At 66.6% G+C, this 57,671-nt stretch carries 46 protein-coding genes and 1 pseudogene (1 of these 47 running past the window's edge); 23 read left to right on the top strand and 24 right to left on the bottom strand.

Features of this window, described 5'->3' with window-relative positions; all coding sequences use genetic code 11:
- Positions 1-470 carry the 5' portion of a putative protein N(5)-glutamine methyltransferase gene (locus tag ACZ9BC_RS03440; RefSeq protein WP_476244730.1) on the bottom strand. It extends 367 nt beyond the left edge of the window, so 470 of the gene's 837 nt are visible here — the first part of the coding sequence; it begins with the start codon at positions 468-470; its stop codon lies off the left edge, out of view.
- Positions 471-667: 197 nt separating this feature from the next.
- On the opposite strand from ACZ9BC_RS03440, the gene ACZ9BC_RS03435 reads away from it, so the two are divergent.
- Together ACZ9BC_RS03435 and ACZ9BC_RS03430 are read left to right on the top strand one after the other, a co-directional pair.
- Positions 668-1,714 carry a lactonase family protein gene (locus ACZ9BC_RS03435; protein WP_476244729.1) on the top strand — a complete coding sequence of 349 codons (1,047 nt, stop codon included), beginning with the start codon at positions 668-670 and terminating at the stop codon, positions 1,712-1,714.
- 508 nt (positions 1,715-2,222) lie between these two features.
- Complete coding sequence (locus tag ACZ9BC_RS03430; protein ID WP_476244728.1) at positions 2,223-5,099, top strand: alpha-amylase family glycosyl hydrolase; 2,877 nt, start codon at positions 2,223-2,225, stop codon at positions 5,097-5,099.
- A 123-nt stretch (positions 5,100-5,222) separates the two neighbouring features.
- On the opposite strand, the gene malQ is transcribed toward ACZ9BC_RS03430, so the two are convergent.
- A complete protein-coding gene (gene malQ, locus ACZ9BC_RS03425; RefSeq protein ID WP_476244727.1) occupies positions 5,223-7,487 on the bottom strand; it encodes a 4-alpha-glucanotransferase in 2,265 nt (754 codons plus the stop codon).
- 174 nt (positions 7,488-7,661) lie between these two features.
- A complete protein-coding gene (locus tag ACZ9BC_RS03420) occupies positions 7,662-8,693 on the bottom strand; it encodes a LacI family DNA-binding transcriptional regulator (protein ID WP_476244726.1) in 1,032 nt (343 codons plus the stop codon).
- A 207-nt stretch (positions 8,694-8,900) separates the two neighbouring features.
- On the opposite strand from ACZ9BC_RS03420, the gene ACZ9BC_RS03415 reads away from it, so the two are divergent.
- From ACZ9BC_RS03415 to ACZ9BC_RS03400, 4 genes are all read left to right on the top strand, one after another.
- A complete protein-coding gene (locus ACZ9BC_RS03415) occupies positions 8,901-10,214 on the top strand; it encodes an ABC transporter substrate-binding protein (RefSeq protein ID WP_476244725.1) in 1,314 nt (437 codons plus the stop codon).
- Positions 10,215-10,278: 64 nt separating this feature from the next.
- On the top strand, positions 10,279-11,205 hold the full coding sequence (locus ACZ9BC_RS03410) for a carbohydrate ABC transporter permease (RefSeq protein WP_476244724.1): 927 nt from the start codon (positions 10,279-10,281) through the stop codon (positions 11,203-11,205).
- The gene (locus ACZ9BC_RS03405) at positions 11,202-12,032 is read left to right on the top strand and encodes a carbohydrate ABC transporter permease (RefSeq protein ID WP_476244723.1); all 831 of its coding nucleotides are present in this window, start codon (positions 11,202-11,204) and stop codon (positions 12,030-12,032) included. Before ACZ9BC_RS03410 ends, ACZ9BC_RS03405 begins: the two co-directional genes overlap by 4 nt.
- A gap of 83 nt (positions 12,033-12,115) precedes the next feature.
- Positions 12,116-14,698: a family 78 glycoside hydrolase catalytic domain gene (locus ACZ9BC_RS03400; protein ID WP_476244722.1), complete on the top strand. Its 2,583-nt coding sequence runs from the start codon at positions 12,116-12,118 to the stop codon at positions 14,696-14,698.
- Between the two features lie 115 nt (positions 14,699-14,813).
- Here the strand turns inward: ACZ9BC_RS03400 and ACZ9BC_RS03395 are convergent, their stop codons facing one another.
- On the bottom strand, positions 14,814-15,548 hold the full coding sequence (locus tag ACZ9BC_RS03395; RefSeq protein WP_476244721.1) for a GAF and ANTAR domain-containing protein: 735 nt from the start codon (positions 15,546-15,548) through the stop codon (positions 14,814-14,816).
- A gap of 182 nt (positions 15,549-15,730) precedes the next feature.
- Between ACZ9BC_RS03395 and ACZ9BC_RS03390 the strand changes: the two genes are divergently transcribed.
- On the top strand, positions 15,731-16,777 hold the full coding sequence (locus ACZ9BC_RS03390; protein WP_476244720.1) for an aldo/keto reductase: 1,047 nt from the start codon (positions 15,731-15,733) through the stop codon (positions 16,775-16,777).
- A 10-nt stretch (positions 16,778-16,787) separates the two neighbouring features.
- Here the strand turns inward: ACZ9BC_RS03390 and ACZ9BC_RS03385 are convergent, their stop codons facing one another.
- The gene (locus ACZ9BC_RS03385) at positions 16,788-17,087 is read right to left on the bottom strand and encodes a hypothetical protein (protein WP_476244719.1); all 300 of its coding nucleotides are present in this window, start codon (positions 17,085-17,087) and stop codon (positions 16,788-16,790) included.
- 136 nt (positions 17,088-17,223) lie between these two features.
- Between ACZ9BC_RS03385 and ACZ9BC_RS03380 the strand changes: the two are divergent.
- Positions 17,224-17,418, top strand: a pseudogene (locus ACZ9BC_RS03380) (DUF3040 domain-containing protein); the annotation flags it as partial.
- On the opposite strand, the gene ACZ9BC_RS03375 reads toward ACZ9BC_RS03380, so the two are convergent.
- Positions 17,374-18,486, bottom strand: coding sequence for a DMT family transporter (locus ACZ9BC_RS03375; RefSeq protein WP_476244718.1), 1,113 nt, complete (start codon positions 18,484-18,486; stop codon positions 17,374-17,376). The pseudogene ACZ9BC_RS03380 and the gene ACZ9BC_RS03375 overlap by 45 nt on opposite strands.
- Positions 18,483-19,076 carry a TetR/AcrR family transcriptional regulator gene (locus ACZ9BC_RS03370; protein WP_476244717.1) on the bottom strand — a complete coding sequence of 198 codons (594 nt, stop codon included), beginning with the start codon at positions 19,074-19,076 and terminating at the stop codon, positions 18,483-18,485. Before ACZ9BC_RS03370 ends, ACZ9BC_RS03375 begins: the two co-directional genes overlap by 4 nt.
- Before the next feature lie 138 nt (positions 19,077-19,214).
- Here ACZ9BC_RS03370 and ACZ9BC_RS03365 point away from each other — a divergent pair, with 138 nt between their 5' ends.
- The 3 genes from ACZ9BC_RS03365 to ACZ9BC_RS03355 all read left to right on the top strand — a co-directional run bounded on the left by ACZ9BC_RS03365 (position 19,215) and on the right by ACZ9BC_RS03355 (position 21,879).
- Complete coding sequence (locus ACZ9BC_RS03365; RefSeq protein ID WP_476244838.1) at positions 19,215-20,075, top strand: SDR family NAD(P)-dependent oxidoreductase; 861 nt, start codon at positions 19,215-19,217, stop codon at positions 20,073-20,075.
- Positions 20,076-20,338: 263 nt separating this feature from the next.
- Positions 20,339-20,638, top strand: coding sequence for a DUF4193 domain-containing protein (locus tag ACZ9BC_RS03360; protein WP_079596747.1), 300 nt, complete (start codon positions 20,339-20,341; stop codon positions 20,636-20,638).
- 170 nt (positions 20,639-20,808) lie between these two features.
- Positions 20,809-21,879, top strand: coding sequence for a quercetin 2,3-dioxygenase (locus tag ACZ9BC_RS03355; protein ID WP_476244716.1), 1,071 nt, complete (start codon positions 20,809-20,811; stop codon positions 21,877-21,879).
- Between the two features lie 90 nt (positions 21,880-21,969).
- Here the strand turns inward: ACZ9BC_RS03355 and ACZ9BC_RS03350 are convergent, their stop codons facing one another.
- From ACZ9BC_RS03350 to ACZ9BC_RS03320, 7 genes are all read right to left on the bottom strand, one after another.
- Complete coding sequence (locus ACZ9BC_RS03350; RefSeq protein ID WP_476244715.1) at positions 21,970-23,208, bottom strand: DUF3500 domain-containing protein; 1,239 nt, start codon at positions 23,206-23,208, stop codon at positions 21,970-21,972.
- Complete coding sequence (locus ACZ9BC_RS03345) at positions 23,186-24,970, bottom strand: FAD-dependent monooxygenase (RefSeq protein WP_476244714.1); 1,785 nt, start codon at positions 24,968-24,970, stop codon at positions 23,186-23,188. Before ACZ9BC_RS03345 ends, ACZ9BC_RS03350 begins: the two co-directional genes overlap by 23 nt.
- Positions 24,970-25,836, bottom strand: a complete 867-nt coding sequence (locus ACZ9BC_RS03340; protein WP_476244713.1) for a fumarylacetoacetate hydrolase family protein — start codon at positions 25,834-25,836, stop codon at positions 24,970-24,972. The genes ACZ9BC_RS03345 and ACZ9BC_RS03340 overlap by 1 nt, the downstream gene beginning before the upstream one ends.
- 76 nt (positions 25,837-25,912) lie before the next feature.
- Positions 25,913-26,782, bottom strand: coding sequence for an alpha/beta hydrolase fold domain-containing protein (locus tag ACZ9BC_RS03335; RefSeq protein WP_476244712.1), 870 nt, complete (start codon positions 26,780-26,782; stop codon positions 25,913-25,915).
- 178 nt (positions 26,783-26,960) lie between these two features.
- Complete coding sequence (locus ACZ9BC_RS03330) at positions 26,961-27,683, bottom strand: alpha/beta hydrolase (protein ID WP_476244711.1); 723 nt, start codon at positions 27,681-27,683, stop codon at positions 26,961-26,963.
- Positions 27,684-27,918: 235 nt separating this feature from the next.
- The gene (locus ACZ9BC_RS03325; RefSeq protein ID WP_476244710.1) at positions 27,919-28,956 is read right to left on the bottom strand and encodes an alpha/beta hydrolase fold domain-containing protein; all 1,038 of its coding nucleotides are present in this window, start codon (positions 28,954-28,956) and stop codon (positions 27,919-27,921) included.
- Entirely contained in the window at positions 28,953-31,643 is a 2,691-nt protein-coding gene (locus tag ACZ9BC_RS03320) for an alpha-L-rhamnosidase (protein ID WP_476244709.1), read from the bottom strand. The genes ACZ9BC_RS03325 and ACZ9BC_RS03320 overlap by 4 nt, the downstream gene beginning before the upstream one ends.
- A gap of 163 nt (positions 31,644-31,806) precedes the next feature.
- Here ACZ9BC_RS03320 and ACZ9BC_RS03315 point away from each other — a divergent pair, with 163 nt between their 5' ends.
- The 3 genes from ACZ9BC_RS03315 to ACZ9BC_RS03305 all read left to right on the top strand — a co-directional run bounded on the left by ACZ9BC_RS03315 (position 31,807) and on the right by ACZ9BC_RS03305 (position 34,954).
- Positions 31,807-32,637: an IclR family transcriptional regulator gene (locus ACZ9BC_RS03315; RefSeq protein WP_476244708.1), complete on the top strand. Its 831-nt coding sequence runs from the start codon at positions 31,807-31,809 to the stop codon at positions 32,635-32,637.
- Between the two features lie 213 nt (positions 32,638-32,850).
- Complete coding sequence (locus ACZ9BC_RS03310) at positions 32,851-33,306, top strand: Hpt domain-containing protein (RefSeq protein ID WP_476244707.1); 456 nt, start codon at positions 32,851-32,853, stop codon at positions 33,304-33,306.
- A 307-nt stretch (positions 33,307-33,613) separates the two neighbouring features.
- Positions 33,614-34,954, top strand: a complete 1,341-nt coding sequence (locus ACZ9BC_RS03305) for an MFS transporter (RefSeq protein WP_476244706.1) — start codon at positions 33,614-33,616, stop codon at positions 34,952-34,954.
- 85 nt (positions 34,955-35,039) lie between these two features.
- Here the strand turns inward: ACZ9BC_RS03305 and ACZ9BC_RS03300 are convergent, their stop codons facing one another.
- The 5 genes from ACZ9BC_RS03300 to ACZ9BC_RS03280 all read right to left on the bottom strand — a co-directional run bounded on the left by ACZ9BC_RS03300 (position 35,040) and on the right by ACZ9BC_RS03280 (position 43,016).
- Positions 35,040-37,313 carry an alpha-L-rhamnosidase gene (locus tag ACZ9BC_RS03300; RefSeq protein ID WP_476244705.1) on the bottom strand — a complete coding sequence of 758 codons (2,274 nt, stop codon included), beginning with the start codon at positions 37,311-37,313 and terminating at the stop codon, positions 35,040-35,042.
- Between the two features lie 54 nt (positions 37,314-37,367).
- Positions 37,368-38,372 (bottom strand): ABC transporter ATP-binding protein, encoded by a 1,005-nt coding sequence (locus ACZ9BC_RS03295; protein ID WP_476244704.1) that lies wholly within the window; start codon positions 38,370-38,372, stop codon positions 37,368-37,370.
- Positions 38,369-40,444, bottom strand: coding sequence for a dipeptide/oligopeptide/nickel ABC transporter permease/ATP-binding protein (locus ACZ9BC_RS03290; protein ID WP_476244703.1), 2,076 nt, complete (start codon positions 40,442-40,444; stop codon positions 38,369-38,371). Before ACZ9BC_RS03290 ends, ACZ9BC_RS03295 begins: the two co-directional genes overlap by 4 nt.
- The gene (locus ACZ9BC_RS03285; RefSeq protein ID WP_476244702.1) at positions 40,441-41,394 is read right to left on the bottom strand and encodes an ABC transporter permease; all 954 of its coding nucleotides are present in this window, start codon (positions 41,392-41,394) and stop codon (positions 40,441-40,443) included. The genes ACZ9BC_RS03290 and ACZ9BC_RS03285 overlap by 4 nt, the downstream gene beginning before the upstream one ends.
- Positions 41,395-41,459: 65 nt before the next feature.
- Positions 41,460-43,016: an ABC transporter substrate-binding protein gene (locus tag ACZ9BC_RS03280; protein WP_476244701.1), complete on the bottom strand. Its 1,557-nt coding sequence runs from the start codon at positions 43,014-43,016 to the stop codon at positions 41,460-41,462.
- Positions 43,017-43,233: 217 nt separating this feature from the next.
- Here ACZ9BC_RS03280 and ACZ9BC_RS03275 point away from each other — a divergent pair, with 217 nt between their 5' ends.
- Entirely contained in the window at positions 43,234-44,499 is a 1,266-nt protein-coding gene (locus ACZ9BC_RS03275; protein WP_476244700.1) for a glycoside hydrolase family 1 protein, read from the top strand.
- A gap of 100 nt (positions 44,500-44,599) precedes the next feature.
- Positions 44,600-44,890: a hypothetical protein gene (locus ACZ9BC_RS03270; RefSeq protein WP_476244699.1), complete on the top strand. Its 291-nt coding sequence runs from the start codon at positions 44,600-44,602 to the stop codon at positions 44,888-44,890.
- Here the strand turns inward: ACZ9BC_RS03270 and ACZ9BC_RS03265 are convergent.
- The gene (locus tag ACZ9BC_RS03265; protein WP_476244698.1) at positions 44,875-45,669 is read right to left on the bottom strand and encodes an ANTAR domain-containing protein; all 795 of its coding nucleotides are present in this window, start codon (positions 45,667-45,669) and stop codon (positions 44,875-44,877) included. The genes ACZ9BC_RS03270 and ACZ9BC_RS03265 overlap by 16 nt on opposite strands.
- A 61-nt stretch (positions 45,670-45,730) precedes the next feature.
- Here ACZ9BC_RS03265 and ACZ9BC_RS03260 point away from each other — a divergent pair, with 61 nt between their 5' ends.
- Positions 45,731-47,347, top strand: coding sequence for a carboxylesterase/lipase family protein (locus tag ACZ9BC_RS03260; RefSeq protein ID WP_476244697.1), 1,617 nt, complete (start codon positions 45,731-45,733; stop codon positions 47,345-47,347).
- Here the strand turns inward: ACZ9BC_RS03260 and ACZ9BC_RS03255 are convergent.
- From ACZ9BC_RS03255 to ACZ9BC_RS03245, 3 genes are read right to left on the bottom strand one after another with little or no spacing between them, the layout of a single operon-like run.
- Positions 47,325-47,765, bottom strand: a complete 441-nt coding sequence (locus tag ACZ9BC_RS03255; RefSeq protein WP_476244696.1) for an SRPBCC family protein — start codon at positions 47,763-47,765, stop codon at positions 47,325-47,327. The genes ACZ9BC_RS03260 and ACZ9BC_RS03255 overlap by 23 nt on opposite strands.
- Before the next feature lie 46 nt (positions 47,766-47,811).
- The gene (locus ACZ9BC_RS03250; RefSeq protein WP_476244695.1) at positions 47,812-48,096 is read right to left on the bottom strand and encodes a hypothetical protein; all 285 of its coding nucleotides are present in this window, start codon (positions 48,094-48,096) and stop codon (positions 47,812-47,814) included.
- 7 nt (positions 48,097-48,103) lie between these two features.
- Entirely contained in the window at positions 48,104-48,877 is a 774-nt protein-coding gene (locus ACZ9BC_RS03245) for an SDR family NAD(P)-dependent oxidoreductase (RefSeq protein WP_476244694.1), read from the bottom strand.
- Between the two features lie 230 nt (positions 48,878-49,107).
- On the opposite strand from ACZ9BC_RS03245, the gene ACZ9BC_RS03240 reads away from it, so the two are divergent.
- The 6 genes from ACZ9BC_RS03240 (at position 49,108) to ACZ9BC_RS03215 (ending at position 56,131) form a co-directional block, all read left to right on the top strand.
- Entirely contained in the window at positions 49,108-50,445 is a 1,338-nt protein-coding gene (locus ACZ9BC_RS03240) for an MFS transporter (RefSeq protein WP_476244693.1), read from the top strand.
- A gap of 35 nt (positions 50,446-50,480) precedes the next feature.
- Complete coding sequence (locus ACZ9BC_RS03235; protein WP_476244692.1) at positions 50,481-51,377, top strand: transketolase; 897 nt, start codon at positions 50,481-50,483, stop codon at positions 51,375-51,377.
- Positions 51,374-52,393, top strand: coding sequence for a transketolase family protein (locus ACZ9BC_RS03230; RefSeq protein ID WP_476244691.1), 1,020 nt, complete (start codon positions 51,374-51,376; stop codon positions 52,391-52,393). The genes ACZ9BC_RS03235 and ACZ9BC_RS03230 overlap by 4 nt, the downstream gene beginning before the upstream one ends.
- Before the next feature lie 116 nt (positions 52,394-52,509).
- Positions 52,510-53,169: a GntR family transcriptional regulator gene (locus tag ACZ9BC_RS03225; protein ID WP_079596771.1), complete on the top strand. Its 660-nt coding sequence runs from the start codon at positions 52,510-52,512 to the stop codon at positions 53,167-53,169.
- Positions 53,170-53,294: 125 nt separating this feature from the next.
- Positions 53,295-55,589, top strand: coding sequence for a maltose alpha-D-glucosyltransferase (gene treS, locus ACZ9BC_RS03220; RefSeq protein ID WP_476244690.1), 2,295 nt, complete (start codon positions 53,295-53,297; stop codon positions 55,587-55,589).
- 89 nt (positions 55,590-55,678) lie between these two features.
- Positions 55,679-56,131 (top strand): transferase, encoded by a 453-nt coding sequence (locus ACZ9BC_RS03215; RefSeq protein WP_476244689.1) that lies wholly within the window; start codon positions 55,679-55,681, stop codon positions 56,129-56,131.
- A gap of 5 nt (positions 56,132-56,136) precedes the next feature.
- Here ACZ9BC_RS03215 and ACZ9BC_RS03210 read toward each other — a convergent pair whose 3' ends face one another.
- Complete coding sequence (locus ACZ9BC_RS03210; protein WP_476244688.1) at positions 56,137-57,621, bottom strand: MFS transporter; 1,485 nt, start codon at positions 57,619-57,621, stop codon at positions 56,137-56,139.
- Positions 57,622-57,671: the final 50 nt, after the last annotated feature.

The raw sequence follows: 57,671 nt of genomic DNA, 5'->3' as shown, positions 1-57,671 counted from the left end.
CCCTCGTGTACGTGGCCGCCCATAGGCTCGACGTTTCCTCTGGCACAACGGACAGCGATGGGGTCGATGTCTGCCGCGTGCAGCTCGAGCCTCGGGACACGCATTGCAAGCGCAGCGGCCACTGCCCCGGACCCGCAGCAGAGGTCCAGCACCACACGGGCTTGCGAAGCACCAGCGGCCTTGAGAATTAGGGCAGCCTCGTTCACCAGCAGCTCGGTTCTGCGGCGCGGCACAAAAACACCCGGTTCCACCTTGATGCGCCGGCCGGCGAACTCGGCCCAGCCCAGGATGTACTCCAGCGGGATGCCAGCCGCCCGGCGCCGGACATCGCCCTCCAGTTCCACGGCGTCGGAAGCCTCAGCTATGAGGAGTTCCGCCTCCTCCTCGGCGAAAACGCAGCCGGCCCGTCGCAGTTCGGAAACGACTCGGGCAAAAGTAGGGGAAACGGTTGATGATTCAGGAGCCGGCATGGAACGCCCTTTCGGTGAGCCGATGGGCACCCGCACGTGATCTAGGCCAAGCGGCGGACCGGACAGCGGTGCAAGGGTGAACCCGAAACTGGTACAGCGGTCATCGGACTCGCCTCCTTCTGCCGTGGCTGGAAATTCCATGCTAACGGACGCCGGGTTGCACCCGAAGGAAGCAGAATTGTTGGCAGGATGGACCCATGACCTCCGCCACGGACAACACCATCATCTGGACCGGCACCTACACCCCGGATGGAGGTGGCCGGGCCGAGGGCATCGGCGCCCTCCGCACATACCAGGACGGCAGCCTTGAATGGCTGGGCACCGCCGTGGCTGCGCAGTCGCCGTCGTTCGTTGCCGTGCACCCCACGATTCCCGTTGTGTACGCCGTGGCGGAGCAACGGAAGATGGTGCAGGCGTACCGCAGGGCTGGAGAATTTGGCCTTGAGCCCCAAGGGGCACCGCAGCCGGCTGGCGAGGCCACCTGCCATGTTGCCGTTGACCCGCAAGGCCGCTTCGTCACCGCCGCCTGCTGGGGCGACGGCCAGGTCCTTCTCTATGAGCTGGATTCCGACGGCGGCATAACAGGGCGCTTCCCCGCCCCACCATCGGCGGACCCGCACGCCAGCCTTTCTCCCGGCGAACCACGGCAAAGCCGGGCCCATGCGAGCCTGATGCTCCAGGATGGACGCATCATGACCACCGATCTGGGCCATGACACCCTACGCATCTGGAACTACGTGCCCGGCACAGGCCTCGTCGCGGACCACGAAGTGGCCCTCCCTTTCGGCAGCGGCCCCCGCCACCTGGTGCAGCACTCCAGCGGCAGCGTCTTTGTGGTCTCCGAGTACTCCGTGGAGGTCTTCATCGTCCGGCCCGAAGCGGGCACCTTCGAACTTGTTTTCCGGGGCCCGGCCACATCGGGCGGCAGCCAGCAGGGCGACTCCGCGGCCGAGATCTGCCTCAGCCAGAACGGCAACTACGCCTATGCCGGCGTCCGCGGCACCAACATCATCAGCACCTTGGAAGTCGGCTCCGGCGGCACCGAGTTGCTGCCTGTAAAGGACACACCCAGCGGCGGCGACTGGCCCCGTCATCACCTGGTGCGGGGAACGCGGCTCCATGTAGCCCATGAACGCTCGGACAACATTGCCACGTTCGTCCTGGACCCGATCACCGGACTGCCCGGTCCCGTGATCCACGATGTCGCCGCGCCATCGCCAACCGCGTTGGTGCCCGCGGGGTGATCCCTGACGGGCACGGTCGTAGTGCGGGCGGCTGAAGTCCCGGCGCCTGAAGCCCCGACGCCCGGATAAGTGCCTGACGGGGGGCTTCCGGGAACTGGGATCTTAGGGGGAAGTGCCATTACCTAAACGCTGGAGTTATCCGGTGCAAGCGCTTACAGTTGTGACGTGGTTCACAAGTCTGCATTCTGTCTTGTGCACCCGGCATCCTCGCCGCACAACCTTGCCACCGCAAGCCTGTACAGCAGCGCCGCTCTCCAGGAAGGTCTCAACCTTGATATTCCGCACCCCATCCAGCGCGCCCCCGTGCGCAAAAACGACAGCACACCATACCGGAACTCCAGCGCGCACAGCCGCTTTCCGGTCGGCAGCAGGGCTCCTCGCAGCAGCTGTCGCCGTTTCGGCCGCAGTAATTCCCGCCCAGGCCGCCCCCGGTAAAAAGGACCCGGGTTCGGTAGCCGCGGCCCACTCACTCCGTGCCCCTGTCACTGACGAAAACTTCTACTTTGTCATGGCGGACCGGTTCAGCAACGGCAGCACAGCAAACGATCAGGGCGGCCTCGGCTCCGATCCCATGGTGTCGGGTTTTGATCCAACCAAAAAGGGCTTCTACAACGGAGGAGACCTCGCAGGCCTCCTGGACAAGATCGACTACATCCAGGGCCTGGGCACCACCTCCATCTGGCTTACCCCCAGTTTCAAGAACAAGGCCGTCCAGCCGGAGGACAAGTCCGCCGGCTACCACGGCTACTGGATCACCGACTTCACCCAGATCGATCCGCACCTGGGCACCAATGCAGAACTCAAGACCCTCATCGATGAGGCCCACGCCCGCGGCATGAAGGTGTACTTCGACATCATCACCAACCACACTGCAGACGTCATCGGTTACGAGGACGCCGATGGGAAAGGCGCGCGCAAGGGCTACACGTCCAAGGATGCAGAGCCCTATAGAACCGCGGACGGCGAGGAATTCGATGACCGTGACTTCGCAGGCTCAGGCAGCTTTCCGAAGCTCGACCCCGCGACGTCCTTCCCCTACGTTCCTGTCCTGCAACCGGGCGAAGAGGACCTCAAAGTTCCGGACTGGCTGAACGATCCCACGCTTTACCACAACCGCGGCGACACCACCTTTGCAGGCGAGGACGCTTACTACGGCGACTTCTTCGGCCTGGATGACCTCTTCACCGAGCACCCCACCGTGGTGGACGGCATGAAGGAGATCTACATGTCGTGGATCCGCGACTTCGGCGTGGACGGCTTCCGGATCGACACCATGAAGCACGTCAACAACGAGTTCTGGCAGGAATTCGGCCCGGACGTCCTCAACTATGCCAAGGAACAGGGCAAGGACGAGTTCTTTATGTTCGGCGAGGTCTTCGACACCAGCAAGAGCTTCACCTCGCAGTTCACCACACGGAACCAAATGCAGGCAGTGCTCGACTTCCCGTTCCAGGACGCCGCCCGCAACTTCGCCTCGAAGAGCCAGGACACGAAGAGCCTGGAGACCTTCTTTGCCGGCGACGACTGGTACACCGACGCCGATTCCAACGTCTACCAGCTGCCCACCTTCCTGGGAAACCACGACATGGGCCGCATTGGCAGCTTCATCGCCACGGACAACCCAGGGTCAACCGACGCCGAGCAGGTGGCCCGCGACCGGCTGGCCCATGAGCTGATGTTCTTCTCGCGCGGCAACCCCGTGATCTACTACGGTGACGAGCAGGGCTTCACCGGCCCCGGCGGGGACCAGGACGCCCGGCAGACGCTGTTCGCCAGCCAGGTTCCGGAGTACCTCGACGACGACCTGCTGGGAACCAACGCCACCCACGCGACGGACAACTTCGACACTAGCCACCCTCTGTACGCCAAGATCAGTGAGCTGGCTGCCCTGACAAAGGAGCATCCCGCGCTGCGGGACGGCGCCCACCAGCACCGCTACGCATCCGAGGGTGCCGGAATTTATGCCTTCTCCCGGACGGACGCCGAAGACCTGCGCGAGTATGTGGTGGCACTGAACAACAGTGAGCAGGCCCAGACAGCGGAGGTCCCCACCTACATCGCCAAGCGCAACTACACCCGCGTGTACGGTAATGGGGCAGAGGAAGCCAAGACCTCCGCAGACGGAAAGCTGACGGTCACCGTCCCGCCGCTTTCCGCCGTGGTGTACCAGTCCTCAGGCAGGATCCCGCACTCAAAGGACGCTCCCGCCGTCGTCCTCCAGGAGCCGGCGGCGGCGCCCGGTGACAACGGGCGCGTCAAGGTGACGGCCGACGTCGGCGGTTCCTCGTTCTACGAGGTCACCTTCGAAGCGAAGAAGGCAGGCGGGGACTGGCAGGCGATCGGCACCGACGACACGGCGCCCTACCAGGTGTTCCACGATGTCGCGGACCTGAACGCCGGCACTGCTGTGGAGTACCGCGCCACCGTGCTGGACAACGGCGGACACACGGCCACGAGCCAGCCGCGCACGGCAAGCGTTCCAGCCCCGTTGCTGACCCTGCAGAAGCCCGTGGAAGGCAGCAGCGCCAAGGGCACGGTGGAACTCAGCGCCACCGCCGACCCGGAGAAGGCCAGCCATGTGGTGTCCTTCGAGCGCAGCGTGGGCGGCGGCGAGTGGACTGCCGTCGGCACCGACGATTCGTCGCCCGTCTACTCGGTAACAGATGACGTGTCCGGGCTGGCGGACGGCATCACTGTGCGGTACCGCGCCTCCATGACAGGAGCCGGTTTCAACGTGGTCAGCGACGTGCGGACCGTGACAGTGGGTGACGCGCCGCAGCCGGACTCTGTGACGGTGGCCGGATCCATGAACCAGCTGATGGGCTGTACCGAACCGTGGCAGCCATCCTGTACACAGGCCATGCTGAAGCTGGACCCCGCGGACAAGATCTGGCGCCTGACGGTGGAGGACCTGCCGAAGGGACAGTACGAGTACAAGGCCGCGCTCAACGGCACCTGGGATGTGAGTTACGGAGCCGGCGGCTCCGCCGGCGGAGGGGACATCCTGCTTGACCACCCGGGGGGCACAGTGACGTTCCGCTATGACAACAGCACGCATGTCATCAGTGCTGTGTATGCATCCCAGCAGCCCTCAGCGGTGGCCGTGGCGGGCAGCCTCAACACGGCATTGGGCTGCGCAACGGACTGGGAGCCCAGCTGCGACCAGGCCCAGCTCACCCTGGACCCGGCTGATCTCGTGTGGAAACTGACCGTCGGGAACCTTCCTGCGGGCAGTTACGAGTTCAAGGCAGCCCTGAACCGTAACTGGGACGTCAGCTACGGCGCAGGCGGGGTGTCCCCCGGCGCCAACATTCCGTATGAGCACGACGGCGGACCAGTCACCTTCCGCTACGACCACTTCAACCACATCATCACGGCGGGTTAGCTAACCGGAACAGCAGTAACGTAGGCCCGCTTCTACAAGCAACGCGGGGTCAGTTGAGGCCGCTCCGAGGCATCGGATCGGGCGAAAAGTGACTCCGCGTTGCTGTGTGTCCTCGCTGCCGGCCTATGGGTGCAGGGCCTCCTCCACCGCCGCGAGGAGCGTGTTGAACCGCGCGTTGGCGGGAAGGTCGTCAAGGAACACTGGCCTGCCGTCCGGTCCACCCAGGGGAACCTGCCAGTTCGGGTAAAGGGCTTCCGTGGTTCCGGGCTGGTTCTGCACGCGACGCTCCCCCACCGCATCCACGAGGGCCACACCAAGCAATACCGACGGCGTCTGGGTCAACAGCAGGTGCAAAGCTTCGATGGTCTGCTCTTCCGACGCGGAAGGTCCGCCGCCGGGCCCCCCGGCGCCGCCGTCGGGCAGGTAGCCCCGTTCCCGCAGCAGGGCGAGCATTTTCTCGAGGGACGCGTTGTGCTCGGCACGCTCCTCCGCTTCGGAACGTTCCAGCAGGCCAAGCCGGCTTCGCAGGGCCACATGGTCCCCGGCGAGGTATCCGGCGGTGGGCGGCAGGTCGTGCGTATTGACGCTGGCGAGCGCCTGCGTGCGGTACTTTTCGGGCGCGAGGGGCGAATCGCCGTCGTACTCAAACCAGAGGATAGACGTGCCCATGATGCCGCGCGCGGCAAGGTAGTCCCGCACCCACGGCTCGAACGTGCCCAGGTCCTCGCCGATTACCACGGCGCCGGCGCGGTGGGCTTCGAGTGCGAGGATGCCAATCAGTGCCTCGTGGTCGTAGCGGACGTAGGCACCGTCGCCGGGGGCATTGCCCACCGGGATCCACCAGAGCCGGAACAGGCCCAGGATGTGGTCCACGCGGATGCCGCCCGCATGCCGCAGCACCGTGGCCAGCATGTTCCTGAACGGCGCATAGCCGGCCTCGGCCAGGCGGGCAGGATGCCATGGCGGCTGGCCCCAGTCCTGGCCCTGCTGGTTGTACATATCCGGCGGTGCCCCAACGCTGGTGGCGGGAGCCAGCACCTCTTGCAGAGTCCAGGCGTCGGCGCTGCTGTGGTCCACACCAACGGCCAGGTCATGGACCACACCGAGGCGCATTCCCGCGCGCAGTGCGGTCCGTTGGGCGTCTTCAAGCTGCTCGTCGCAGATCCACTGCAGCCAGCGGTGAAAGCCAATCCTGTCAGCGAGTTTTTCACGGAGGGCTTCGGCCTCCGGAGTGCCCAGGGCGCAGGCGGGATCCTTCCACAGCGGATCATCCGGGGCGAGGTCCTCGCGGATGGCGGACCAGAGCGCAAAGTCGTCCAGGCCACTGCCCGAAATCCGGCAGAAGTCATCAAAGGCGGCTTGCCGGGCCGGCGACCGGCGGGTGTGGTACAGCAGTTCGAGGGCCTGCAGCTTGGCGGCATAGACCGCGTCCCGGTCCAGCCGGTTGGCGTCCCTGTTCAAGCCGGCCACCTCCTCATGGAGCCGCTCCACCAGGGCGCGCTTGCGGGGTTTGAGGTAGGCCAATTCCGGAATGGCTTCGATGCGGATGTACAGCGGGTTGAAGAACCGCCGGGTGGACGGCGAGTACGGCGAGGGCTGGACGGGCGGCACCGGTTCGGCAGCATGCAGCGGGTTGACCAGCACATAGTCGGCACCCCGGGCACCGCTCAGCGCGGCCAGGTCAGCCAGGTCCGCGAAGTCGCCGATCCCCCACGACCGCTTGGACCGCACCGAATACAGCTGCGTTGCGAGGCCCCAGCCGCGCCGTTTTTCCAATGCTTTGGCAGTTTCCAGCTTCGCGGGAACCACCACCAGGGTGGTCGACGCGCTGGTGCTTTCGGATTCGGCGTGAAGCGTGTGCCAGCCCAGCGGCAAGTCCTGGGGCAGGGCAAATGTGGCGCGCCCGACGGACACGCCGTCCACGTCGCGGGGCTGCATCCAGACATCCTGCTGCACAGCTTTCCGGGTGCCCGCCCCTCCTTCGAGCGTGATGGTGAGGTACGCCGTGGCACCCTCCCGCACATGGACCGGAACCTGCGCGGGTTCACCCTGCTGGATCACGACGGCGGGAGGCAGCATCCGCCGCCAGGGCGCCAGCTCCGCTTCCGCAAGGGCTGCCTGGATCTGCTGGTTCGTGTGGGCCTGGACGCCAAGGGCAGCCAGGACCTTGATGAGCGTTTCTTCGGCAACGGCATGGGGCAGCCCGTCCCAGCCCTGGAACGAGGTGCCCACTCCGTGCGCGTCGGCCAGCTGTTGGAGAAGGTGGGGGTCCACGGATCCAGGTGCTTCAGCATCATGGGCAGCACTTCCGCGGGCACCGGCAGGACCATTCGGTGGCTCCGCCGGCATCCCTGGCCGTGGTGCTTGCTGCTGGTCTGAAGCCGTCATGCGTGTCCGCCTCGTCTGGTGTGATGGGCCCGAACTTACAGTGCTGCTTGTTGTACCGGCGTTTGCACCCCGCGCACAACCGTTGGTTCAGATTATTGCAGGGCGGCACGGAGACGAAACCGGGGCGCTTCACACCCGGGCTTTCAGCCCTCGTGCCGTAACCTTCCGCTGCGCCTAGCCGGCGTCCGGCGCGGGCCCGGTAGTTCTGCGGATCATCAGCGTCGGCTGGACCAGTGCGGCTTGGGGCTCCTGGCGTCCTTCGATCCGCTCCACCAGGAATTTCGTGGCCAGAGTGCCCATTTCGAACCCGGACTGGTCCACGGTGGTGAGGGCAACCTGTGGAAGAGATGCAGCACGGGCGTTGTCGTAGCCCACCACCGAAAAATTCTCCGGAATGGGCAGACCCAGCTCGAAGAACCGGGCAAGCACACCGAACGCTGCCATGTCGGTTCCGGTATGCACGGCAGTAGGCGGAGTGTCGCGCTTGAGCATCAGGTCAACGGCTGCGGCGCCGCCTTCGTGGTTCCACCGCGATTCGATCACATCCACCTCCTTCTCCAGGCCGTTGCGCACCATTGCCTGAACGTAGCCTTCGGCACGAACCGACTGCGGCATGGTGCTCTCGTTCTTCTCCCGGCCGACGTGCTTCAGGTGCGCAATCCGGCGGTGGCCAAGGGAGACCAGATGGTCAACAATCAGGGCACTGCCGGCGATGTCGTCACTGGCAACCGTGTCATAACCCTGGCCCGGGCCGTGGCGCCCGAGCACCACGGTGGGGGTGCTTCCGGCGATTCTCTCCAGCTCTTGCTCGGGGCCGAACGGGGCAATCAGTACCAGCCCATCCATTTTCCTGTCCAGCATGGCATCGATCATCTGCTGTTGCTGGGCCAGCCCCATATCCGCCTCGCCGATGAACACCTGGTAGCCGCGGCTCTCCGCTTCAGCACGGATGCCTTCAATCAGGACGGTGACGAACGTATTGGAGAGATCCACGACGAAGACGCCCAGGGTGAAGCTCCTGCCGCGCATGCCGCGCGCCAGGGCCGAGGGGCGGTACCCCAAGGCTTCCATCGACTCCTCGACGCGCTTTTTCATAACGTCGCTCACGCCGTACGCGCCGCGGAGGACCTTGGAGACAGCAGCACGCGAGACACCCGCGTGCTCGGCAACATCACTGATAGTTGCCCGCTTCTGCTGCCCGTCCACAACGTCCCCATCCGATTGGCTTCTAAAGAAATTGTAGACTGATCTACGAAAATCCCTTGCGCCTCGGACGTGGCGTGGCTTACATTAAAAACGTAGACCGATCTACAAGAATTCCCGGCAGTCATTCCGCAGTACCTCGACCACATTGACTGCTTTGAAACGTTCCACAGGACCTGTAGGGGCCTGCGGCTTTACGAGGAGGTAAAGATGAACACCACCCCTAAACGGCGCTGGCCCGTCATTGCCGGAAGCGTCACGGCAGCAGCACTGATCCTCACCGGATGCTCCGCCGGCGGAGGCGAAAGCAGCGATGCCAAGACCATCACCTGGCTTGTCGACAACACCGAGAACACCATCACCTACGCGGAGAAGCTCGCCGAGGACTTCAACGCAGCCAACCCGGACATCAAGGTCGAAATTGAAACCCGGCCCCAGGGCGGCGACGGGGACAACATCGTCAAGACGAAGCTGGCCACCGGCGATATGGCCGATGTGTTCTCTTACAACACCGGATCGCTGTTCCAGCAAATCAACCCGGAGCAGAACCTGGTGCCCCTTACCAGCGAGCCGTACATGGATAACGTGTCGGATTCCTTCAAACCGGTAGTCACGTCCGGCAGCGAGGTCTATGGCGTTCCCGTGGGAACCGGCTCGGCCGGCGGCGTCATGTACAACAAGAAGGTCTACGAACAGCTGGGCCTCTCCGTTCCCAAGACCTGGGACGAATTCATGGAGAACAGCCGGAAGATCAAGGACGCCGGTATCGATCCGATCATCCAGACGTACCAGACCACGTGGACGTCCCAGCTGTTCGTCCTGGGCGACTTTGCCAACGTTGCCGCGGCCAATCCCACCTTTGCGGAGGACTACACGGCGAACAAGGTCAAGTACGCTACCGATCCCGCCGCAATCAAGGGCTTTGAACACCAGGAGGAAGCCTTCAAGGCCGGCCTTTTCAATGAAGACTTCGCCTCTGCGACCTATGCCCAGGGCCTCGAGAAGCTGGTCAACGGGGAAGGCGCCCATTACCCGATCCTCAGCTTCGCGCTGCCCGAGATCCAGGTCAGTTACCCGGACAAAATCAATGACCTGGGTATCTTCCCGCTTCCCAGTGACGACGCATCCAAGAACCCGTTGACCGTCTGGCTGCCCGGCGGCGTTTACCTGCCCAAGTCCACCCAGAACGTGGAGGAAGCCAAGAAGTTCCTGGCCTTCATTGCCAGCAAGGATGGCTGCGATTCCCAAACCGAAGCCGTGGGCGCAAACGGCCCCTACCTGGTGGAGGGGTGCGACCTGCCCGATGATGTCCCCGCTGCGGTGAAGGACATGCTGCCGTTCTTCGAGGACGAGAGCAGGAACAGCCCCGCCCTCGAGTTCCTTTCCCCCGTCAAGGGCCCGGCCCTGGAACAGATCACCGTCGAGGTGGGTTCGGGCATCCGCTCGGCCAAGGACGGTGCCGCCCTCTACGACGAGGACGTCAAGAAGCAGGCCCAGCAGCTGAACCTGCCCGGCTGGAACTGACCTCCGCCACCAACCCTGCCGTCCGGGCCGCACCCCGGCCCGGACGGCAACTGGAGATACTGACATGACAACCAACACCACTGTCGCCGCTCCTGCCGGGCGGACCCTGGCAGCCGCGGCACCCAAGAGGCGCCAGCGCAAGTCGTCCTACCCCTACTGGTTCTACCTGCCGGCCGCGCTCGTCTACACAACCCTGTTCCTGGTTCCGACCTTTGCCTCGTTCTTCTTCAGCTTCACGCGCTGGAACCTGACCGAATTCACGTGGATCGGCATGGACAACTTCGTCCAGTTCTTCTCGGAACCGGCGCTCCTCAAAGGCCTGACCAACACCTTCATCTACGGCGTGGTGACCTCCACCCTGAAGGTGGTCCTCGGAATGCTGCTGGCGGTGCTCCTCACCTCGCAGATTATTGCCCGCGGCTACCTCCGTTCCGTGATCTTCTTCCCCGTCCTGCTCAGCAGCATCGGCGTCGGCATTGTCTTCACCGTGCTGATGGACCCCTCCCGGGGCATGATCAACGAAGCGCTCGCCGTCGTCGGCATCGAGGGCCCGAAGTGGCTCACGGACCCTGCCTGGGCGCTGATGTCGGTGGCCTTCGTGGACGTCTGGAAGGGCGTTGGCCTCGCGACCGTCATCTTCATCGCAGGCATCGTGTCCATTCCGCAGGAGTATTTCGAGGCCGCCAAAGTTGACGGCGCCAGCTCGTCCAAGAGCTTCTGGAATATCACCGTACCGCTGGCCCGTCCCGCAACCGCAACCGTCATCATCCTGTCCCTGATCGGCGGGCTGCGTTCCTTCGACCTGATCTGGGCCATGACCAAGGGCGGCCCCGGCTTCACCTCGGACGTCATCGCCTCGGTGATCTACAAGCAATACCAGGCGGGCTTCTACGGGCTCTCCACCGCCGGCAACGTTGTTCTGTTTTTGATTGTCACGGCCGTCATCGTGCCCCTGTCCATGATCCTGAACCGCAAGGAGGTAGAGGCATGACCGCCGCCCTTAAGCGCTATGGCGTGGGAATCCTGGCCATCGCCGTCACCGTGGTGCTGTTTGTCATTCCGCTGCTCTTTATGGCTTTGACCGCCATGAAGGACCGCCGGGAAGCCAACAAGCTCGAATTTTCCTGGCCCACCAACTTCGCCCTGATCGAAAACTTCCAGGAAGTCCTCTCCGCCCGCAGGTTCATGCTGGTCACGGCCTTCATCAACAGCACCATCCTCACCGTCGCCAGCGTAGCCATCATGGTGATCCTGGCCGCCATGGTTGCCTGGGTCCTGCAGCGGCGACGCAGCCGCTGGAATCCGCTGATCAACTTCCTGATCCTGTCCGGCCTGATCATCCCGCCTGCCGTGGTGCCCACCATCTGGGTCCTCCAGGGACTGGGACTGTTCAAGACCCTGCCCGGCCTGATCCTAATCGAAGTGGCGTTTGGTTTGTCGTTCTGCATCATGCTGTTCCGGGCGTTCATCTCCATCATTCCCCGTGAACTCGACGAGGCCGCGGTCATCGACGGGTGCGGGCCCGTGCGGCTCTTCTTCCGGGTGATCTTCCCGCTGCTGCGCTCGGTGATCGTCACGGTGATCGTGGTGCAGTCCGTGGCCGTCTTCAACGACTTCCAGCACCCGCTCTATTTCCTGCCCGGCGATGCCAACGCCACGGTCCAGCTGACCCTGTTCAACTTCCAGAGCCAGTTCACCACCGCCTACAACCTGCTCTTCATGAACATCCTGCTGATCACCATCCCGCCGCTGGTCATGTACCTGTTCTTCAACCGCCAGATCGTGGCCGGCATGACCGCCGGCGCCGTCAAGGGCTAGGACCCCCGGCACCCTTACACCAACTCCCGCGCGGGGTCCTGCCCCGCGCCCCACGTTCATCACCCCTGCATGGAAGAGGCCTTATGTCTGCCACCGTCCAACCGGTGACCTTCGAGCATCTTCCCGGTGCCTTCGGCATCGGGACCGCAACACCCCGCATCTCCTGGAAGACCCGCGCCGAGCCCGGCTGGGCCCAGTCCGCCTACCAAGTGTCCGTGACCTCAGCGGCAGGCACCTGGCTCAGTGAGCGCATCGAGTCACAGGACTCGGTGCTTCAGCCGTGGCCGGCCCGGCCGCTCGGCTCCGGCGAGCGCGCGGACGTCAGCGTGCGGCTCTGGGGTGAGGCAGATAAGGCGCCCGGCCCCTGGAGTCCCGCCGCCGCCGTCGAAACCGGCCTGCTGTCACCCGCTGACTGGACGGCAACCCCCATCACCCCTGCCTGGGATGAGGACCCGGATTCGGACCGGCGTCCGCCGCTGCTGCGGCGCGGTTTCACGCTGTCCAGGCCGGTGGCGTCGGCCCGCCTGTACGTCACCGCGCACGGGCTGTACGAAATGGAGGTCAACGGGACCCGGATCGGAAGCGACGCCTTCTCCCCCGGCTGGACCGTATACGGCAAACGGCTGCGCTACTACACCTACGACGTCACCGCGCATCTTGCCGAGGGCGACAACGCCATGGGTGCCTGGCTGGCGGACGGCTGGTACAGGGGCCGCTTCGGCTTTCAGGGCGGACACCGGAACCTCTATGGCGACAAGCTCGCGCTGCTGGCGCAGCTCCACGTCACGCATGACGACGGCTCTGTCACCGTGCTGGGAACGGACAGCGAGTGGAAGGCAGCCTTCGGGCCTATCCTGTTCACCGGCCTGTATGAGGGCGAGGATTACGATGCCCGTCAGCTCCCCGCAGGCTGGAGCAGCACCGGGTTCGACGACGGCGGCTGGCACCCCGTTGCCGCCGTGACCAGGGACCCGGCCACCCTCGTGGCTCCCGAAGGTCCTCCGGTCCGGTGCACCGATGAGGTGAAGCCGGTTAGCGTCTCCACGTCGCCGTCGGGGAAGCTCATCCTGGACTTCGGGCAAAACCTCGTGGGCAGGCTTCGGATCACTGTCCACGGCGAAGCAGGCGCCAAAGTCACCTTGCGCCATGCCGAAGTCCTGCAGGACGGCGAGCTCTACACGCGGCCGCTGCGGGGAGCAGCCGCGACGGACGTCTACACGCTGGCAGGCGGAGCGCCGGAAACGTGGGAGCCACGCTTCACCATCCACGGCTTCCGGTACGCCGAGATCGAGGGCTGGACCGGCGGGGACGTCGCCCAAAACGTCGTGGCCCGCGTCTACCACACCGACATGGAACGCACCGGCTGGTTCGAGTGCTCCGATGCCGGCCTGAACCGGCTGCACGAAAACGTCCGCTGGAGCATGAAGGGCAACTTCGTGGACATCCCCACCGACTGCCCGCAGCGCGACGAGCGCCTGGGCTGGACCGGGGATCTCCAGGTTTTCGCACCCACCGCCACCTTCCTCTACGACTGCTCCGGGATGCTCTCCTCGTGGCTCAAGGACGTAGCCGCCGAACAATCGCCCGATGGGACCGTTCCCTGGTACGTTCCCGTCATTCCGGGCGGGGACTACTGGACGCCCGTGCGGCCCGGCGCGGTGTGGGGCGACGTCGCGGTCCTCACCCCGTGGGTCCTCCACGAGCGGTTCAACGATCCCGGAATCCTGGCTGACCAGTACCCCAGCGCAAAAGCGTGGGTGGACCTGCTGGACAGGCTGGCCGGAGACAGCCATTTGTGGAATACAGGCTTCCAGCTGGGCGACTGGCTGGACCCCAGCGCGCCGCCCGAAAAGCCGAGCGAGGCAAGGACCGACCGCCATCTGGTGGCGAGCGCATACTTTGCCTGGTCGGCCCGGCACCTCGCCAAAATGGCCGGCGTCCTGGGCAAGTCGGAGGATGAGCTGCACTACCTGGAGCTGGCCCGGGCTGCTGCTGAGGCCTTCGCCGCCGAGTACATCCTGCCTGATGGCCGGATGACCAGCGACGCGCAGACCGCTTACGCGCTGGCCATTGTGTTTGACCTCTTTCCCACTGTGGAGCTCCGGAAGCTCGCCGGAAAGCGGCTCGCCATCCTGGTCCGGGAAGCCGGCAACCGGATCGCCACCGGCTTCGCCGGAACCCCGGTGATCACCGATGCGCTGACCGAAGTGGATGAGCTGGAAACTGCGTACAACCTGCTGCTGGAGAAGGAGTGCCCCTCCTGGCTCTACTCCGTGGAACAGGGAGGGACCACCATTTGGGAACGCTGGGATTCCCTGCTTCCCGACGGCACGGTGAATCCGGGCGAAATGACGTCCTTCAACCACTACGCGCTGGGCGCCGTGGCGGACTGGATGCACCGCTGCGTCGCCGGCCTGGCGCCCATGGAGCCTGGGTACAAGCGGATCCTCTTCCGGCCGCAGCCCGGCGGCGGTCTCACCTGGGCCTCGGCGGCACATAAAACCCCGTACGGACGGGCCGCCATTTCATGGCGCACCACTGGTACTGGCCTGAGCGTGGAGGTTGAGGTGCCCACCGGAACCACTGCACGGGTGGAGCTGCCCGGGCAGGAACCCGTGGAGATCGGCTCCGGAAGGTTCGACTACACGGTGGCCGCAGTCTCCTAGAGGGTGCTGTCCCCACAGGTAACGCCGCCCGGCTGGAACCGGAACTGCCGTCCGCAGCGCCGGTTCCAGCCGGACTTCCTCTATACCCTCCCGTTCAGGGATCCACGTGTGTTGCTCAGGGCTCGAAGTGCGTGGTGACCGTTCCGCCGTTCACCCTGCCCAAAATCTCCGCCGCAAGATCACGCAGCTTCTGGTTTCGGTGGCTGGATGCCTTGGTGAGGAGCGCCATCGCCTCTTCCTGGGAGCAGCGGTTCTGGGCCATGATCACACCGCAGGCGAGGTCGATCGTGGTGCGGTGTTCCATGGCTGCCGTCAGGTCATCGGCCAGGTTCTGCGCATCAGCAATTTTCAGTGCCAGCCGCAGTGCACGGCCGGCGAGGTCGGCAAAGCCTTGTGCCGTGGAGACGACGTCATCGGAGAAGACCCCGGGTTCGGAGGCAAAGAAGTTCAGCGCAGCCGACTGGTGCTGGTCCAGTTCCAGGGGAACTCCCAGGACGCTGCGGCAGCCGTGGTCGGCGAGGACTTTCCGGTACTGCGGCCAACGCGGATCCGTGTCCACGTCTGCCAGGACAACGGGCTTCATTCTCTCCAGCGCGGTAAGGCACGGCCCTTGGCCCAGCGCCTGTTCCAGCTCATCCAGCTCACGTGCCCGGTCGCTGTTGCCCGCAACCGTGGTGCTGCGCTTGCGCCGCCGGAGCGTCACGCCGCATTCGATCACCGAACCGGCGGATTCAGAAACCGCTGACGCCGCCACCATGGACAGCTCGCCGAGGAAGCCATTCACGGTGTTACTGCTGATAATCAGGTCGTGCAGCTTGACGAACTGCTCATCAGAACTTGGGGTGGCCATTCCTCAATATAAGCCTGCGGGCGGGCTCAGCGCTCGCCATAAAACGTCATCCCAACACTTCAGCGTTACTCCGTGCGTCGAAAAGAGAAGGACTAAGGCAGGAATCTTCAGGCCTCCGGCGGATCTGTGTAGCCTCGTGACGATCAAGGGCATGCAACGCAAGGCATCGGGAGGAGACCGGGATGAGCCTCAGTGAACTGCGGGTGTTCGGGCGGTCGGGGACCCCCATCAGTCCGCTCACTTTGGGCACCATGAATTTCGGCGAAGGAACGGGCGGACCGTCCGGCGCGCCCACCGGCGCCGAGGAGAGCATCCGCATCGTCCACGCGGCGCTCGACGCCGGGATCACCGCCATCGACACCGCGGACGTCTACTCACAGGGCCAGTCCGAGCAGGTGGTGGGCAGGGCACTGCGCGGCCGCCGCGACGACGTCTTCCTCGCCACCAAGTTCCACGGACAAATGAGCGCCAACCCCGCCCATTCCGGAAACTCCCGCCGCTGGATCACCCAGGCCGTGGAGGGAAGCCTCCGCCGGCTGCAGACCGACCGAATCGACCTGTACCAGGCCCACCGGCCGGACTACAACACCGATGTCCTGGAAACCATCACCACCCTCAACGACCTGATCCGGCAGGGGAAGATCCTCTACTACGGCACGTCCGTGTTCACCCCGGCGCAGCTCGTGGAGGCGCAGTGGCTGGCCACCACCAACCATCTCATTCCGCCGCTGGGCAACCAGGTGCCGTACTCCATGCTGGTGCGCGGCAACGAACGCGACGTGCTCCCCATCGCCCAGCAGTACGGCCTGGGCGTCCTGGCCTACGGCCCGCTGGCAGGCGGCTGGCTGTCCGGGAACTTTGCGCTCGAGTCCGGCCAGGCGCCCGCCCGGGTACATTCGCTCCCCGGACGGTATGACATCTCCGGACCGTCCAGCGAGCGCAAACTCCTGGCCGCGGACTCGCTGGCCCGGCTGGCGGACAAGCTGGAGATCTCGCTCGTGGACCTGGCGGTCGGCTTCGCCCTGGCCCACCCGGCCATCAGCAGCGTGATCATCGGCCCGCGCAACGAGGAGCACCTGCAGGCATACTTGCGCGCGGCGGATGTCCGGCTCGGCGAATCCGTCCTGGACGCGATCGATGACCTGGTGCCGCCGGGCACCAACTTCGTGGAGCGCGACGCCGGCGCAATCGTCCCGTCCATCGAGTTCGCGGAACTGCGACGGCGGTAGCTGCGGTGGGCTAGTCCTGCCGCCGGACACGGCGCAGTGCCACCTGGTAACCCGCCCAGAACGCCAGGGCGAGGAGTCCCGCCAGGATCAGCCCGTAACCCACCTTGGCCGTGCCGTCCATAAAGACCAGCTGGTCCGAAGAGAAGGGCTGCGTGGAGAGGGGCGCATAGGCAAACCAGCCCACGGCCGGCCGCGGGGTTGCCACCACAATGATTCCGACGACGGCACTGGCCACCGCAACCAGCGGCACCAGGATTTTCCGCCACATTTTCAGGCCGGACCGGCCTCTGCTGCTTTCCCCCGATGTCATTTCCCTACCCTAGCCGCAGCCCCCTTCCGTGCCTTCGGTACAAGGTCATCTACGGACGGATCCAGCCCGGCGCGGCAGGCCTTGACTCGGCGGGACAAGGCTCCTACGGTCAATACCGATATCCGCATCTCATGAAATGCAGGGGCATGCAATGCCAATGTCCGAAGAGGAGCGGAGGCTGCTCAAGGAGCTGGAGCTGGGCCTGATTGCCGACGATCCCCATCTGGCCATGGAGCTGCTCTCCGGTTACCCGGCCCGCCGATTCCCGGCAGGCCTTTTCACTGGCTCAGCCGTTTGCCTGATAGGGCTCGTACTCCTGATGGCGGGAATCGGCAGCGGGGCGCCTGCCGCCGTCGTCCTGGGTATTTTGCTGCTGGGGCTGGGCGCCTGCCTCATCCTGGCCCGGTTCTTCCCGCACAGGCAGCGGCGCCGGGAACAGCCCACCGGTTGATGCGCGCCCGCTGCCGGCCGGCGTGCGGCCCTTGGCACGGCGGGTGACCGGCGTCAGGATGAACAGGCTTCCCAGTACGACGGCGGCGCCAAGCCAGCCAAGTGCCGGGAGCCGTTCCCCCACCACCAGCACGGCGAGGACCGCGGCCACTACCGTTTCCAGCAGGGAGATGCCGGTGGCAGTGCTTGCCCGGATACGGGCCAGCCCCCAGCCGAACAGGACGTACCCTGCGAACATCGGAATGAGCGCCATGTACGCGCCCACCGAGAAAGCGGTCCACGACTCCAGCAGCGGCCTGCCCGTCACACCGAGCACCGGCATCAGCAGCAGCCCGCCAATGCCGAAAACCGCTCCCATGGCGGCCCTCGACGTGATCCCGCCGCCGATCAGCCGGTGTGCAGCCCAGGAATAGAGGGCATACGTGCCGCCGGCCACCAGCCCCAGCAGGATGCCCGCGGTCGAATGCCACGAATCAGCGGTTCCGGAGCCGGACGGACCATGGCCGGCAAAGGACAGCAGCCCCGCGCCGGCAACTCCCAGGAACGCTCCGAGGAGCCACCGCCGGGTGAGCGGCTTATGGTCTGCAAACCGCTCGATCAGCGCCGCGGCAACGGGGGCCGATCCAATGGAGACCACGGTTCCGATGGCCACCCCGGCAAGATACATGGAGCTGTAGAAGGCCAGGGGGTAGACGGCAACTGCTGCTGCCGCCACGGATACCAGCCGCCATCGCTCCAGCAGGCCGCGCCGCTGGTTCATGATGTGCCTGGCCGCGTACACCGCCTGCAGCAGACCGCCGATGCCCATCGCTACGGCTCCGATGGCAAGCGGGCTCACGGACGGAGCAAACGTGGCCGCTGTTCCCGTGGTTCCCCAGAGTATTGACGCCGCCACCACAAAGAGGGCGCCCCACAGCGGGGCGTTCGGGTGGCTGCGATCTGCTGTCACAGGTTCTCCAGCATCCGCACGGCGATGGCCCGGGCATCCTGGAGCCGGTCATCCCGGCCCTCCAGGCCTGCCCTGGCCATGGCGCCCTCCAGCAGGAAGGACAGGTGCCGGGCCAGGTCCGCGGCGCGTTGTTCCTCCTTCGGCAGCAGCCCGGCCACATGCTCCGCCAGGAGGGTTTCCACTTCTTCCTTGTGCTGCCGGACGGCAAGCCTGCCGGGGTCCCCCGCCGGCAGTTCCGCTGCCGCGTTGAGGAGGCCGCAGCCCCGGAAACCGTGGCTGTAGGCGGCGTTGGCGTGGTCCACATAGGCGTCGAAGACGGCAAGTACGCCCTCGCGGGGACCCTTCGCCGCCTCCAGCCTCCCCCGGTACAGGCTGAGCCATTCCTCATGCCGGGCCTCCAAGTAGGCCGCCACCAGGTCGGCTTTGGACGAGAAGTTGTTGTACAGGCTCTTCTTTGCCACTCCCGCTTCCGCAGTAATCGTGTCGATACCGGTGGCGGCGACGCCCCGGGCGTAGAACAGCCGGGCAGCGGCGCCGAGGAGCAACTCCCGGGCCGGACGCCTGGGCGGGATGGAAATGTCGGGGGACATACAGCTCCTCTTTCGAGTAGGTAGATCAGTCTACCTACTCGGTGCGGCTGCGCCAACCCCTGCTCCGGCACCCTCGGGCTATGGCCAGGACCGGTGATTCGTGCTGGGATATTGACGAGATGGAAGCGTCGGGAGGCGATGGCCGTGGGTTCCATGGATGGACGCGTTGCGCTGGTGACCGGGGCGACGGGCGGCCTGGCAAAGGCAGTGGCCGCCGGCCTGGCCCGGGAAGGTGCCACCGTCGTGGTGGTGGGCCGCACCGTGGCGCGGGCGGACGAAGCGGCGGGGGAAATCCGCAGCCGGGCTCCGGCAGCGACGCTTGAGCCGCTGGCCTGCGATCTTTCCCTGCAGTCCTCGATCCGTTCCGCGGCGGACACGTTCCTTTCCCGACATGGCCGGTTCGATGTCCTGGTCAACGCGGCAGGGGTGTTCCGCAAGGAACGCCATGAGACCCCTGACGGGCTTGAACTTACCTTCGCCACCAACGTGATGTCCTACTTCCTGCTGACCAGCCTTCTGCTGGACGCCCTCAAGAGAGGCGCCGCCACCAACGGGTCCGCACGGATTGTGAACATCGCTTCGAGGTACGGAAATACGCGGCTCAACTTTGACGACCTGCAGACCGCCAAGGGCAAGTACAGCTACCTCCGCTCCACTCCCCCAACCATGCTCGCCCGCGTCCTCCTGACGCAGGAGTTCGCGGAGCGGCTGCGCGGATCCGGCGTCGTGGCAAACGCTGCACATCCGGGCCTGGTCAAGAACACCGCACTGCTGCAGGACGTGGGCGGGCCGTTCCGGTGGGTCACCAACACGTTCGGCAGCCCGGCCGAAAAGGCTGCCGACACCCCTCTATGGCTGGCCACCTCAAGCGAAACTACTGGAATTACCGGCAAGCTGTGGGCCGGGCGCAAGGAGCTGCCGACGCCGGGAATGGGCTCCGACCCGCAGGCCCGCCGGCGGCTCTGGGAAGAGTGCTCCCGGCTGGCCAATCGTCCGTAAGGCGACCTTCTCCCGCACGCGCGGGGTCTCGCGTCGCGGGTCTCGCGTCCCACACAATCCTTCACCGCCACGGCGACGTCCGTTCAGCCGCACCTCCAGGGATTCCTTACCTGACAGGCGGACGGCCCCGGATTGCCCACACTATGGCGTCTGCACCCGTAATTCAGTATCTTGGCAGCGCCGGGAATATCTGGGGACCACCCCGGGTTTTCGCTCTGTCCAGAATAATCTGGGCACCAGAAGCCGGACAGGAGAACGCATCAATGGCAGTTGACTACGACGCTCCGCGGGTGACACCGGAGGAAGAACCCAATGTCGCCCTGGAGGAGCTCAAGACCGAGAAGCCGGGGCGCCGGGAGGCAACCCCCGACGTTGACGAGACGGACCTCGCGGACAGCTTTGAGCTGCCCGGAGCCGACCTTTCGAACGAGGAACTCCAGATCCAGGTGGTCCCGGTCCAGGCCGACGAATTCACCTGTATGTCCTGTTTCCTGGTTCACCACCGCAGCCAGTTGGCGAGGGAAAAGGACGGCAACAAGTACTGCCGGGAGTGCGAGTCCTGACGGGGAGCAGCTGCAGGGCGGAAGCGGGCCACTCCGCTTCCGCCGGGAATCACAGCTGCCTGGGGTTTTGGTTTTCATCCATTGGAATTTCCGGTCGTGGCCGGAGCTGCTGCCAGCCATGATGTAGGTCACGCTCCGGCAAGGGCCGGCCGACTGGAAAGAAGGAAACCATGTCCCTCAGCGTTGAGGAAATGAACACCCAGCTCCCGGCAGCCAACGTGCTGCCCGGCGAAGCGGTCCCCTACTACATGGCGTCCGGCGAGGGCGCACGCTACGAAATCAATGGCCAGCTGGTGACGGTAATCGCCCGCGCGGCGGACACCGGCGGCATCTTCAGCGCCGCCTACATCTCGGGCGGCATGGGCGCGGAATCCCCCTTCGTGAGCCACAAGGTGGAGCACAAGACCCTCTACGTTTTTGACGGCATCCTGCACGTCTGGCTGCAGGGCGAAAGCCGGGTCCTCACCCCGGGCGACTCGGTCGTCATCCCGCCGAACACCCCGCACGCCTACCGGATGGCCAGCCACTACACCCGCTTCCTCAACTGGATGACCCCCGGCGGCGCGGAGGCGTACTACGAGCGGGTGGGCACCCCCATCGACTCCCACGTCCCGCCGGTGCGCGCCGGCCACTCGGCAAGCCTGCAGGAGCAGGCCGAGGTGGGTGCCGAGTTCGGCATCACCTTCCCCGACGTGGAGCGCGTGGCCCTTTCGTTCAAGCACGACGCCGGCCTGCCGCCCACGCAGAGCCCCTACTTCCTCAGTGCCGGGGAAGGCGAGCGCCTGGTCAGCTACCAGACCATGTTCACCTACCTGTCCCGGCCCGCCAACACCGGCTCCAACTACTTCGCCGTGCACACCAAGGGCGCCAAGACTCCCTACATCCCCTTGCACTTCCACTCGGAACACACGGAGAACTTCATCTGCACGGAGGGCCGGATGTGGCTGTACGCCAACGGCCGCGAGATGCTGCTGACCAAGGGCGATTTCGTGCACGCCCCGGCCGGCACCATCCACTCGTTCGCGTTCGATTCGCACAACACTCAGATGGTTGGCTTCCTCACGCCGTCGGTCTTCAACGGCTTCTTCGAGTACTTCAACAAGCCCACGGAGGACTACATGTACACCGAGGGCGGCGAGCCCTACATGGACATGGAGGGCTTCGGCCGGGCCCAGGCCGAGATGGACCTGACCGTGGTGGGTCCCCCGCCGCAGCGCCGGGCGGCACTCGACATCCCCTAGCATCCCGCCCCACAGCAAGAAGCAGCACGCAAAGAAGGCCCGGACTTTTCAAAGTCCGGGCCTTCTTGTTTCTTCACCGGCTCCTGGCGATCAATCGGCGAGGAACTGCTTCACCAGTTCGCGGCCGTAGTCGTTGCCGTTGGGGGTGCGGACCACGGTGTGCATGTGGAACGGGGCGGGCTCGTCGTTGCTGAGGAAGACGCCGGTGTGGTGGTCGAGTTCCAGGACCACCACCGGGCTTTGGATCCGGAAGTAGAACGCCTCCTCACCTTTCCAGCCGCCGATCCAGCTGAAGAAGGTCTCGCCGTAGTGCTCCTGGATCTCCCGCCGTCGGGCAGCGCGCGGGCCGTCCGGGAGGTAGGCGATGAAGTCGTCCACCACGGCATCCATCAGCGCACGGGCGTCCGCCGGCATGCCGGTCACCCGGATGCCCTCGTACGGGATCACCCGGTTGTCCTGGAAGCAGCCGCCCAGGTGGCGTTCGTCGCCGGGATGGATGCGCCCCTCGGGCATGGCGGGGTCCACCATCTCCCGGTACACCGTTGCCTCCGCCCGGAGGCCGTCCGGCAGCGCACCCATCAGTGCGCGGGCCAAGGTGATCCGCTCCTTGAACACCTTGACCCCTTTGTAGGGGCCGTCGTCGATCATGTCCGGTTCGGCGCCCATGAACACGGGTGAGATCACCAGCTGCGTCCCGGCCACCAGGCAGTTCAGCGCGGCGTGGTGGCCGAAAATCTGCCATCCCCAGGGCTCGGTCTCGGACGGCTCGCCGTACAGGGCCACGTTGTAGCTGAACTCGTTCATCAGCAGCGGCAACTCCACCAGGTCACCCAGGAATCCGTTGATCCGCATCAGGTTCCGCACCAGCCCGTAGCCCTCGGTGCTCAGGCTTGCCTCCAGCAGCGCCAGGGCTGCGTCGCGGACCGGCGGGTCCAACTCATCCAGCCGCAGCCCGGTATCGTGCTGCATGAACTCGGGGTTGGCCCAGCTCTGCCATTCCGGCGCATCGACGGCGTAGCACAGCTTACGCTTCTGCTCCGGGGTGACCGCGCCGAGCAGCTTGCCGGCTGCCGCCACCATGTCCGCCGTCGGCGCTTCTTCTCCGGGGCGGGCCGGGGTGAGCGGAAACAGGCCGTCACGGCGGGTCCCGTCGCTGGTGATGCCGGTGAAGGGCCGCGGATAAAGCTTTTTCCAGCCCTCAATCATGGGCCCGGCGAAGGAATCGGTGGTGGCCGCTTCCGCATACTCGCGGGCGTTCAGGCCCCGGATCTCCGCCACGCGCGGGTGGTCCGGGGCAAAAAGGAAGTCACGGAATGACAGCGTCGACACGGGTACTCCTGGAATCGTCGTGGGATGCCTCAGGTTCGAAGACCGGCTGTTGGGATTTCGGTTCCTCGGATTCCGGCTGCAGGGTTGCTGCCCAGCCGGCGGCGGTGGACAGTGCTGCAGCCGCAGCACCGGCGGAGCTGCCGCGCCATGCCACGTGCTGGTCCGGACGGACCAGCACGGCGTCCGCTCCCCACAGCTCGCAGGGCGGTGTTCCGTCGTCGAAAGGGCCGACGGCGGCAACGGCCACCGGGATGCCGAGCCGGGCCGCGGCGTCCAGCACCGGCGCAAATGCCTCGGCTGCCGGCACTCCCCCCGGCGCACCGGCGTCGGCCAGCAGGGTAAAGCCCTGGCCCAGCCGGCTGTAGACAGACGTGGCGTCCTTCAGCCAGGCGTGCGGCAGCAGGGCGCCGGGGCTCGCGGACGGAACGTAGCGGATGGGGTCCTCGGCGGGGACTGGCGAACCGTCGGGCACCACCACGGATGAATCACCGTAGGCATACCCAAGAACCAGGCCCAGGGAATCGAACTCGCTTTGCTTCACGGCGAGTGCCTGCTCCGCCGCCTGCCTGGCGGCTTCGCCTGCCGGGCCTGCGGCGCTCAGGTCAGGGTCGGCGAAATGGTAGGCCAGCGCCTTTCCGTTGGCCGCGGCGTCGCTGATGGTGCGGGCGGCCACCGGCCGGCGCTCCTCCCCGTAGCTGGCCAGGAGTGCGGGGCCGGCCCATCCCGTGATGGTGGCGGCGAGCTTCCAGGCCAGATTGGCGGCGTCACCGATGCACGTGTTGAAGCCATGTCCGCCCCAGGGCGGGTTGAGGTGGGCGGCGTCGCCAACCAGGAAGATCCTGCCTCTGCTGTATTCGGGGGCCAGCAGCATGCGGGCCGTCCAGGGGTCGGTGGCAAGCACATCGATGTCCACGTCCGAACCCACCAGGGAGCGCACCAGGGCGCCGGCCTCCTCCTGGTCCACGTCCCGGTCCGGGTCAACCCCTTGCACAATGGCCCACCAGGTGTCCTGCAGGTCCATGGGGCCCACCATGCCTGCTGCCTCCGAGCCCACCACCCAGTACTGGACGGCGGGGTCCAGTGCCACGGCAGGTGCGAGCCCGGTGGAACGGAAGAGGATGCTGATGTTGGACAGCGACGCGGACCCGCCTTCCAGCCTGATGCCCAAACTGCGCCGCACGGTGGAGGATCCGCCGTCGGCCCCGATCACGAAGTCCGCGGTGATGGTCCGGCTGACGCCGGAAGGGCTGGCGACCGCGACGGCGTACGGTGCGTCTTTCCCGGAAACCTCCGTCACAGACCAGCCCGTCACAAAGGTCACCAGCGGATTGCCGGCCGCCGCACCGCGCAGCACCTCCTCCAGGACCGGCTGCGGAACCTGCTGTCCGCATTCGGGCTGGGGGCCGTACCGGCCCGGGACCAGCTGGAACGCGTTGCGGAATCGGCGCAGCTCATGCGCGGCGGGACCGGTGAGGCCGGTGCAGAAAATGACGTCCTGCGCGTAGTCCACCGGGAGCGGCGAGGCTGCCCGCAGCGCGTCCGCGAGTCCCAGCCTGCGCAGGTGGGTCATGGTGCGGGCGTTGGTGGTTTTCGCCCTCGGCCGGGTGTGGTCAACGGTGGTTCGGGGCTCAATGACCGTGCTGGGGATGCCGCGGGCAGCCAGGTCCAGGGCAAGGAACAGTCCGCTGGGGCCGCCGCCGGCAATAAGGACCTGTGCTTCCTCCGGGATCCCGCTTGCCGGGGCGTCCTGGAAGGTGGCCATCAGGCACGGCTCCGGAGTGAAACATCACCGACGGGCGTGGTGAGGGTGCCGAGCTTGTCGATTTCCACCTCGACGGTGTCGCCCGGCTGGAGCAGCCACTGCGGCGTGCGGGCGTAGCCAACACCTTCGGGGGTGCCGGTGGCGATGACGTCGCCCGGGTGCAGCGTGAAGGTCCTGCTGATCAGCGAGATGATGGCCGGTACGGAGAAGATCATGTCGCGGGTGTTGCCGTTCTGGGCCTCCACACCGTTGACCCGGGTGCGCACCTGCAGTCCGTCCCGGAGGTCGCCCACCTCATCGCGGCTTACCAGCGGGCCGAGCGGGCCGCTGAAGTCGCCGTTTTTGCCCAGCGTCCATTGCGAGGTGAGCTTTTGGGCGGTGCGGGAGGTGATGTCGTTGAACGTTGAATAGCCGAAGACCGCCTCTGCGGCCGTGGCCTCGTCCGCAGATTCCACCCGGCGGCCGATGTAGGCGGCAACTTCGCCTTCCCAGTCCAGGCCCGCTTCGCCCGCCGGGACGGGAACGGGAACGTTGCCAACCGTCAGGGATGCCGTCCAGCGCCCGAACAGGGTGGGGTACGGCGGAAGTTCCTGGTCCTTGTAGCTGCCCTCGGCGGCGTGGGCCTTGTAGTTCAGTCCCACGCAGATGACCCGCGCGGAGGCGGGGACGAGCGGCACTTCGGTGACGCTGCCGCGCTCCAGCGAGGTGCCGGCGTCGGACGCGGCGGATACCAGCGAGACAGACTTGTCTTGCCAGCCCTCCGCGTCCGCCCAGAAGTCCGAAACCGGGGTGAGCGGGACAACGCGCGTGCCTGCGAGGGCCGCTGCCCAGGGTTCGCCAAGGTGGTTGATGCCGATGAACTGCATGTGAAGCCTTTCAGGTCTGTCCGGCACGGCATGGGTGCCGATTTTCGGGGTCTGTGGTTTTGCTTGGTGGTCTTGTTCAGGGGTCCTGCGCCTGGCGGCGGAAAAAATCGATGGTGGCGGTGGTGGCCTGCTGCGCGGCGGCGTGGCTGGCATCCGGGAGCGCCCACATGTGGTCAGCCTCCTCGATCAGGAGAAGTTCGACGGCGGCCCCCGCGGCTTCCAGCGCAGCGGCAAAGGTGGCGGACTGGGCCACGGGGACGTACCGGTCCGTGGTGCCGTGGGCCAGGAGGAAGGGCGGCGCAGCCGGGTGTACGTAGGTGATGGGGCTGGCGGCGGCGGCCTTGTCCGGAGCGTCCGCAGGCTGCGCACCGATCAGCAGGGCTTCCCGCGAACCGTGATCATCGGCGCGCGCGACGGCGTCCGGCCGGGCCTGTGAGCCCATCCGGTTCAGGTCGGTGGGCGGGTACCAGGCGGCTACTGCGGCCACTGCCTCGTCAGTGCCGTTGCCGGGTGCGCCGAATTCCTTGGCACCGGCGGTCAGGCCCACCAGGCTGGCGAGGTGCCCTCCAGCCGAATCACCCCAGGCGTAGATGCGATGCGGGTCCACGTTGTATTCGGCGGCGTGCTCCCTCAGCCACCGGACCGCCGCCTTGGCATCCAGCAGCTGCGCCGGGAAGGTGGCAACCGTGGTCAACCGGTAGTCGGCGGACGCGACCACAAAGCCCGCGTCCACCAGCTGCTCGATGGGGCTGAGGCTGAAGCTGTCCACGGTGGGGCCCAGCGAGGAGCGCCCACCGGTCCGCCAGCCGCCGCCGTGGAAATGGACGACGGCGGGAAAGGTGCCCCCGGTGGATGCGCCGGCTGGCAGGTAGAGGTCCAGCAGCAGCGGGCTCGAACCCTCGGGGCGTGCGAACTCAATCCCTTGAAGGATCCGCCCTGCCGTCATCGTTGACTCCATGTGCACTACGCCGTTCTGTCCGTGTTTTTGTTGTCCGCGGGCCTGCTGTTCGGGCTGCGTCCTGACTCAACTTTCGGGCATACGGCGGCTGGCCGGCGCGGGCGGTTTCACTGAATGAAAAGAGTTCGATGGCATCCGAACGTGGCCCGGCAGAGGCTGGAAGCAGTCACCGGGCACGCGCCGAGGACAGTTCCCTGGCCAGGAAATCCAACGCCGGCTGACCCTCGGGAAGTCCGGCCGTGTGGTTCAGGTGGCCATGGAACGCACCTTCCGCCAGGAAGTACGTCACTGGAACCCTGGCCCGTTCCAGGGCCGAGGCGAACAGCTCGGATGAGCCGCGGGCGTCGTCGTACTCGCATGCCAGCAGGGCGGTGGGCGGAAGCCCGGCAGGGTCGGCGTAGCCGGGCATCGCATAGGACGATGCCATGCTCACCGGGCCGCCCACATAGTTTTCCGCCTGCCGGATGCAGTCCTCGGGCGTAAACCGCAAGTGCCGCGGCAGCCGCGCCATCACTTCCTCGTCCAGGCCCTTCGCCGGCGGCGACAGTTCCGCGTGCAGGAACGGGTACGCCAGCAGGAGCTTGGCCGGCAGTGGTTTTCCGGCGTCGATCAAGTACAGGGCGGCACCCACCGCAAGGTTTCCGCCGGCACCCGCCCCGCCCAGGCACAGAAGCTCCGGATCCAGGCCAAGGGACACTGCGTTCTGCCGCGCCCAGAACCACCCTGTCAGGGCGTCGTCGTGCGGAACCGGGAAGGAGACGCCGTCCCGGGCCAGCCGGTAGTCAATGGAGAGCACCGGCGTCCCGCCGTCGGCCAGCACCCGGGCGAGGTAGTCGGATTCCGGAATGTCCAGCCCGCCGCTGACGAACCCTCCCCCGTGCAGCCACACCAGCGCCGGGCTGTCCGGGGAAGTCGCCTCACCGTAGATCCGGATACTGACCGGACCATGCCGGCCGTCAGCGGAGACGGTACGGATGGGATGGGAACGTCCGGCCCCGGGGAGCGGACAGCATCCGGGTTGAGGAATTGGGGGCCTTCCGGGGTGGCCAGGTATTCGGCAAAACCGGCGTCGGGTGCCAGGCCTTCCCCGGCAACCGGAGCGGTATGTTCTGTTTGCGGAGACATCACGGTTGGCCCAGCTTCCGGGAGAGGTACGAAACGGCCGCGGCCAGGATGGTGTGCATCTGGTCCTCCGCTCCGAAGAAGCAGTGGTCACCGCCCTTGATGGTGACCACCTCATGCTCCACTCCGGAAGCGGCGAGCGCCGCCGCCAGGAGGTCGGTCTGGGCGTGCGGCACCAGTCCGTCGCGGTCGCCATGGACCAAAAGGAACGGCGGTGCCCCGGCATGGGCATACGTGACCGGGCTGGCGGCGGCAAGCAGCGCAGGATCATCCGAGCCGCCCACCAGCATGTACTCGGGCTGCAGTGGCATCCCGGCCGGCACTGCGGCCGTCAATGCCGGCGGGAACAGCGCGTCCGGCGTCTTCATGGGCGGGATATCCACGAGGGAGGAGACGCCGTAGAAATCGACGACGGCGCTGATGGCACTCGGGTGCCCCTGCGCGCCGAGCCCGCCGTCAAGGTCCCCGCGGTTCCCGGTCAGCCCCAGCATGGCCACGAGGTGGCCGCCGGCGGATTCACCCCAGGCCCCGAACCGGGCGGGGTCCACGCCCAGGACCTCCGCGAATTCCCGGAGGTAGCGGACAGCGGCTTTGAGGTCATGCAGCTGCGCAGGGAAAGGTGCTTCAAGCGAGTGCCGGTAGTCCACGGTGGCACAGGCGATGCCGGCCTCGTTGAGGAGGCGGAACACCGAGTCCGGCGCGAACGTGGGCGGCAGCTCGCGCCGGTCCCCCAGCTGGAACGCGCCGCCGTGGACCCAGAGCACCAGCGGGACCGGGCCGGACGCCTGGCGTGGCAGCCAGACGTCCATCTTCAGCGGCCGGAACCCGATGGCGCGCGCATAGGTGAGTTCCCGGTGCACCGCCGAGATGTCCGAGGCAGGCTCCGGGATTCCGGGGGCGTCGAAGACGGGGAACGGCGGAACATCCATCCCGCCAGGGCGGGAAGTGTCCGGCGGGGAAGTCTCCAGTCGGGCAGTGTCCGGCGAGGCAACGTTCTGGCGGGCAGGATCGAATACGTCGGTTGCTTCTTCCACTGTCATAGTGTGCTCCTCACAAGCTCGGGTTTCCGGACGCCGCCGGCGGCGGCAAGAAAGGTGTGTGTCCCGGGGCCCACGACGGCGGCCGGCCAGCCGGGCAGCCGTACCTCGGCGCTGGTGCCGGACGGGACCACGGCGGTGAGCGTCAGCCCGCCGTCGTCCGTTGCCCACTGCACTTCAATCAGGCCCTCCGGGCCCTGGTGGGAGGTGCCGGCTGACGTCAGTCCTGCCCCGGGGCGCGGCTCGATGATGACCTGTTTGTAGCCCGCGCTGCCCGGCGCCTGCCGGAGCCCGGCGGTGTAGCGGTGCAGGAAGGACACCACGGCGCCCTTGCTGTAATGGTTGAGCGACTGGTGCGGGATGCCGTCCGCATCCACTCCGTTCCAGAGTTCCCACATGGTGGTGGCGCCCCGGTCCACCATGGCCAGCCAGGACGGTTCCGTGTCCTGCATCAAAAGCTCGTACGCCAGGTCAAGATCGCCGTTGTCCGCGAGGACGGGCAGCAGGTAGGGCGTGGCCAGGAAGCCGGTGCCCACGTGGGTGCCGGCGTCCCGGATCAGTGACACCAGTTGCGCGGTGACGGCGGCCCGGTATTCGGGGCTGATTAGGTCGAAGGCCAGGGCGCGGACGCAGTTCGCCTGGCTGGCCTGGGTAACCCGTCCGGCAGCATCGAGGTATTCGGTTTCCCATGCCTGCCGGATGCCGGCCGAGAGCGCGGCCAGGTCCCGGGCTTCGGCGGGGAGGTCCAGGACGCGGGCGATCCGTGCCATCAGCGCGGTGGTGTTCCGGTAGAAGGCGGTGGCCACGATGCCGTGGTCGGCATCGCGGGCGGCGAACAGGTTGGGCGGCGGCCCGCCCGGTTCCATCCATTCGCCCCAGTGGAAGCCGGTGTCCCACAAGTACTTCTCGTGCGGCGCGGCTACGGGACCGGCGGCTGCGCGGGAGGCGTGCCGCTGCGATTCGGCGGTGGAACGGACAAAGCCGAGCCAGCGGTTCATGGCGTCCCAGTTTTCCGCAAGGATGTCAGCGTCCCCCGTGGCCAGGTACAGCTCCCACGGGACCATCACGATAGCGTCGCCCCAACCGGCGGACCCGTTCACGAAGGCCATGAAGTCGGCGGAGGTGGCGGCGGGCCCGGGCGAAGGCGAAATGTTGGCAATAATCCCGTTGTCCCATTGGTCCGCCCGCACGTCCCGGAGCCACTTGCGGGAAAAGCCTGTGACGTCGAACAGATAGGCGGCGGTGGGGACGAAGAGCTGCCAGTCCCCGGTCCAGCCGGCTTTTTCGCGTTGCGGGCAGTCGGTGGGGACCTCGCAGGAGTTGTCCCGGAAGCTCCATTCCACGATGTCGTGGAGCCGGTTCAGCCGGTCATCGCTGCACCTGAAGGACCCGATGCGGTCCAGGTCGGTCTGGACCAGGCAGCCGGTGATGTGCTCCGGCAGCAGATCGGCCCGGAGCCCTTGAACGGAGACGTACCGGAAGCCGTGCGTGGTGTGCCGCGGCTCGAACACTTCCCCGGGCGTGCCCGAGGCGATAACGGAGTCCACCTGCCCGGCGTCAAGGAAGGCGCCGGGGGAACGGAAGTCGTGCGGGCGGAGGTGGTCCCGGGTGACGTCGCCGCTTTTGTCCAGTGCCTCGCCGTAGGCCAGGGTGACTGTCTCGCCCGGGTCCCCCAGCTTGCCCAGCCGCACCCAGCCGTGGATGTTCTGGCCGAAATCCACCACCTGGTTCCCGCCGGCCAGGCGCGTGATGGACACCGGTGCGAACTCCTGGACCACGCGGGTGGGCGGCGCGGTTTGTCCTGCCAGGTTGCGGTACGAGCAGTTCCGGACGACGGCGGCACCTGCCTTGGGCGCGCCGCCGTCCGTCCCCGTGCTGCCGGGCACCCGGAAGTCCACGCGCTGGCCCGCCATCAGGTCGGCGGCCACGATTTCGGTGGGTTCGACGTGCCAGGACGCGTCGGTGCCGATGACCCTCCGCCCCGGCCCGGACTCCAGTTCCAGCTGGGCAAGGAAGGCCGTCTGTGTTCCGTGCATGTCGGCGTCGCGCGTGTAGCCGAACGTGCCGCGGTACCAGCCGTCGGTGAGCACCGCTGTGACGGTGTTGGTGCCCGCGCGCAGCAGCGGGGTGACATCGTACGTCTGGACCTGGAGGGTGCTGTGGTAACTGGTGGATCCGGGGGTGAGCTCCTGGTTGCCAACGCGCTGCCCGTTGATGAACAGTTCGTAGATGCCATGTGCGGTGGCGTAGGCGCGGGCCACGTCCGGGGCGGCCGCCAGGGAGAAGCTGGTGGAGAGGGCGTAGCCGGGGCGGTGTCCCGGCGGAGGGGTTTCCCGCTCCTCCGGGCCGATCCACCGGGCTTGCCAGTCGGAGGGGTGCAGGAGTCCCAGTTCCACGGCCATCGGCGCGGACCAGCCGCTGTCCGTTTCGGTGCCGTCGTCACGGATGTTCCATGTCCGGACACGCCATACGAAGCGGCTCCGTGACTGCAGGGCAGGGCCGGTGTACGGCACCAGCAGGTGCCGGCTGGAGTGGACCCGGCCGGTGTCCCACCCGTTGGTGGCCTTGATCTGGTAGCCCGTTTGGGCCGTTGTCCCGGCCGGGGGCGTCCAGCTCAGGCGTGGCCGCGTGGTGGTGAGGCCGATGGCTTCGGCCAGGTGCTCGGCCCGGAGCCGGGTGGGGGCGGTCATGGGGCGGACTCCTGAACGTGGGGTGGCTGACGCTTCCAGCTTCGTTTCCGGGCAGCCTTGCCCCACAGCGCACTTTCATTGACTGGAATAGTATTGTGGGGCAGCTCACTGCGAAACCCAACCACCTTGGGTGCATCGATCAACGGCGCTAGGAACTTCTGCCATGACCAACCCCTCCGGAACGGACACCCCTCCCGCCCGCGGAAAGCGGCCCAAGCAGGGTGAGCCGGTCATCGACCGCGCGTTGAGCCTGCTGGCAGTTTTCTCCGACCGGCGCAGGGCGCTGACCCTTTCGGAGATGGCGCGGTACGCGGACATGCCGGCCCCCACGGCGCTGCGGCTGATTGCCCGGCTCGTGGCCTGGGGCGCGCTGGAAAGGCTCGACGACGGGCGGTATGTCGTAGGCGTCCGGCTGTGGGAAGTCGCCTCGCTGTCCCCGCGCGGCCACGGCGTCCGGGAGATCGCCCTGCCGTACCTGGAGGACCTGTTCGAAGTCACCCGGCACCACGTCCTGCTGGCCGTGCGGGACAACGAGGAAGCCGTGCTGATCGAGCGGCTCTCCGCCAAGGACGCCACCGAAGTGGCATACCGGGTGGGAGGCCGGGCACCCCTGCGGTCCACCGCCGTCGGACTCGTGCTGCTGGCCGGCGCCGACCAGCAGTTCCAGGAAACCATTCTGGCGAAAGCTCCGGAGAACGAGCCCGGCGTGGCAGCCATGCCCGAAGGCCAGGTCCGGAGGACGCTCTCCGATGTGCGGCGTACCGGCATCGCCATGATCCGCCGCACCGTCCCGTCCCGGACCGTCTCGGTCGCCTCGCCGATTTTCGATGCACAGGGCACGGTGGTGGCCGCCTTGTCCATCGTGGTTCCGGACGGCTCCACTCCCCCGAATGTGCTTGCCCCCGCGGTCCGTGCCGCGGCCAGGGCGGTGTCGCGCAGTTTGGGGCACCAGGCGGCTCTCAGCCCGGACGTGCGGACCCACTCCCAGGGCTGAACGGTTCCAATCCCTGTTGTGGGGCAGGCAATCCGGAACGATCGGCAGCGGGGTTTAAACGTTGGAAAAACCCTAGGCGGCCAGGCCCGGAACCGGACCTGATCCGCCAAACAAATTCCAAGCCCTCCGGCCTACCGTGGCACAAAACCAGCACAGCACCGGCGCCGCCGGGCAGCTGTCCTGGTGCAGGCTGCCGGCAGGGGATGGACAACGATGAAGCTGCGAACCGAATACACCGCCCCTTCAGCGGAATCCGGCCGCAGGGGCGCAGCGGGCGCCCTGGGCGATGCCGCGCTGCCGGTGGTGGGACCGTCATTCCTTGACGGGCTTCGCGAGGAGCTTGACGAATACGAAGGGTGCCGCAGGGTGTTTGCGGACGATTTTATCGAGGGCCTGCCGCGGCGCTTCAACCAGCTGCGGCTGGCCCTGACCACGGGCGACCTCGAAGGGTCCCTGGACGCCGTCCAGGGCCTCAAGCTGTCCAGCCATGCCGTGGGTGCCGAGCGGCTGTCCGCCCTGTTGACGGACCTGGAGGGTGAGATCCGGCTCCAGACACGCGAGGCGGATGCCGTGGTCCTTCCGAGGCTGGCAGCGCTGTTCCTTCGACCCATCCATCAGTGCGGCCTGCAGACCAAACAACGGCTGAAGGCACGTCCCTTCGGGCACTGACCCATCCCCGCCCCTTCACCGGGTGCGGCCTGGCATCCACTTCTGCTGCGGCAGCGGGTGGATGCCTCTTTTGTACCCAGCCCTTGACGAAGTGGCCCACTTCACATTAGATTGTTCAACAACTTCAGATTGTTCAACAACCTCAGTCGAAAAGTGACCATCCGGCAAGCCGCTGTCCGCAGCGCCGGATACCCGCCCAACCCAGCGTCTTCGCCAGGCCATGCCGCCATGACCCGGACGCGTCGTCGGCCACCGCCGGCATCTTCAGCCGTACGCACCACCGCACCGCATCCCTTGGAGGACACCAATGGCCACCACGCCAGTACCTGCCGCCGAGCCGACAACGGTTCTCGGACGCAAGGACATGTACAAAGCCTTTGCCGCCAGCCTCACCGGCACCGCGCTTGAGTTCTACGACTTTGCCGTCTACTCGGCAGCAGCCGCGATCGTCTTTCCCATCATCTTCTTCCCGGCCCAGGATCCGCTGACCGGCACCCTGCTCGCCTTCTCCACCTACGCCGTGGGGTACATCTCCCGACCCGTGGGCGGCATCATCTTTGGCCGCCTTGGGGATGAGATCGGCCGAAAGAAGGTGCTGGTCATCACGCTGATGCTGATCGGCGTCGCAACATTCCTGATCGGCCTGCTGCCGACGTACGGCAACATCGGCATCATCGCCCCGGCCGCGCTGGTCCTGCTGCGGTTCGCCCAGGGTGTGGGAGTGGGCGGCGAGTGGGGCAGCGCCGTCCTGCTCTCCAGCGAGTTCGGCGACCCCAACCGCCGCGGGTTCTGGGCCTCTGCCGCGCAGATCGGCCCGCCCGCCGGCAACCTGATGGCCAACGGCGCCCTGGCTGTCCTCACCCTGGCCCTTTCCGAGCAGGCGTTCCTGGACTACGGCTGGCGGATCGCGTTCCTCATCTCGGCCGTCCTGGTGGCGTTCGGCCTGTGGATCCGGCTGAAGCTGGAGGACACCCCGGTGTTCCGCGCACTTGAGGCACGCGGCGAAAAGCCCAACGCACCCATCCGGGAAGTCCTGCTCACCCAGCGCCGCCCGCTGGCAGCAGCCATCCTGAGCCGCATCGGGCCGGACGTGCTGTACGCGCTGTGCACCGTCTTCACGCTCACGTACGGCATCCAGAAACTCGGGTTCGACCGCGGCCAGGTCCTGGTGGCAGTAATGATCGGCTCGGCACTCCAGCTCTTCACGATGCCCCTGGCTGGAGCCATTTCGGACCGCATCAACCGCCGGCTCGTTTACGGTGCCGCTGCCGTTGGCGCCTCGGTGTGGGCCTTCGTGTTCTTCTTCGTCCTGGAAGGCAAGTCGCCCACGGTCCTGATCATCGGCACGGTGATGGGACTGGTGTTCCACTCCTTTATGTACGGTCCCCAGGCCGCCTTCGTGGTGGAGCAGTTCAGCCCGCGGCTCCGGTCCACCGGCAGCTCCTTGGCCTACACGTTCGCCGGAATCATCGGCGGCGCCCTGGCACCGTTCATGTTCACCCTCCTGATGGGCGCCTTCAACAGCTGGCTCCCGGTGGCCATCTACCTGACCGCCGCCTGCCTGCTCACCATGGTGGGCCTGGCCCTCGGCCGGGATTCGAACGTGGCGGAGGACGAGGAGTACCTGCTGGAAAGCGCCGCCAACTGACGCTGCAGCGCCAGCCAGCGGTGCATGAAAGGCCGGGGGCCGGAACGTCTGTTCCGGCCCCCGGCCTTTGCAGTTTATGCCTCGGCTATGTCGCCAGCAGGCCCGCATCCGCCGTGAAGCGGTGCGTGCCGCCCTGGACCGAGAAGGGCTCGCGGCCCGGCAGCTCGACGTCGGCGTCCACGCCGTCAGGGACCGTCGCCTCCACGTGGAGGGCACCGCCGTCGAGCCGCCATTCCACGCTGACGGTACCGTGCGGGGTCTTCAGTGAGGTCCTGGCCCAGTCGATCCCGGCCCCCGGCAGCGGCGCAATCCGGACTTTGCCGTAGCCCGGGGAGAGTGGCCGGATGCCGCCGATGGCCTTGTGCATCCAGTCGGCCACGGCACCCAGGGCATAGTGGTTGAAGCTGGTCATCTCACCGGGGTTGATGCTCCCGTCCGGCAGCATGGAGTCCCAGCGCTCCCAGACGGTGGTGGCGCCCATGGTCACGGGGTAGAGCCAGGAGGGGCAGCCCTCTTCCAGGAGCAGGCGGTAGGCCTCGTCCGCGTGGCCGGTGTCCGTGAGGGCGTGCGTGATGAACGGTGTGCCGGCGAACCCGGTGGAAACGCGGTAGTTGTTATCCCGGACCAGCTCCGCCAGGCGGTTCCCGGCGAACTCCCGCAAGGCCCCGGTTTCCAGCACGTCGAAGGCGATGGCCAGGGCATAGACGGTGGTGCAGTCGCTGCGGATGGTTCCGTCCGCGGCCACATAGTGCTTGGCAAAGGACGCCCGGACCCGGCCGGCAAGCTGCTCGAAGTACGCGGCGTCGTCCGTTTTGCCCAGGAGCCGGGCGGCCTGGGCCGTGATGCACGCGGTGCGGTAGAGGCAGGCGGTGGCCACCACGCCGGTGTCGGCCTTCGCAGCCCACGGTTGGTCCGGTGCGGCATCCGGGTCCAGCCAGTCGCCGAACTGGAAGCCCTGGTCCCACAGGCCCGTGGGTGAGAGCAGGCCCTCCACCCGCCGGGTGTGCGAGGCCATCGACGCGTACTGGTTTTCCAGTACGCCAATGTCTCCGTAGGCCTCCCAGAGCGCCCACGGCACCCAGACGGAGGCTTCGCTCCACAGCGCGGATGACTCCGGCTTGGGGAATTCGGGCGGCTGGGGGCAGTACTTGAGGATATCCGGCACGGTGATGGGGACCAGCCCGTCGGCGGCTTCCTGCTCGGCGGCGAGGTCCAGCAGCCAGTCCTGCAGGAAGTCCTTGACGTCGTAGAGGAACGCGGCGGTGGGTGCGAACACGGCGATGTCGCCGGTCCAGCCCAGACGTTCGTCGCGCTGCGGGCAGTCGGTGGGGAGGTCCAGGAAGTTGCCGCGGAGCCCCCAGACGATGTTGCGGTGCAGCTGGTTGACCAGCTCGTTGGAGCATTCGAAAGTGCCGGTGCGCTCCAGCCCGGAATGGACCACCACGGCTTCGAGGGAATCCTCGGTGAGGGTTCCGGGCCAGCCGGTCACCTCGGCGTAGCGGAAGCCGTGGAAGGTCTTGGTGGGCTCAAAGAAATCCTGCCCTCCGGACAGGGTGAACGTGTCCGTGGCTTTGGCCGAGCGCAGCGGGCGGACGCCCAGCTCGCCGTCTTCGAGCACCTCCGCGTGCCGCAGCGTGATCACCGCACCCGGCGCGCCCTGGACCGTGAACCGCAGCCAGCCCACCAGGTTCTGGCCGAAGTCCACGAGGGTCTTTCCGGCGGGTGAGGTGAAGACCTTGACAGGCTTGACGACGCCGGCACGCACCACGGGCGGGCCCACCGGCTCTGCGAGCCGGCCGGCGTCGAACTCCACCTCACGCACGCCCGTCCAGCCGCCGCCGTCGAAGTTGGGCGCGGCCCAGCCGGGCTGGGTGCGGCGGGCATCGATGGCCTGGCCGTCGTAGATCTCGTTGAAGGTGGTGGCGGAGGGGCCGGCCTGCCACGTGCTGTCCGAGGCGACGGACTGGACATGCCCGTCCGCGTACTCGATGTCCAGCTGCCCGTAGAACCCCAGCTCGCTGCCGTACAGGTTGGATTCACCGTGCCAGGCCAGCCGGCCACGGTACCAGCCGTTGCCCAGTTCCACGCCGATCACGGTGGACGGTGCAACGAGGGCCGTCACATCGTAGGTGCGGTAGCGGAGCCGCCATTCGTAGGAGCTCCAGCCCGGGCTAAGGACGTCGTCGCCCACAGGCGCGCCGTTGATGAAAGCCTCGTAGACACCGAAGGCGGTGGCGCGCAGCGTCGCCGCCACCACGGCCCCGTGGCCCTCCTCAAGCCGGAACTCCTTGCGGAGCCGCGGGGCGCCGTCGAAGTCCTGCTGCGGTGAAATCATGGCGGCGTGCCACGTGGGTGTCATGAAGGGTTCCGTTCTATAGGTACGCAGGGAGGCGTGCTTGGGGCAGTGGTGAGGTCAGGCGTAGTGGCAGGCGACGTCAGATCCGCCCACCACACGGAGGGCGGGACGTTCCGTGGCGCACAGTTCGGTGGCGAGCGGGCAGCGCTGCCGGAACGGGCAGCCGCCCGGGGTGGCGGAAACCGACGATGCCGTCCGCACCCCCATGGATTCACGCAGCGTGCGCCGCTCGGCCTGCTCGGCCGGCCGGGGCACGGGGGACGCTGCCACGAGCGCCTGGGTGAAGGGGTGCTTCGGGTCCTCGGTGACGGCGGCGGCAGGCCCGCTCTCCATCACCTGGCCCCGGTACAGCACCACCACGCGCTGGGCCAGGAACTGCACCACGGAGATGTCGTGGGCGATGAACAGGTAGCTCAGTCCCCGCTCATCGCGAAGGTCCGCCAGGAGGTTCAGCACCTGCGCCTGGGTGGAAAGGTCAAGGGCGCTCACGGCCTCGTCGCACACCACCAGGCTGGGTTCGCAGATCAGTGCCCTGGCCACGGCGATGCGCTGGCGCTGGCCCCCGGAGAACTGGCTGGGGTACCGGTCCACGGCTTCGCGGGGAAGGCCCACGCGTTCCAGCATGGCTTCTGCCCTGTCCCGGGCTTCCGGTGCGGCAACGCCGCGGATCCGGAGCGGCTCGGCCAGGGAGGCGCCCACTGTCTGGCGGGGGTTGAGCGAGGAGTTGGGATCCTGGAACACGGCCCGCAGTTCGCTGCCCAGGGCCCTCCGCTGGCCGGAACCGGCGTGCGTGATGTCCTTGCCCTGGTAGCTGATGGATCCGCCGGAGACCTTCTGCAGGCCCAGGATGGCCTTGCCGATGGTGGACTTTCCGGAGCCGGACTCCCCCACCAGGCCAACTGTCTCACCGGGCTGGATGGTGAAGCTGACGCGGTCCACCGCGGCAGGGGCTGCGGAAGCCTTGCGGCCGCGGCCGTACCGCACCACCATGTCCTTGACCTCGAGGATGGGGGTGGCCAGGACGGCCGCTGATGCCTGCCGGGCCGGGGTTTCGATGCTCATGCCAGGTCCTTTTCAACAGTCATAACCTTGGGGGTGACGTCCAGCGCACGGTGGGTGGGCACCTCGGTGGGCACCCATGCCAGGCCCTCAACCGCGAGTTCGTCCGCCTTGACGCAGCGGACCAGCCCGGATTCCGAACCGGACGGCAGTAGCGGCACCGGGGCGGCGCAGGCGGAGCCGGCGAACTGGCAGCGGGCGGCAAACCGGCAGCCTGCCGGCCAGTCCTTGGGCTGCGGCACCTGCCCGCTGATGGTGGCCAGCCGCTCCGGCATGTCCGCAGCGGAGTTGGCGTGCGGATCAGCCGCCAGGAGCGCCAGTGTGTACGGGTGCCGGGGGTTGTCCAGGATGGCGGCGGTCTGGCCGCTTTCCACCACCTGGCCCGCGTACATCACTGCCACGGTGTCGCAGATATCGGCCACCACGCCGAGGTCATGCGTCACGATGACCACCGACATGCCGGTGTCCTTCACCAGCGAGCGCAGCAGGGAGAGGATTTCCGCCTGCACTGTCACGTCCAGGGCCGTGGTGGGTTCGTCGGCAACAAGGAGGCGGGGCCTGCCGGACAGTGCCAGGGCGATGGCGACGCGCTGTGCCATGCCGCCGCTGATCTGGTGCGGATAGGTCTTCAGGATGCGTTCGGCGTCCACGATGCCCACCTTCTGCAGCAGGCCCAGGGCTTCGGTGCGGGCTTCGGCCTTGCCCATGCCGCGGAGGCGGCGGATCGCCGCGGTGAGCTGGTATCCCACCGTGAACATCGGGTCCAGGGCACGCATGGGTTCCTGCGAAATGAGGGCGATCTCCCGTCCGCGGATGCCTTCCATGTCCTTGTCCGTTGCCGCGGCCAGGTTCCTGCCGTTCCAGAGGATCTCCCCGCCGGTCACGGACACTCCGGAGGGCAGCAGTCCCAGCAGCGAGAGTGCGGTCATGGTCTTGCCGCAGCCGGATTCCCCCACCAGGCCAAGCACGGTGCCGCGTTCGACGTCGAACGAGACGCCGGTGACCAGGCGGACGCTGCCGCCCACGCCTACGGAGAGGTTCCGGACGCTGAGCTGGTCCTGCGCCGGGGCCTCCTCCGGGTTTGCCGGGGTTGCTGCGGCGATGGCGGAGACGGCCTTTGCCCGCTGGCGGCGGGCTGCTGCGGACGGCAAGTGCGAAGCGGTGGCGTTGGGCGACTTGCCCAGGGCATTGCCGATGGCATTGGCGGCGAGCACGGTCAGGGCCAGCACGGCGCCGGTGGGAACCATCAGCCAGGGGGCATCGTAGACGTGCTGGGACGCGCTCTGGATCATCCCGCCCCAGCTGGGCTGCGGGATGGGCGGGCCGAACCCGATGAAGGCGAGGCCGGCCTGGATCAGCATGCCGACGGCGAAGATGAGGGCGGACTGCACCACGATGGTGTTGGTCAATCCGGGAAGGACGTGCCGAAGGCTGATCCCGAGCATGCTGACGCCGTCCACCTTGGCTGCGTCCACATACAGCTGGGACTGCAGCGACTTGGCCTGGCCCAGCATGACGCGGTAGATGCCGGCGGAAATGAGGATGCCCAGGATGGCCATGACCACCGGGATGTTGGTGCCTACCGCGCCAATCACAGCGAGGATGATCACGGTGCCCGGAATGGACATCATGATCTCGGTGGTGCGGCTGATGACCGGCTCCGTGCGGTCCCCGCCGGCGGCCGCCAGCATCGCCAGGATGGTCCCGAGCCCGACGGCGACGAGCACCGTGATCATGGACGTTCCCAGGGTGCCGGCCGCCGCAGCGAAAATGCGGCTGAGGAGGTCCCGGCCCAGTTCGTCGGTGCCGAGCCAGTGCGCGGCCGTGGGGCCCGAGAGGACGGCGGTGAAGTCCTGGTCCTCGGTCTTGAAGGGCAGCCAGAGCGGCGCGGTCACGGACGCGGCCACCATGGCGGCCAGCCAGGCCACCCCGGCGATGCTTCCGGGTGAGGCGAACAGCTTGCTCCCGGAGAAGCGGGTAAGTGCTGGCCGGCGGGACGTTGTGGGAGCTGCGGTACCGGCGGCGGGAGCCTCTGCGGGGGAATCTGCGGGGGCTGGGGCAACTGAGGGGATCATGAGGCACGCAACTTCGGGTCGAGGAACTTGGTGGCGAGTTCCAGCACCAGGTTCACGGCAACCACCACAACGGTGGCGATCACCACCACGCCCTGGACGGATGGAGCGTCATGGGTGCTGACGGAGGTTTGGACAGCCTGGCCCAGGCCGGGCATGGCGAACAGCTGCTCCGCGATGACGGAGCCGCCGAACAGTTGGATGAACTGCAGTGCGATGCCGGCAACGATGGGGAGGCTGGCATACCGCAGGGCGTGGACGTAGAGGATTTTCCAGGTGGGGGTAGCGGTGGCGCGGAGGGTCCGGATGTGTTCCTGCTGCAGCGCTTCAAGCATGGAGGCCCTGGTCTGGCGGGCGATGAACGCCGCACCGCCCACGGCCAGGGTGATGACGGGCAGGGCAAGGGACAGTGCCCAGTCCTGCGGGGATGCCTCGAACGGGACGTAACCGGTGGCGGGGAAGATGGAGGACTGGACCGCGAACAGGTACACGAAGATGACGCCCACCCAGAAGCTGGGCAGGGCCACACCCATGCCGCAGGCGGCGCCGATGATGCGGTCTGCCGTTCCCCCGCGGACAGCGGCGGTGACGCCCAGGGTGATGCCCAGTAGAGCGCTGAGCAGCGTGGCCCCGGCGGCCAGGGAGGCGGTGACGGGAAGCCTGCTGGCCAGGTCGGCGCTGACGGAGCGGCCGTCAATCAGCGACGTGCCGAGATTGCCCTGGACGGCGTCGCCCAGCCAGCGGACGAACTGGGTCAGCAGCGGATCATTCCAGCCGAGCCGCTGGTTGACTTCGTCGATGGCTTCCTGGGTGGCGCCGGCTCCGAGCGAGACGGCTCCGGGGCTTCCGGGCATCGCGTGCACCAGCAGGAATGCCAGCACCGCAACCACCAGGACGGTGGCAAGCGCCATCAGCAGGCGCTTGGTGATGAATAGTGCCATGGTGACCTCCATCGGTCAGGCCCTGCCGGGCCGGGCGCTCCCGTGTGACAGGAGGGCCCGCCCGGCAGGTGCGGGTGTTAGCTGGCCGGCTTGTAGGACGAGAGGAGCGGGTAGGCGTTGGTTCCGGCGAACTCCACCGGGGCCACCTTCCTGGTGTTGTAGCCCTGGTTGGTGAGCGCCTCGTAGAGCGGGATCATCCAGCCGGATTCCACCAGCCGAGTGTTCAGCTTGGTGGCCGCGGCCTTGACGGCGGCGTCGTCCTTCGCGGCAGCCAGCTCACCCGTGGCGGCGCTGAGCTGCTCGTCGGTGGCCTTCTGGACGTTGGTGAAGCCGCTCAGGACTGCTCCGTACATCACGCCCACGGGGTTGTCCCAGTTCAGCGGCGCGTAGCCGAGCGGGGTGGTGGCGACGGCGGCGAACGCCTCGTCCGTTGAGGCAGCCATCTTGACGTTCATGGTGATTCCGACGGCGGCGAGGTCCTTCTGGACTGCCTGCAGGTCCGTCTGGGTCTGGGCGCCGGCAATGATGGTGAACTCGAAGCCGTCCGGGTAGCCGGCTTCCGCGAGCAGGCTCTTGGCCTTCTCCGGGTTGTAGGCGAACGCCGTTTCCAGGTCCTTGGTGAAGCCGGCGGAGTCCTTGGGCAGGGCGTTCCAGGCGGGGATGTCACCCTTGTGGAGGGCGTCCACCAGGGCCTGGCGGTTGATCGCGTGCTGGATGGCCTGGCGGACCTTTTCCTCGGCGAACGCCGGTGCGGTCTTGCCGATCTTGTCGAAGGAAATCATGGTGTTGACCGTGCCGCCGATCTGGGACACACCCACACCCTTGGTTTTCACGAAGTCCACCGTGGAGGACGTCAGCATGGCAACGTCAGCCTGGCCCGAAACCAGGGCGTTTGCCCGGGCCTGGGGGTCGAGGACAACGCTGAAGATCACCTTGTCGAAGGCGTACTTGGAGGCTTCCGGGCTCTTGCTGTTCTTGACCAGGACGTACTTGTTGCCCTTCACGGTGGAGGGATCAAGAGTGTAGGGGCCCGAGCCGTCCGGGGTTGCGGCGAGGCTTGCGGTGTCCGTAACTGCCGTCTTGCCGACGATCATGCCGGTGGTGGAGGCCAGGTTCTTTTCGAACCCGGGCTGCGGCTTGGCGAAGGTGAGGGCAACCTGGGTGGGGCTGACGACGTCCACCGAGGCGATTTCCTGTGCGCCGCCTTTGGCGACGGCAGAGTAGGCGGTCAAGGCCGGGTCGGAGCGGCGGTCGAGGTTTGCCTTGACCAGTTCGGCGTCGAGCTTTGACCCGTCGGTGAACGTTACGTCGTCCTTGAGGGTCAGGGTCAGGACCGTGTTGTCAGTGTTGTAGCTGAACTCCTTGGCCAGGCCCGGGCCTGCCGAGCCATCCGGCTGCAGGGTCATCAGGCTTTCGTAGAGCCCTTCGAAGAACTGCCGCTGGGCGGCTGACACACGCAACGGATCGAAGCCGAATGATGCGGAGTCGCTGTCGATGGCGAGGGTCAGGGTGCTGGTATCGACCTTGGCGGCTGCCTGGCCGGAGCCGCCGCCGCAGGCGGTGAGCGATCCCAGCAGGAGGGCGCCGGCCAGAACGGCGGAGCTCCCGCGGGCGGTGGAGTTCAGGAGTTTCATGTAGTGCGCCTTTGCATTCTGGTGTGACAACGGAGAGGACTGTGTGGGCCAGGCGAGTGGCCGGCTTCCTCAAGAATGCTGTGGGCACGTTTTCGCCAGACACGACTATTTCATTGGTTGAAATACTTCTGTGGCGCCGGTCACTGCGCGGGACAGGATGAATGTCAAGGCATCGAAGCCTGGCGCCGGGCCCCGGCGTTGCACCGAAAGGATCATCATGACCGTTTCCCCTTCCTTCCCGCCCCACTTCCTGTGGGGCGTGGCCAGCGCCGCACACCAGGTGGAAGGAAACAACGTCAACAGCGACACGTGGCTCCTGGAGCATCTTCCCGGCACCATTTTTGCTGAGCCCTCAGGTGACGCCGTGGACCATTACCACCGGTACCGGGAGGACATCGCCATGATCGCCGGCCTCGGGTTCACCAGCTACCGGTTCTCACTGGAATGGGCGCGGATAGAGCCCGAGGAAGGCCATTTCTCGGTGGCGGAACTGGACCATTACCGCCGCATGCTGGAGGTGTGCCATGACCATGGCCTTACCCCGGTAGTGACGTTCCACCACTTCACGTCCCCGCGGTGGCTGTTGGCCATGGGCGGGTGGGAGGGCCCGCGGACGGCGGAGCTTTTTGCCCGCTATTGCGGCCGGGTGATGGCGCACCTGGGTAACCTGGTCGGCGTCGCCTGCACCTTGAATGAACCGAACCTGCCGTGGCTGCTGGAATCCTTCGGCATCGGCGGCGAAGCACCGGAAAACCGGGCTTCGGTGCCCATGTGGGCTGCCGCCGCGGAACGCCTGGGCGTGGATGCCAGCACCGTGGCGCCCTTCCAGTTCTGCTCCACCGAGGCGGGGTTCGCCGTCAAGCTGGCGGCTCACCGGGCCGCCACCGCAGCGATCAAGGCGCACCGGCCCGGGCTGAAGGTGGGCTGGACGCTTGCCAACTCGGACATCCAGTCGATCGAGGGCGGCCGGGAACTGGCCGACCGGGTCCGCCGGGACGTCAATGAGCGCTTCCTTGAGGCATCCCGGGGCGATGACTTCGTGGGTATCCAGACGTACGGCCGCACGGTATACGGTCCGGACGGCCACGCGCCGGCGCCCGAAGGCGCGGAGATCAACCAGATGGGCGAGGAAATCTACCCGCAGGCACTGGAAACCACCATCCGCGAAGCGCACCGGATCGCAGGCATTCCTGTCATGGTGACGGAGAACGGCCTGGCTACCGAGGACGACGCCCAGCGCGTGGCTTACCTGCAGGCAGCCGTCGACGGCGTCGCGGCCTGCCTGGCGGACGGCATCGACGTCCGCGGCTACATCGCCTGGACCGCCTTCGACAACTTCGAGTGGATCTTCGGCTACCGGCCCAAGTTCGGGCTCATCGCCGTCGACCGCGCCACTCAGGAGCGCACTCCCAAGGAAAGCGCCCACTGGCTGGGGGGCCTCGCCCGTGAGCATGCGCAGTCACACGTGACGCAGCCTGCCTAGACACGGACGGAGCCTGCCTAGGGAATCCGGCACCCATCCATCCATTTGGCCGCCGGCTCCGAATCCCTTGGGACAAAATTCCCAAGGCTAGGACGGGACGATGGACGAAGCGGACCAGCGGGCCCTGACCGGCGCGGTGATCAAGAGGCACAGCCTCGACCTCGCCGAGCTGTGGCTCGACTTTGTTGCCCTGGGCGGGGACGCCTCCGAACAGGACATCAGGGATTACAGCTCCGGCACGGCTGCACTGTCAAAAGATGACCGGGACGCCCTGACCCAAGCGGTCAATGAGCACTGTGCCGCGGCGAACGCACTGGTCCGGGCACCCTTCAGCGGTTCCCTCCTCGCGCTTCAGCAGAAGGAACGGCAGGATCCCTACTCGTCGAAGTAGGTGAAGGTGTCAGTGTCGCCCGCCACGGAAGAGATCACGGCGGCCGCGACGTCCCGGAGCTTCACGTTCCTGGAATTGGAGGCCTCCCGCAGGACCTGGAAGGCGGCGGCCTGGCTGCAGCGGTTCTGCGCCATGATGGCGCCGGTGGCCAGGTCGATGACCGTCCGTGACTCCATCGCGGCGCTCATGCCGGCTTTGGAGTCCTGCAGCCTGGCCATCCGCAGGGCAAGCGTGAGCCCCTTGGATACCTGTTCGGCATAGGCCTCGGCGGTGGCGGCGGCGTCACCGCTGTACGCCCCCGGCTGCTCGAAGTGAAGGGTAAGAGCGCCGAGGTCCTTGCCCTCCAGGAGCAGCGGGATACCCAGCACAGACCTGATGCCCTGCTCCCGGGCGGCCAGCACGTACTCCGGCCAGCGGTCTTCGTGTTCCAGGTCCGGGACGAGGACTGTTCCCATGGTCCGCATGGGGGCCAGGCCCGGGCCGTCCCCATGCGTGTCTTCCAGCTCGGTGAGCAGGCAGGAGCCGGGGTTGCTGCCGGCTATGGCGGTGGGCTTCTTGGGGCGGGCCAGCCTGATGCCGCAGGACACTTTCCGGCCGGCACTGCCAAACCGTGCGGCAGAGTATTCTGCGAGGTCCTGAAGGAGCTGCTCCACGCCGGGGTTCCCGAGGACCAGGTCCTGCAGGTGCGCTGCAACATCGGCAAAAATTCTGCCATCCGAAACATCGGTGACCACCAAGGATCTTTCCTCCCGGACGAAAATGAAAAGCCACAACAACATGGCCACTCACTGCCAAACGGTAGTTCCAGCCTACCCGTGCAAAGGACGTAACCTGTCAACCATGAAGCCCGCCTCCAGCCACATCGGAGCCGTCCACGGCGCAACGCTGACAGTCGACGGCACCCCGGTCCGCAGTTTCCTGGGGGTCCCGTACGCGGAGCCGCCGACGGGGGAACGCCGTTTTCGTCCGCCCGTTCCCGTGTCCCCGTGGCTGGATGTGCTCGACGGCAGCGCGCCGGGTCCGGCCGCCCCGCAGAACCCCGAGTCGCCGGCACCGCCCGGGGCCAAACCGCGGATCTGGAGCGAGGAGGGCTGCCTCAACCTCAACATCTGGGCTCCCGCCACGGACGGCCCTGCCAGGCCCGTGATGGTGTGGATCCATGGCGGCGCCTACCTCACTGGTTCCAACAGTGACGGCATGTACGACAGCGCCAACCTCGCCGCCGCGGGCGATGCCGTAGTAGTGGCCATCAACTACCGGCTGGGAGCGCTCGGTTTCCTGCACCTGGCGGACCTCCTGGGACCGGGCTACGAAGACTCCTCCAACCTTGCCCTCCTGGACCAGCTCGAAGCCCTGCGCTGGGTACGGCGCAACATCGCCGGGTTCGGCGGGGACCCGCAGAACGTGACCCTGTTTGGGGAATCGGCCGGAGCCGCAGCCATCGGCACCCTGCTGGGCATGCCGGCGTCGGAAGGCCTGTTCCGCCGGGCCATCATGCAAAGCGGCACCGCCGAACGCTGGCGCACGCCCGTTGACTCTGCCGGCATCAGCCGGAGGTTCCTCGCCCTGTGCGGCCTGGACAGCCTTTCGGCGGCCGAGCTGCTGGCCCTGCCCGTGGAGCGGCTGCTGGAGGCCCAGGAAAAGCTGGTGCAGGAGGTGGGCCGGGAAACATTCGCCGTGCCCCTGCCCTTCCAGCCGACGGTGGGGACGCCATCACTGCCGCAGCCGCCCCTGGATGCGGTTCGGCAAGGGCTCAACGCCGGGGTGGATCTTATTGTCGGGACCAACCTCAACGAGGGGTCCTTCGCGGTGGAAATGCGGCCGACTGCCCCAGAGGATCCCGGCTATCCGGAACGCGCCGCCGCCGTGCTCACGGCCGCCGGGATTGCCGGGGACCGCGCGGCGGAATACGCGTCCGCCCTCGCCCAGGTTTTGTCCCGGGAAACCGGTTTGTCGCCCGAAACCGGCCCGCCGCAGGAGGCAGGCTTGTCACGCGATGTGTCCGGCAAGGAACTCCTCGAAGCCGCGATAGCCGATTCCGTCTACCGCCAGCCGAGCAACAACCTGCTGGACGCGCGCGGACAGGGCGCCCGGCACGGGGCGCCGGGCCGGACCTTTTCCTACCTCTTCACCTGGCGCAGCCCGGCCATGGGCGGAAAGCTCGGAGCATGCCACGCCCTGGACATCCCGTTCGTCTTCCGGCACCTGGATGCGCCGGAGGCTGCCTTCCTCACCCGCGGCCGGGCACCGCAGTCCCTCAGTGACACCATGAGCGGCGCGTGGGCGTCATTCGCACGGAGAGGAAGACCCGGCCTGCCCGGACTGGAGTGGCCGGAATACGGGCGGCAGCGCAACACCATGATCCTTGACACGGCACCCCGGGTGGACGCGGATCCGCGCCGGGACATCAGGGAGTTCTTCGAGGCGAACCGGGTCAGCCTGCAGCCTGGGCGTTGAGGGTATCCCGGATCCCGTTCAGCGCGGGGTCCCGGAGCTGCATGAAGGCAGGTTTCAGCAGCGGCTGAATGATCTTGGCCGGTCCCTTGATGCTGAACTCGGCCGTGTACTTCACCAGCGACCCGGTGCCGGACGGGCTCACGTCCACGGAGTCGAACGCTGTGACGGTCTTGTTTTCGCCGCGGAGCTTGATGTGGTTCTCCGTCAGCTCGATGACCTCGTACTCCAGGGTCTGGCGCTTCCCCCGGAATTCGGACTCTGCATGGTACCGGTGGCCTACCGCCACCGGGCCCGGCGTCAGCTTGTCCATCACGGGAGTGTTGGGGTCCCACGTGCTGGTGTTCTCGAACTCCCTCATGAAAGCGAAAGCTTTCTCGGCGGACAGGTTGGTTTCGACGCTTCCGGTGACTGTGATCATCACCCCAGTGTAGGAACGGGCTGGCGGGCTGCACAGCCCCGCCGCCCTACGCCCGCCCGGCCGCCGCAGCCGTTTTCCGTCCGGCCAGCTGGACGGACGCCATTTTGTAGCACAGCTGCCCGCCGAGTTCGCGGGGATGGATCCACACCTCATAGCCCTCGGCTGCCGAGAACAGGGCCCTGCCCGCTGTCATGTCCGCTGCAAGCCAGAGGGCGGAGGAATCCTGCATGGCGTCGTCCACCACTCCCGCCCGGACCAGCTGGAAATCCTTCCGGACCTCCACGGGAATCCCGACGAGCCGGCTCCAGTCGTGATAGCGAAACCACTTCATGGCGCGGTCAGTGCATGTGGCTTCCGCCGTTGATGTCCACCGTGGTGCCGGTGAGGTAGGCGGATTCCTCGGAGGACAGGAAGGTGATCACGGCAGCAACTTCTTCCGTGGTGGCGTTGCGGCCCAGCGGAATCCCGGCGTTGATGGCGGCTTCCTGCTCCTCGGTGCTGCCCACGCGGATGTTGGTGTCCACGGCGCCCGGGGTGATGGCGTTGACGGTCACGCCGGTGGTGCCCAGTTCGCGGGCGAGGGCCTTGGTGAGGCCCAGGATGGCGGCTTTGGCGGCAGAGTAGGGGACCTTGCCGAAGACGCCGCCGCCGCGCTGGGCTGATACGGAGGACATGTTGACGATCCGGCCCCAGCCGTTGGCGATCATGTCCGGCAGGAAGGCCTTGGTCACCAGGTAGGTGCCGGTGGCGTTGACGTCCATCACCTTGTGCCACAGCTCAAGGGTGGTCTCCAGGAACGGGACCGGAGAGGTGATGCCGGCGATGTTGGCCAGGGCCCCTACCGGCGGCAGGTTGCCGGCGGCGACCTCCGCGGCCACCGCCTGGGAGGCCGCGTTGACGGATGCTTCGCTGGCGACGTCGATTTCGTGGCCAAAGGCGGGGACGTTGAATTCGTTGCCGATCTCGGCGGCGACCTTGGCGGACTTCTCGCCGTCGAGGTCCAGGATCACCACCGCCCAGCCCTGGTTGGCGTAGCGGCGGGCGGTGGTGATGCCGATGCCCCGGTCCGAGGTCGCCCCGGTGAGGACTGCGGTGCGCTGGATGGTGGTCATGACGGTGCTCCTTGGCTGATGTGGTGGGACATCCTTGTCCCTTGATGTGGCGGGCCCGGCTGGTACCGGACATTCGTGATGGGGACCACACTAATCGCGTTCGGTGTTAACAGTCAACCTCCAACATTGACTGTTGACATTGATCATGACCGCGGTCACACTGGACCTATCATTTTGTTAACCGTCGACAGCGGCTACCCCAACTGGCCGCTTTCCGAAAGGGAACCACCATGAGCAAAGATGCTCTGAAAATGCGGGGCCATGTCCATGGCACCAAAGACGCCAAGCGCGTCGCTATCGGCTCCGGTGTCGGCGCCGTTATTGAGACGTATGACTTCATCGGCTTCGGCACCGCCGCCGCCCTGTATTTCGGGACAGTCTTTTTCCCCAACACCGACCCCGTCACCGGAACCCTGGCCGCCTTTGCCACGCTGGGCGTTGGCTTCGCTGCCCGCCCCATCGGCGGCATCATTGGCGGACACCTCGGAGACAAGGTAGGCCGCAAGCCGGTCCTGGTCGCCTCCCTGATCCTGATGGGTGTGGCCACATTCCTGATAGGCCTGCTTCCCACCTACGAGCAGGTGGGCCTGCTCGCACCCGCACTGCTGGTCTTCGTCCGCATCGTCCAGGGCCTGGCGTTCGGCGCTGAATGGGGCGGCGCCATACTGATGAGCTACGAACACGCGCCGTGGAAGACCAAGGGCAAATACACCGGCATCGTGCAGGCAGGCTTCCCGGTAGGCCTTCTCCTGGCCAACCTGGTCTTCCTGGTCAGCGTGAACCTCGGTGGCGAGCTCGCCTGGCGCGTTCCCTTCCTGGCCAGCATCGTTCTCGTCGCTGTCGGCCTGATCATCCGCGCCAAAGTGCCCGAATCCCCCGTCTTCGACGAGGTCAAGGACAGCGGCTCCATCGTCAAGAACCCCATCATCGAGGTCATCAAGACCGACTGGCGCAGCATCGTCCGCGGCATCGGCCTCCGCATCGCCGAGACCGCCGGCTACGCAGTGTCCATCACCTACATGATTTCCTACCTGCACACCCAGCAGCTGGCGGATAAGACCGAAACCCTCGTGGCCCTCTGCATCGCCTCATTCATCGGTATCTTCGCAACCATGGCCTGGGCACGCCTCACGGACAAGATCGGCCGCCGTCCCCTGTACGTCTGGTCCTGCGCCTTCGCAGCACTGTTCGGCATCCCGATGTTCCTGCTGGTCAACACCGGAATGTTCATCTTCGTCATCGCCACCATCGTCATCTCCTACGCCGTCTGCCAGAACTCCCTCGCCGGCGCCCAGGGCCCGTGGTTCCCTGAACTGTTCCAGGCCAAAACCCGCTCCTCCGGCGCCTCACTGGCCTACCAGATCTCAGCGATGGTCTCCGGCTTCACCCCCTTCATCACCACCCTGCTGTTCGTTGCCCTGGGATGGATGGGCCCCGCCCTGCTCTTCAGCTTCTACGCCGCCATCGGCCTCTGGGCAGCAATCGTCACCAGGGAAACCTGGGGCAAGCGCGAACGCCAGCTCGCTGACGAAGCCACCAAAAGCACACCCAACACGGTGAGCGTCTAATGACCGTCACGCACGAAACGAACACGGAGCAAGCAATGCCAACAGAAACCGTCCAAGCCCCGGCCATCAAAAGCCAGGCGGCTCAGGAGCGGATCGCCAAAATCGCTGCCGCGGCCTACCGGATCCGGCACCATGCCCTGAACATGGGCGAGGTCCAGGGCCAGGGCTACGTGGGCCAGGCCCTGGGTGCGGCTGACATGCTGGCCACGGTCTACGGCGACCAGCTCCGCTTCCGCGCCGAGGATCCGCACTGGGAGGCCCGGGACCGGTTCCTGCTCTCCACCGGCCACTACGCCATCGGCCACTACGCCGCGCTGGCCGAAGCCGGCATCGTCCCGGTCGAGGAGCTCGAGACCTACGGCTCGGATGATTCGCGGCTGCCGATGTCCGGCATGTCCACCTACACGCCCGGCATGGAGATCTCCGGCGGCTCCCTGGGCCACGGCCTGACCATCGCCGTCGGCATGGCCCTGGGTCTCCGGTACCAGGGGTCCGATTCGAGGGTGTTCAACTTCCTCTCCGACGGCGAGCTGGACGAAGGCTCCACGTGGGAGGCGGCCATGGGCGCGCACCACCACCAGCTGGGCAACCTCACAGCAATGGTGGACATCAACGCCCTGCAGGCCGACGGCAAGACCGACACAGTCCTCCGAACCGAGCCGGTGACCGAAAAGTGGGAATCGTTCGGCTGGTACACCCAGCGCGTGGACGGCAACGACGTCGCCGCGCTGCTCGCAGCCTTCGACAACGCAGCCGCCCAGGCCGCCGCCGTCGGACGCCCCTCCGTGATCCTCTGCGACACCAAGGTGGGCCGCGGCGTACCCCTGCTCGAAAACCGCGAAAAGGCGCACTTCATGCGCATCGAAGAACACGAATGGCAGACCTGCCGCGAGCAGCTCACCGCCGGTCACGAAGGAAAGGCTTCAGCATGAGCACCACCACCGAGGCCCCCAACACCACTACAGCCATCAAGCCGAAGCTGAAGACCTCGGCCATGATCGCGTCCTTCGCCGACCCGGACCAGAAGACGGCGTCCGCACCCTTCGGGCACGCCCTGGTCAAGGCCGCACAGGAAAACGACCGGATCGTCGGCCTCACCGCGGACCTGGGCAAGTACACCGACATGCACATCTTCGCCAAGGCATTCCCGGAGCGGTTCTTCCAGATGGGCATGGCCGAGCAGCTGCTCTTCGGCGCAGCCGCCGGCCTGGCGGAAACCGGGCTGGTGCCGTTCGCGTCCACCTACTCCGTGTTCGCCGCCCGCCGCGCCTACGACTTCCTGTGCCTGGATGCCGCCGAGCCGAACCTGAATGTCAACATCGTGGGCGGCCTGCCCGGCCTCACCACCGGCTACGGCCCCAGCCACCAGGCCACCGAGGACATGGCAATCTTCCGCGGCATGCCCAACCTGACCATCGTGGACCCCTGCGACTCGATCGACATCGAGCAGGCAGTGCCGCAGCTCGCGGCCAGCGAAGGCCCCACCTATCTGCGCCTGCTGCGCGGCAACGTGCCCACCGTCCTGGACGAATACGACTACACGTTCGAGCTCGGCAAGGCCAAGGTCCTGCGCGGCGGCAACGACGTTGTGTTCATCTCCTCCGGCCTGATGACCATGCGCGCCCTGCAGGCAGCCAAGGCGCTCTCGGCACACAACGTGGACGTCGCCGTCGTGCACGCCCCCACCATCAAGCCGTTCGACGCCGACACCGTGCTCAAGGAGATCAACACCGACCGGCTGGCCGTGACGCTGGAAAACCACTCCGTGGTGGGCGGCCTGTTCGAAACCGTCGCCTCCGCCGTCGTTACCGCGGGCGTGGGCAAGCGCGTGGTCCCCGTGGCGCTGCCGGACCAGTTCCTCGACGCCGGGGCGCTGCCCACCCTGCACGACCGCTACGGGCTTGCCGTGGACCGGATCGTTGCAAAGGTCCTCGCCGAACTCGGCTGACCTTGCAGCTGCAGCATCGAAGAGCACGGCACCGGTCCCGGCCGGTGCCGTGCTTTCTGTCGTAATATCGACGTATGACTGTAAACAGTCGACTTACAACAGTGAGGACGGAAGCCATGGCCGGACTGACAGCCCCGCTGCTGGGACTGGAAAAGAAAAGCCTGCGCGAGCAGGCGCTCGCGGCACTGAGGACCGCCATCACCAGCGGCGAGCTGGAACCCGGGCGGCACCTGGTGGAGACCGAGCTGTCCGAGATGCTGCAGATCAGCCGGGGAACGCTCCGTGAAGCCCTGCGCCAGCTGGAACAGGAAGGCCTGCTCTCGGCCGGTCCCCGCGGCCGGCTCTCCGTCCGGCACCTGGATGAAAAGGAAATCCGGGATATCTTCGCCGTCCGCGCCGCCCTGGAGTCGCTTGCCGCCCGGACCCTCTGCGAACTTCCGGACCGGCAACACGTCACGCAGTCCCTGCACAAAGCCATCGATGCGATGAGCGCGACAGCTGACGGGACGCTTGAGGAACGGATCGAATCGGACCTCGAGTTTCATCGCACCCTTTGCCGCCTGACCGGCAACGAGACGCTCCTCCATTCCTGGCAATCGCTGGAAGGCTCCATCCGGATGTCCATCATGTTTGCCGGCCGGGAAAAGGGCGTCAGCAACATGAGCGTGGACCGTCACCGGGACATCGTCGCCGCCATCGACACCGGCGATGCCGCCCTGGTCCGCAAGACCATCCTCGAGCACATGGACACGGCCGCGGCCACGCTGGTGTCCTAGCCACTTCTTGGTAGTTTCGTAGTTCGCGCGAATAGTCCCCGCGCCCCCGGGTACGTTGGACTATGAGCAGGGTGGCCAGGCAGTATGCCTTGGGACCGCGGGACCAACTGCAGAAAGAGGACTCAATGCGGGAACCGATGACCAGCGACGATGTTTTTGAAGCGGAGACCGTTGCCGGCGAAAACGAGGAAGCAGCAGCTGAACCGTCAGTGGACCCGGACGTCAATTTTGACGAGCAGTTTTATCCGGCCCGACCCAAGGCGCTGAGGCCCACCGCCCGGCGGCGCCAATACTTTGCCACCAGGCCATCCTTCGAATTCGATGGACGCAATGCGGCCTATGTCGAATGGCTGCGGAACCAGGCGATGCTGGGCGACGCCAACACATTGGCCCGGCAGCTCTCCGGGCAAGCCAGCATGTGGCAGAACTCCTACGCCCACCCGAACCCCCGGGCTGCCGTGGAGCGGGCACCCGTCTGGTTTACTGCCTATCCCCTGTCCTTCATCACCAGGTCCACCGAGTCCTTCCTCTCGGCCCTGGGCGATCCGGCCATGTGGGAAGCCTTCAGCGAAATAGGCATCCGGGCCATCCACACCGGCCCCGTGAAACTGGCCGGAGGCATCAGCGGCTGGTCCCAGACGCCCAGCGTGGACGGGCACTTCGACCGGATCAGCATGGCGATCGATCCCGTGTTCGGTACCGAGGATGAGTTCCGCCGGATGTGCGAGGTCGCCGCGGAACACGGCGGAACCATCATCGACGACATCGTTCCCGGCCATACCGGCAAGGGCGCCGATTTCCGCCTGGCCGAGATGAACTTCCGGGACTACCCGGGCATCTACCACATGGTGGATATCCCGGAGGAGGACTGGCACCTGCTGCCGGACGTCCCCGAGGGGCAGGACTCCGTCAACCTGAGCCCCGATTCCGAGCAGGCCCTGCAGAAGGCCGGGTACATCATTGGCCGGCTGCAGCGGGTGATCTTCTACGAACCGGGCGTCAAGGAAACCAACTGGAGCGCCACCCGGCCCATCGTGGACACCACCGGAAAGACCCGCCGCTGGGTTTACCTCCACTACTTCAAGGCAGGCCAGCCGTCCATCAACTGGCTGGACCCCACATTCGCCGGGATGCGCCTTGTGGTGGGGGACGCACTGCATTCCCTGGTAGACCTGGGCACCGGCGCGCTGAGGCTGGATGCCAACGGCTTCCTCGGGGTGGAAAAGAGCGCCGAGGAGCAGCCGGGCTGGTCCGAGGGGCATCCGCTGTCCGAGGCAGCCAACCAGCTCATTGGCTCCATGATCCGCAAGGTGGGCGGGTTCTCCTTCCAGGAGCTGAACCTGACCATCGACGACATCAAGGCGACGTCCGAGGCGGGCCCGGACCTTTCCTACGACTTCATCACCCGGCCGGCCTACCACTACGCGCTGGTAACCGCCGATACCGAGTTCCTGCGGCTGACGCTCAAGCTGTCCATGGAAATCGGCGTCGACCAGGCATCACTGGTCCACGCCCTGCAGAACCATGACGAACTGACGTACGAGCTTATGCACTTTGCCGCAGGGCACCGGGAAGAGATCTTTGAGCTCAACGGGCAGGAACTGACAGGCGCCCAGGTGGCCGAACAGGTGCAGCAGACCATGAGGGAGCGCCTGACCGGGGAGAACGGCCCCTACAACGCGTTGTTCACCACCAACGGCATCGCCTGCACATCGGTCAGCTTCATCATGGCCGCATTGGGCATCAAGGACCCCCAGGCGGTGACCCCGGAAGAGGAGGCGCGGATCCTGGATGTCCACATCCTCCTCGCCATGTACAACGCGCTCCAGCCCGGGGTCTTCGCACTCTCCGGCTGGGACCTGGCCGGCATCATGGCGCTGGACCGCAAGAGCGTCGCCGAACTCACCGCCCAGGGTGACACCCGCTGGATCAACCGCGGTGCACACGACATCATGGGCACCAGCCCGGACGCGGTAGCCTCCTCCGCCGGTATGCCCCGGGCCCGGAGCCTGTACGGCCCGCTCCCGGAGCAGCTGCAGAACCCGTCCTCCTTCGCGAGGCGCCTGCAGCGGATCCTGGCGGTCCGCGAAGAAAGCGGCATCGCCACAGGCGCCCTGCTGGATGTACCGGACGTCTCCAACCGCGGACTGCTGGTGATGGTGGTCCGGCTGAACAACGGCGCACTGGGTGTTACGGTGCTGAATTTCTCCGACCAGGACATTGCGGGCAGCATCCAGTCCAGCCACCTGGTGCCCGGGGCTGCCGTGCACGACCTGTTCACCGGCGATGCCGTTGGCCAGGTGGATGACCTGCACAGTTTCTTCCTCGAACTGCCTGCCTACCAGGGCACGGTCCTGCAGCTGACAGAGGAAGAGGAGACCGGGCAGGAGGACGGCGTTACTGCACCACCCGTGGGCTGATTCTCCTTGCGGCCGCGCGGGAATCCCTGTGGGTTCTCAACCGTTAACTGAATGTTCGGTAAGTTACCCGCGCGTAAATGAGGGATTGAATGAACGGGAAGTTTGTATCTGTTGAGGACGACGCCGGGAAAGTCACCCGCTACGTCCGTCACGGCAACGGCGGGGGCCTCGTGGCGCCCGGGGCAGTCGTGGCCGAAAGCGCCCGCATCGGCGCCATGACGTACGTGGAGCAGGGCGCACAGATCGGTCCCGGCTGCCGGATCGGCCACGGGAGCTGGATTGACCGTGAAGCCAGGATCGGCGACCGGACGGTGGTGGGTGACGGCGTGCGCATCGGCCGTGCGACGGTCATCGGAAGCCGGGTCCACATCGCCAGCCACTCGCGCATTGGTTCCGGGGTCCTCATTGAGCACGGGGTCCACGTGCACGCGGACAGCACCGTGCCCGACGGCGGCCAGGTCCTGCTCAGTTCGCGGACCCCGGAACGCGCCGCGGCTCGGAAGCGGCCGCACCGCACGAGCAAGGGCAGGATCGCCGCCTGAGGCTGCTAGCGCGCCCCGGCGGCCTCGGGAACCTCAGGGGCAGGCGTGAGCAGCATGGTTGCGGTATCGATGCGCTCATCCGTGTCCTGCCGGGCAACCAGTTCGTCCGCCTCCTCGCGGCTGGCAACCACGGGCACTGACCCGAGCAGGGGCCGGGAGGCCGACTCCCGCATCTTCAGCAAGGCAAACAGCGCCACCAGCGAGAAGAACATCACGTAGAACGCGGGAGCGTACAGGTTTCCGGTTGCCTCAACGAGGATCTGGCTGACCAGGGGCGTGGTGCCGCCGAAAACGGAAATCGCGAGGTTGTGCGTGACGCCTACCGATCCGAACCGGGAGGCCGTGGGAAAGAGCTCGGACATCACGGCCGCGGTCAGTGCGAGGAAAAACGCCGAGGGCAGCGACACCAGGAACAGTGCCAGGTACAGGGACCACAGCGTTCCCAGCTGCATCAAGGTAAAGGCCGGGAGCAGCAGGACCAGGTTTCCGATCGTGGCCATCGCGTAGATGGGGCGCCGGCCGATGCGGTCGGACCAGCGGGCCACAAGCGGGATCATGAGCGCCAGCAGAACCAGGACGACGACGGCGGCAACGGCCGTGTGCATAGGGTCGGATCCGACCTGGGTTTCCAAGTACGTGGGTATGTAGCTGGTGAGCAGGTACCCCGTCGTGCCGTCCGCGGCAACGAGGGAGCAGCCGATCAGGATTTGCGGCCAGTAGTGCTTGAAGATGTTCGGCAGGTTGTGCCGGACGAAGATGGGGTCAATGTCTTCGGTTCCGGCCTTCGCGTGGGCGGCCTCGAAGCTGGGTGATTCCGGGAGCCGGAGCCGCATCAGAATCGCCACGATGCCCAGGGGAAGGGCGATCAGGAACGGGATGCGCCAGCCGCCGTCCAGCATTGCGCTGTCACCCCACGCTGAGGTGGTGATGGCGGTGGTTGCCGCCACCATGCTGGCACCGGCAGCGAAGCCGAGCATTGAGCCGGAGTTCAGCAGGGAGGCCATATACCCGCGGTTGCGGTCGGGCGAGAACTCGGAGATGTAGGTGGCGGCACCCGAATATTCGCCGCCGGTGGAGAAACCCTGCAGCATCTTGAGCAGGTACAGGGGGATGATGACCCACAGACCCACCTCGCCTGCGGTGGGGAGCAGGCCGATGCCGGTTGTGGCCACGGCCATCAGTGCCATCGTGAAGAAGAGCACTTTGCGTCGGCCGATCCTGTCACCCAGCGGCCCGAGGATCATTCCACCCAGGGGGCGAACGATGAAGGACACAGCGAAACCGAGCAGGGTGACCAGCAGGCCCATGCGTTCGTCCATGCCCTCGGTGAACACGGAGGTCATGACGACGGCCAGGTAGCCGTAGACTCCGATGTCGTACCACTCGATGAAGTTGCCTACCCCAGCGCCTACCTGCGCCTTCCGCAGTTCGTTCTTATCCACGATGATGCAGTCGCCCGCCGTCAGTCGGCGGGCAGTTTTGTGGCGCACGGGGTGCTCTTCTTTTGAGTGTTCGAACATCTTCGTCCTGTCTGTGTACC

The organism is Pseudarthrobacter sp. TE3704, assembly GCF_056279405.1.
Note: the sequence above shows the minus strand (reverse complement) of the source record. Positions and strands in the feature narration are given on the sequence as shown.

Coding starts and splice junctions, on each gene's coding strand:
- ACZ9BC_RS03255 (WP_476244696.1), bottom strand. CDS start 47,765: ATGATCACAGTCACCGGAAGCGTCGAAACCAACCTGTCCGCCGAGAAA.
- ACZ9BC_RS03310 (WP_476244707.1), top strand. CDS start 32,851: ATGAAGCTGCGAACCGAATACACCGCCCCTTCAGCGGAATCCGGCCGC.
- ACZ9BC_RS03370 (WP_476244717.1), bottom strand. CDS start 19,076: ATGTCCCCCGACATTTCCATCCCGCCCAGGCGTCCGGCCCGGGAGTTG.
- ACZ9BC_RS03365 (WP_476244838.1), top strand. CDS start 19,215: ATGGCCGTGGGTTCCATGGATGGACGCGTTGCGCTGGTGACCGGGGCG.
- ACZ9BC_RS03360 (WP_079596747.1), top strand. CDS start 20,339: ATGGCAGTTGACTACGACGCTCCGCGGGTGACACCGGAGGAAGAACCC.
- ACZ9BC_RS03335 (WP_476244712.1), bottom strand. CDS start 26,782: ATGACGGCAGGGCGGATCCTTCAAGGGATTGAGTTCGCACGCCCCGAG.
- ACZ9BC_RS03275 (WP_476244700.1), top strand. CDS start 43,234: ATGACCGTTTCCCCTTCCTTCCCGCCCCACTTCCTGTGGGGCGTGGCC.
- ACZ9BC_RS03390 (WP_476244720.1), top strand. CDS start 15,731: ATGAGCCTCAGTGAACTGCGGGTGTTCGGGCGGTCGGGGACCCCCATC.
- ACZ9BC_RS03320 (WP_476244709.1), bottom strand. CDS start 31,643: ATGACCGCCCCCACCCGGCTCCGGGCCGAGCACCTGGCCGAAGCCATC.
- ACZ9BC_RS03225 (WP_079596771.1), top strand. CDS start 52,510: ATGGCCGGACTGACAGCCCCGCTGCTGGGACTGGAAAAGAAAAGCCTG.
- ACZ9BC_RS03295 (WP_476244704.1), bottom strand. CDS start 38,372: ATGAGCATCGAAACCCCGGCCCGGCAGGCATCAGCGGCCGTCCTGGCC.
- ACZ9BC_RS03400 (WP_476244722.1), top strand. CDS start 12,116: ATGTCTGCCACCGTCCAACCGGTGACCTTCGAGCATCTTCCCGGTGCC.
- ACZ9BC_RS03345 (WP_476244714.1), bottom strand. CDS start 24,970: ATGGCCACCTTCCAGGACGCCCCGGCAAGCGGGATCCCGGAGGAAGCA.
- ACZ9BC_RS03315 (WP_476244708.1), top strand. CDS start 31,807: ATGACCAACCCCTCCGGAACGGACACCCCTCCCGCCCGCGGAAAGCGG.
- ACZ9BC_RS03300 (WP_476244705.1), bottom strand. CDS start 37,313: ATGACACCCACGTGGCACGCCGCCATGATTTCACCGCAGCAGGACTTC.
- ACZ9BC_RS03435 (WP_476244729.1), top strand. CDS start 668: ATGACCTCCGCCACGGACAACACCATCATCTGGACCGGCACCTACACC.
- ACZ9BC_RS03340 (WP_476244713.1), bottom strand. CDS start 25,836: ATGCAGTTCATCGGCATCAACCACCTTGGCGAACCCTGGGCAGCGGCC.
- ACZ9BC_RS03260 (WP_476244697.1), top strand. CDS start 45,731: ATGAAGCCCGCCTCCAGCCACATCGGAGCCGTCCACGGCGCAACGCTG.
- ACZ9BC_RS03235 (WP_476244692.1), top strand. CDS start 50,481: ATGCCAACAGAAACCGTCCAAGCCCCGGCCATCAAAAGCCAGGCGGCT.
- ACZ9BC_RS03325 (WP_476244710.1), bottom strand. CDS start 28,956: ATGACAGTGGAAGAAGCAACCGACGTATTCGATCCTGCCCGCCAGAAC.
- ACZ9BC_RS03410 (WP_476244724.1), top strand. CDS start 10,279: ATGACAACCAACACCACTGTCGCCGCTCCTGCCGGGCGGACCCTGGCA.
- treS (WP_476244690.1), top strand. CDS start 53,295: ATGCGGGAACCGATGACCAGCGACGATGTTTTTGAAGCGGAGACCGTT.
- malQ (WP_476244727.1), bottom strand. CDS start 7,487: ATGACGGCTTCAGACCAGCAGCAAGCACCACGGCCAGGGATGCCGGCG.
- ACZ9BC_RS03430 (WP_476244728.1), top strand. CDS start 2,223: ATGGCGGACCGGTTCAGCAACGGCAGCACAGCAAACGATCAGGGCGGC.
- ACZ9BC_RS03285 (WP_476244702.1), bottom strand. CDS start 41,394: ATGGAGGTCACCATGGCACTATTCATCACCAAGCGCCTGCTGATGGCG.
- ACZ9BC_RS03230 (WP_476244691.1), top strand. CDS start 51,374: ATGAGCACCACCACCGAGGCCCCCAACACCACTACAGCCATCAAGCCG.
- ACZ9BC_RS03405 (WP_476244723.1), top strand. CDS start 11,202: ATGACCGCCGCCCTTAAGCGCTATGGCGTGGGAATCCTGGCCATCGCC.
- ACZ9BC_RS03385 (WP_476244719.1), bottom strand. CDS start 17,087: ATGACATCGGGGGAAAGCAGCAGAGGCCGGTCCGGCCTGAAAATGTGG.
- ACZ9BC_RS03415 (WP_476244725.1), top strand. CDS start 8,901: ATGAACACCACCCCTAAACGGCGCTGGCCCGTCATTGCCGGAAGCGTC.
- ACZ9BC_RS03280 (WP_476244701.1), bottom strand. CDS start 43,016: ATGAAACTCCTGAACTCCACCGCCCGCGGGAGCTCCGCCGTTCTGGCC.
- ACZ9BC_RS03305 (WP_476244706.1), top strand. CDS start 33,614: ATGGCCACCACGCCAGTACCTGCCGCCGAGCCGACAACGGTTCTCGGA.
- ACZ9BC_RS03355 (WP_476244716.1), top strand. CDS start 20,809: ATGTCCCTCAGCGTTGAGGAAATGAACACCCAGCTCCCGGCAGCCAAC.
- ACZ9BC_RS03270 (WP_476244699.1), top strand. CDS start 44,600: ATGGACGAAGCGGACCAGCGGGCCCTGACCGGCGCGGTGATCAAGAGG.
- ACZ9BC_RS03395 (WP_476244721.1), bottom strand. CDS start 15,548: ATGGCCACCCCAAGTTCTGATGAGCAGTTCGTCAAGCTGCACGACCTG.
- ACZ9BC_RS03265 (WP_476244698.1), bottom strand. CDS start 45,669: ATGTTGTTGTGGCTTTTCATTTTCGTCCGGGAGGAAAGATCCTTGGTG.
- ACZ9BC_RS03215 (WP_476244689.1), top strand. CDS start 55,679: ATGAACGGGAAGTTTGTATCTGTTGAGGACGACGCCGGGAAAGTCACC.
- ACZ9BC_RS03250 (WP_476244695.1), bottom strand. CDS start 48,096: ATGAAGTGGTTTCGCTATCACGACTGGAGCCGGCTCGTCGGGATTCCC.
- ACZ9BC_RS03240 (WP_476244693.1), top strand. CDS start 49,108: ATGAGCAAAGATGCTCTGAAAATGCGGGGCCATGTCCATGGCACCAAA.
- ACZ9BC_RS03290 (WP_476244703.1), bottom strand. CDS start 40,444: ATGATCCCCTCAGTTGCCCCAGCCCCCGCAGATTCCCCCGCAGAGGCT.
- ACZ9BC_RS03245 (WP_476244694.1), bottom strand. CDS start 48,877: ATGACCACCATCCAGCGCACCGCAGTCCTCACCGGGGCGACCTCGGAC.